At 54.1% G+C, this 57525-nt stretch carries 59 protein-coding genes (1 of these 59 only partly in view); 5 read left to right on the forward strand and 54 right to left on the reverse strand.

Annotation, left to right across the window (positions count from 1 at the left end; translation table 11 throughout):
• Nucleotides 1–124 precede the first annotated feature (124 nt).
• From HNR45_RS06545 to HNR45_RS06770, 46 genes are all read right to left on the reverse strand, one after another.
• On the reverse strand, nt 125–1192 hold the full coding sequence (locus HNR45_RS06545) for an ADP-ribosylglycohydrolase family protein (protein ID WP_159823282.1): 1068 nt from the start codon (nt 1190–1192) through the stop codon (nt 125–127).
• A complete protein-coding gene (locus tag HNR45_RS06550; protein WP_024048573.1) occupies nt 1189–2151 on the reverse strand; it encodes a cation diffusion facilitator family transporter in 963 nt (320 codons plus the stop codon). The genes HNR45_RS06545 and HNR45_RS06550 overlap by 4 nt, the downstream gene beginning before the upstream one ends.
• Before the next feature lie 127 nt (nt 2152–2278).
• On the reverse strand, nt 2279–2737 hold the full coding sequence (locus HNR45_RS06555) for a hypothetical protein (RefSeq protein WP_159823283.1): 459 nt from the start codon (nt 2735–2737) through the stop codon (nt 2279–2281).
• Nucleotides 2721–4040: a hypothetical protein gene (locus tag HNR45_RS06560; RefSeq protein ID WP_159823284.1), complete on the reverse strand. Its 1320-nt coding sequence runs from the start codon at nt 4038–4040 to the stop codon at nt 2721–2723. Before HNR45_RS06560 ends, HNR45_RS06555 begins: the two co-directional genes overlap by 17 nt.
• Complete coding sequence (locus tag HNR45_RS06565; RefSeq protein WP_159823285.1) at nt 4007–4414, reverse strand: hypothetical protein; 408 nt, start codon at nt 4412–4414, stop codon at nt 4007–4009. Before HNR45_RS06565 ends, HNR45_RS06560 begins: the two co-directional genes overlap by 34 nt.
• Nucleotides 4401–4922, reverse strand: coding sequence for a hypothetical protein (locus tag HNR45_RS06570; protein WP_159823286.1), 522 nt, complete (start codon nt 4920–4922; stop codon nt 4401–4403). The genes HNR45_RS06565 and HNR45_RS06570 overlap by 14 nt, the downstream gene beginning before the upstream one ends.
• Nucleotides 4915–5286 (reverse strand): type II secretion system protein, encoded by a 372-nt coding sequence (locus HNR45_RS06575; RefSeq protein ID WP_159823287.1) that lies wholly within the window; start codon nt 5284–5286, stop codon nt 4915–4917. Before HNR45_RS06575 ends, HNR45_RS06570 begins: the two co-directional genes overlap by 8 nt.
• On the reverse strand, nt 5283–5747 hold the full coding sequence (locus HNR45_RS06580; protein WP_024048122.1) for a pilus assembly FimT family protein: 465 nt from the start codon (nt 5745–5747) through the stop codon (nt 5283–5285). Before HNR45_RS06580 ends, HNR45_RS06575 begins: the two co-directional genes overlap by 4 nt.
• On the reverse strand, nt 5740–6372 hold the full coding sequence (locus HNR45_RS06585) for a prepilin peptidase (protein ID WP_159823288.1): 633 nt from the start codon (nt 6370–6372) through the stop codon (nt 5740–5742). The genes HNR45_RS06580 and HNR45_RS06585 overlap by 8 nt, the downstream gene beginning before the upstream one ends.
• Complete coding sequence (locus tag HNR45_RS06590) at nt 6369–6752, reverse strand: type II secretion system protein (RefSeq protein WP_024048120.1); 384 nt, start codon at nt 6750–6752, stop codon at nt 6369–6371. The genes HNR45_RS06585 and HNR45_RS06590 overlap by 4 nt, the downstream gene beginning before the upstream one ends.
• Before the next feature lie 14 nt (nt 6753–6766).
• Nucleotides 6767–7954 carry a type II secretion system F family protein gene (locus HNR45_RS06595; protein ID WP_159823289.1) on the reverse strand — a complete coding sequence of 396 codons (1188 nt, stop codon included), beginning with the start codon at nt 7952–7954 and terminating at the stop codon, nt 6767–6769.
• Nucleotides 7924–8958, reverse strand: coding sequence for a type IV pilus twitching motility protein PilT (locus HNR45_RS06600; protein WP_159823290.1), 1035 nt, complete (start codon nt 8956–8958; stop codon nt 7924–7926). The genes HNR45_RS06595 and HNR45_RS06600 overlap by 31 nt, the downstream gene beginning before the upstream one ends.
• A complete protein-coding gene (locus HNR45_RS06605; protein WP_159823291.1) occupies nt 8948–10099 on the reverse strand; it encodes a GspE/PulE family protein in 1152 nt (383 codons plus the stop codon). The genes HNR45_RS06600 and HNR45_RS06605 overlap by 11 nt, the downstream gene beginning before the upstream one ends.
• Nucleotides 10100–10381: 282 nt before the next feature.
• Nucleotides 10382–11293, reverse strand: coding sequence for a protein translocase subunit SecF (gene secF, locus HNR45_RS06610; RefSeq protein WP_034440836.1), 912 nt, complete (start codon nt 11291–11293; stop codon nt 10382–10384).
• The gene (gene secD / locus HNR45_RS06615; RefSeq protein ID WP_034440837.1) at nt 11290–12516 is read right to left on the reverse strand and encodes a protein translocase subunit SecD; all 1227 of its coding nucleotides are present in this window, start codon (nt 12514–12516) and stop codon (nt 11290–11292) included. The genes secF and secD overlap by 4 nt, the downstream gene beginning before the upstream one ends.
• A gap of 23 nt (nt 12517–12539) precedes the next feature.
• Nucleotides 12540–13112 carry a 5-formyltetrahydrofolate cyclo-ligase gene (locus tag HNR45_RS06620; RefSeq protein ID WP_159823292.1) on the reverse strand — a complete coding sequence of 191 codons (573 nt, stop codon included), beginning with the start codon at nt 13110–13112 and terminating at the stop codon, nt 12540–12542.
• Nucleotides 13105–13440: a preprotein translocase subunit YajC gene (gene yajC, locus HNR45_RS06625; RefSeq protein ID WP_024048222.1), complete on the reverse strand. Its 336-nt coding sequence runs from the start codon at nt 13438–13440 to the stop codon at nt 13105–13107. Before yajC ends, HNR45_RS06620 begins: the two co-directional genes overlap by 8 nt.
• Nucleotides 13441–13527: 87 nt before the next feature.
• Nucleotides 13528–14640, reverse strand: coding sequence for a tRNA guanosine(34) transglycosylase Tgt (tgt, locus tag HNR45_RS06630; RefSeq protein ID WP_159823293.1), 1113 nt, complete (start codon nt 14638–14640; stop codon nt 13528–13530).
• 7 nt (nt 14641–14647) lie between these two features.
• Nucleotides 14648–15664 carry a tRNA preQ1(34) S-adenosylmethionine ribosyltransferase-isomerase QueA gene (gene queA, locus HNR45_RS06635; RefSeq protein WP_159823294.1) on the reverse strand — a complete coding sequence of 339 codons (1017 nt, stop codon included), beginning with the start codon at nt 15662–15664 and terminating at the stop codon, nt 14648–14650.
• Between the two features lie 14 nt (nt 15665–15678).
• On the reverse strand, nt 15679–17031 hold the full coding sequence (locus tag HNR45_RS06640; protein WP_159823295.1) for a SpoIID/LytB domain-containing protein: 1353 nt from the start codon (nt 17029–17031) through the stop codon (nt 15679–15681).
• Nucleotides 17032–17034: 3 nt separating this feature from the next.
• Nucleotides 17035–17241: a DUF2905 domain-containing protein gene (locus tag HNR45_RS06645; protein ID WP_159823296.1), complete on the reverse strand. Its 207-nt coding sequence runs from the start codon at nt 17239–17241 to the stop codon at nt 17035–17037.
• A complete protein-coding gene (gene ruvB / locus HNR45_RS06650) occupies nt 17234–18271 on the reverse strand; it encodes a Holliday junction branch migration DNA helicase RuvB (RefSeq protein ID WP_371712923.1) in 1038 nt (345 codons plus the stop codon). Before ruvB ends, HNR45_RS06645 begins: the two co-directional genes overlap by 8 nt.
• 2 nt (nt 18272–18273) lie before the next feature.
• On the reverse strand, nt 18274–18882 hold the full coding sequence (gene ruvA / locus HNR45_RS06655) for a Holliday junction branch migration protein RuvA (RefSeq protein WP_034440841.1): 609 nt from the start codon (nt 18880–18882) through the stop codon (nt 18274–18276).
• Nucleotides 18879–19376, reverse strand: a complete 498-nt coding sequence (gene ruvC / locus HNR45_RS06660; RefSeq protein WP_159823298.1) for a crossover junction endodeoxyribonuclease RuvC — start codon at nt 19374–19376, stop codon at nt 18879–18881. The genes ruvA and ruvC overlap by 4 nt, the downstream gene beginning before the upstream one ends.
• A 148-nt stretch (nt 19377–19524) precedes the next feature.
• On the reverse strand, nt 19525–20658 hold the full coding sequence (locus HNR45_RS06665) for a peptidoglycan-binding protein (RefSeq protein WP_159823299.1): 1134 nt from the start codon (nt 20656–20658) through the stop codon (nt 19525–19527).
• Nucleotides 20659–20923: 265 nt separating this feature from the next.
• Nucleotides 20924–22441 (reverse strand): putative porin, encoded by a 1518-nt coding sequence (locus HNR45_RS06670; protein WP_184327590.1) that lies wholly within the window; start codon nt 22439–22441, stop codon nt 20924–20926.
• A gap of 280 nt (nt 22442–22721) precedes the next feature.
• Entirely contained in the window at nt 22722–24152 is a 1431-nt protein-coding gene (locus HNR45_RS06675) for a putative porin (RefSeq protein ID WP_371712925.1), read from the reverse strand.
• 326 nt (nt 24153–24478) lie between these two features.
• Nucleotides 24479–26008 (reverse strand): DUF3825 domain-containing protein, encoded by a 1530-nt coding sequence (locus HNR45_RS07380; protein ID WP_159823301.1) that lies wholly within the window; start codon nt 26006–26008, stop codon nt 24479–24481.
• 132 nt (nt 26009–26140) lie between these two features.
• Entirely contained in the window at nt 26141–26929 is a 789-nt protein-coding gene (locus HNR45_RS06685) for an ABC transporter ATP-binding protein (RefSeq protein WP_159823302.1), read from the reverse strand.
• Nucleotides 26929–27807 carry an ABC transporter permease gene (locus HNR45_RS06690; RefSeq protein WP_159823303.1) on the reverse strand — a complete coding sequence of 293 codons (879 nt, stop codon included), beginning with the start codon at nt 27805–27807 and terminating at the stop codon, nt 26929–26931. The genes HNR45_RS06685 and HNR45_RS06690 overlap by 1 nt, the downstream gene beginning before the upstream one ends.
• A gap of 22 nt (nt 27808–27829) precedes the next feature.
• Entirely contained in the window at nt 27830–28825 is a 996-nt protein-coding gene (locus tag HNR45_RS06695; RefSeq protein ID WP_159823304.1) for an ABC transporter substrate-binding protein, read from the reverse strand.
• A 217-nt stretch (nt 28826–29042) separates the two neighbouring features.
• Nucleotides 29043–29813, reverse strand: a complete 771-nt coding sequence (locus HNR45_RS06700; protein ID WP_159823305.1) for a TatD family hydrolase — start codon at nt 29811–29813, stop codon at nt 29043–29045.
• A 1-nt stretch (nt 29814) separates the two neighbouring features.
• The gene (gene metG, locus HNR45_RS06705) at nt 29815–31806 is read right to left on the reverse strand and encodes a methionine--tRNA ligase (RefSeq protein ID WP_159823306.1); all 1992 of its coding nucleotides are present in this window, start codon (nt 31804–31806) and stop codon (nt 29815–29817) included.
• Nucleotides 31806–32648 carry a 16S rRNA (cytidine(1402)-2'-O)-methyltransferase gene (gene rsmI, locus HNR45_RS06710; RefSeq protein ID WP_260399148.1) on the reverse strand — a complete coding sequence of 281 codons (843 nt, stop codon included), beginning with the start codon at nt 32646–32648 and terminating at the stop codon, nt 31806–31808. Before rsmI ends, metG begins: the two co-directional genes overlap by 1 nt.
• Nucleotides 32645–33400, reverse strand: a complete 756-nt coding sequence (locus HNR45_RS06715) for a tRNA1(Val) (adenine(37)-N6)-methyltransferase (protein ID WP_235020655.1) — start codon at nt 33398–33400, stop codon at nt 32645–32647. Before HNR45_RS06715 ends, rsmI begins: the two co-directional genes overlap by 4 nt.
• Nucleotides 33393–34241, reverse strand: a complete 849-nt coding sequence (locus HNR45_RS06720) for a PSP1 domain-containing protein (RefSeq protein WP_159823307.1) — start codon at nt 34239–34241, stop codon at nt 33393–33395. The genes HNR45_RS06715 and HNR45_RS06720 overlap by 8 nt, the downstream gene beginning before the upstream one ends.
• Nucleotides 34213–35217, reverse strand: a complete 1005-nt coding sequence (locus HNR45_RS06725) for a hypothetical protein (RefSeq protein WP_159823308.1) — start codon at nt 35215–35217, stop codon at nt 34213–34215. Before HNR45_RS06725 ends, HNR45_RS06720 begins: the two co-directional genes overlap by 29 nt.
• Nucleotides 35218–35530: 313 nt before the next feature.
• Nucleotides 35531–36832 carry a lipase family protein gene (locus tag HNR45_RS06730; RefSeq protein ID WP_159823309.1) on the reverse strand — a complete coding sequence of 434 codons (1302 nt, stop codon included), beginning with the start codon at nt 36830–36832 and terminating at the stop codon, nt 35531–35533.
• On the reverse strand, nt 36805–38106 hold the full coding sequence (locus tag HNR45_RS06735; RefSeq protein WP_159823310.1) for a hypothetical protein: 1302 nt from the start codon (nt 38104–38106) through the stop codon (nt 36805–36807). The genes HNR45_RS06730 and HNR45_RS06735 overlap by 28 nt, the downstream gene beginning before the upstream one ends.
• Before the next feature lie 107 nt (nt 38107–38213).
• Nucleotides 38214–38609, reverse strand: coding sequence for a hypothetical protein (locus HNR45_RS06740; RefSeq protein ID WP_159823311.1), 396 nt, complete (start codon nt 38607–38609; stop codon nt 38214–38216).
• A gap of 23 nt (nt 38610–38632) precedes the next feature.
• Nucleotides 38633–39286, reverse strand: a complete 654-nt coding sequence (nth, locus tag HNR45_RS06745) for an endonuclease III (RefSeq protein ID WP_159823312.1) — start codon at nt 39284–39286, stop codon at nt 38633–38635.
• Between the two features lies 1 nt (nt 39287).
• The gene (locus HNR45_RS06750) at nt 39288–40202 is read right to left on the reverse strand and encodes an NAD(P)/FAD-dependent oxidoreductase (RefSeq protein ID WP_159823313.1); all 915 of its coding nucleotides are present in this window, start codon (nt 40200–40202) and stop codon (nt 39288–39290) included.
• Between the two features lie 128 nt (nt 40203–40330).
• Nucleotides 40331–40945, reverse strand: a complete 615-nt coding sequence (locus tag HNR45_RS06755) for a superoxide dismutase (protein ID WP_438362041.1) — start codon at nt 40943–40945, stop codon at nt 40331–40333.
• A 121-nt stretch (nt 40946–41066) separates the two neighbouring features.
• Entirely contained in the window at nt 41067–42437 is a 1371-nt protein-coding gene (locus HNR45_RS06760) for an MmgE/PrpD family protein (RefSeq protein WP_159823314.1), read from the reverse strand.
• A gap of 12 nt (nt 42438–42449) precedes the next feature.
• On the reverse strand, nt 42450–44105 hold the full coding sequence (locus tag HNR45_RS06765) for an acyl-CoA mutase large subunit family protein (protein WP_159823315.1): 1656 nt from the start codon (nt 44103–44105) through the stop codon (nt 42450–42452).
• Nucleotides 44106–44107: 2 nt separating this feature from the next.
• Nucleotides 44108–45643 carry a succinate CoA transferase gene (locus tag HNR45_RS06770; protein WP_159823316.1) on the reverse strand — a complete coding sequence of 512 codons (1536 nt, stop codon included), beginning with the start codon at nt 45641–45643 and terminating at the stop codon, nt 44108–44110.
• A 153-nt stretch (nt 45644–45796) separates the two neighbouring features.
• Between HNR45_RS06770 and HNR45_RS06775 the strand changes: the two genes are divergently transcribed.
• A complete protein-coding gene (locus tag HNR45_RS06775) occupies nt 45797–46687 on the forward strand; it encodes a LysR family transcriptional regulator (protein WP_159823317.1) in 891 nt (296 codons plus the stop codon).
• Between the two features lie 41 nt (nt 46688–46728).
• Here HNR45_RS06775 and eno read toward each other — a convergent pair whose 3' ends face one another.
• From eno to HNR45_RS06805, 6 genes are read right to left on the reverse strand one after another with little or no spacing between them, the layout of a single operon-like run.
• On the reverse strand, nt 46729–48012 hold the full coding sequence (gene eno / locus HNR45_RS06780; protein ID WP_159823318.1) for a phosphopyruvate hydratase: 1284 nt from the start codon (nt 48010–48012) through the stop codon (nt 46729–46731).
• 8 nt (nt 48013–48020) lie between these two features.
• Nucleotides 48021–49565, reverse strand: coding sequence for a 2,3-bisphosphoglycerate-independent phosphoglycerate mutase (gpmI, locus tag HNR45_RS06785; RefSeq protein WP_159823319.1), 1545 nt, complete (start codon nt 49563–49565; stop codon nt 48021–48023).
• Nucleotides 49555–50307, reverse strand: coding sequence for a triose-phosphate isomerase (tpiA, locus tag HNR45_RS06790; RefSeq protein WP_159823320.1), 753 nt, complete (start codon nt 50305–50307; stop codon nt 49555–49557). Before tpiA ends, gpmI begins: the two co-directional genes overlap by 11 nt.
• The gene (locus HNR45_RS06795; protein ID WP_159823321.1) at nt 50300–51502 is read right to left on the reverse strand and encodes a phosphoglycerate kinase; all 1203 of its coding nucleotides are present in this window, start codon (nt 51500–51502) and stop codon (nt 50300–50302) included. Before HNR45_RS06795 ends, tpiA begins: the two co-directional genes overlap by 8 nt.
• 45 nt (nt 51503–51547) lie before the next feature.
• A complete protein-coding gene (gap, locus tag HNR45_RS06800; RefSeq protein WP_024049122.1) occupies nt 51548–52555 on the reverse strand; it encodes a type I glyceraldehyde-3-phosphate dehydrogenase in 1008 nt (335 codons plus the stop codon).
• Nucleotides 52533–53717, reverse strand: a complete 1185-nt coding sequence (locus HNR45_RS06805; protein ID WP_159823322.1) for a sugar-binding transcriptional regulator — start codon at nt 53715–53717, stop codon at nt 52533–52535. The genes gap and HNR45_RS06805 overlap by 23 nt, the downstream gene beginning before the upstream one ends.
• 77 nt (nt 53718–53794) lie before the next feature.
• Here HNR45_RS06805 and HNR45_RS06810 point away from each other — a divergent pair, with 77 nt between their 5' ends.
• The 3 genes from HNR45_RS06810 (at nt 53795) to HNR45_RS06820 (ending at nt 55864) form a co-directional block, all read left to right on the forward strand.
• A complete protein-coding gene (locus HNR45_RS06810) occupies nt 53795–54211 on the forward strand; it encodes a GNAT family N-acetyltransferase (RefSeq protein WP_159823323.1) in 417 nt (138 codons plus the stop codon).
• A gap of 124 nt (nt 54212–54335) precedes the next feature.
• Nucleotides 54336–55277, forward strand: coding sequence for an NAD(P)H-dependent flavin oxidoreductase (locus HNR45_RS06815; protein WP_159823324.1), 942 nt, complete (start codon nt 54336–54338; stop codon nt 55275–55277).
• A gap of 29 nt (nt 55278–55306) precedes the next feature.
• Nucleotides 55307–55864 (forward strand): gamma carbonic anhydrase family protein, encoded by a 558-nt coding sequence (locus HNR45_RS06820; RefSeq protein WP_159823325.1) that lies wholly within the window; start codon nt 55307–55309, stop codon nt 55862–55864.
• A gap of 164 nt (nt 55865–56028) precedes the next feature.
• Here the strand turns inward: HNR45_RS06820 and rpsI are convergent, their stop codons facing one another.
• The gene (gene rpsI, locus HNR45_RS06825) at nt 56029–56421 is read right to left on the reverse strand and encodes a 30S ribosomal protein S9 (RefSeq protein WP_159823326.1); all 393 of its coding nucleotides are present in this window, start codon (nt 56419–56421) and stop codon (nt 56029–56031) included.
• A gap of 19 nt (nt 56422–56440) precedes the next feature.
• The gene (gene rplM, locus HNR45_RS06830) at nt 56441–56881 is read right to left on the reverse strand and encodes a 50S ribosomal protein L13 (protein ID WP_024049116.1); all 441 of its coding nucleotides are present in this window, start codon (nt 56879–56881) and stop codon (nt 56441–56443) included.
• A gap of 305 nt (nt 56882–57186) precedes the next feature.
• On the opposite strand from rplM, the gene HNR45_RS07260 reads away from it, so the two are divergent.
• Nucleotides 57187–57525: the start of an ornithine decarboxylase gene (locus HNR45_RS07260; protein WP_200841517.1), read on the forward strand. The gene runs 966 nt beyond the window's last position; the window shows 339 of its 1305 coding nt (coding positions 1–339); its start codon is at nt 57187–57189; its stop codon lies off the right edge, out of view.

The raw sequence follows: 57525 nt of genomic DNA on the forward strand, positions 1-57525 counted from the left end.
GTAATTGACTCGGGTCTGAATATTCAGACCCGCACATTGGCGTTAATTCATTGCATTGTTCAGTTTTCAAAGAACCGTGTCGCTTCGTGCGACTTGATTATGATAGCATCTCTTTTTCTTGGTGTCAAGCCTTTTCTTCAAAACTTATTTTTTCCAGTCGATCGGCCATGTCGATGATAATATCACGACATTCCAAATGCTCCAACCATTCTTCCGGAATCCGATTGCGTCCGGCTTCCGCCGTGACCAATTGCGCGCAAATGCCGGCTGTTGAATCCGAATCACCGCCGTGATTCAGCGCTGCCAACACGGCATATCGCGAACCGGAGTAAGCCAATGCGCAATACAATGCAATCGCCAAAGTTTCTTCGGCCACGAAACCTTCACCGAGCGCTTCCAGTCCCGGCAAATAGTACCACCAATCATCGGCTCCGGCTTTTTTACGCAATGCAGGTACTTTAGCCGCTGCTTTTTCCGCAGCCACGATAGCATCATATACTTCGTCTGCGTTTTCTTTTACGCGCAACATTTCCTTGACGACTTTTCCCGCCTGCCGCAACGTATGTCCGTCGCAAAGCAAGGCCAGGTACGACGCCATCGCACCGGCGGCGATATATCCCGACGGGTGCGAGTGGGTAATCGCGGCGCAAGCGCAGCCGTTCTCATAAGCGGCTTCCGGATCGCCGTGAAAATATAAACCGATCGGCGCCACACGCATGATACCGCCGCAACCCTTGCTGTCGTTAAGGGGCTGCGTCACGCCGCGGTCCGCCGGATCACGCAATGCCGTAAGGCAGGTCATACCGGGATGACGCCGCTCTTGCAAACGATGATCTTTCGCTAAATTATACGTCGTTTCGTAAGGTTGTTTTTTGAGCCAGCTTTTTTGCCCGCGCCGAGGTTCTTCTCCCGTTTGCATGTAGTACCAGCGCATGTACGAACGGTAGAGACCTTTCGTCAAAGCATCCCCGCGCTGTCGTGACCAGAAGATGCCGTCAATGGTAAAAAGCGTCATCTGCGTGTCGTCGGAAATCAACCATTCACCCGAGCCGTCTAAGCTCAAAGGGCCGCGCAAACCGTGCGGACCGTAGCTTTCTTTGATTGTTTCCACGTCGTCAAATTCAACAACGTAGCCAATCGCATCTCCGGCGGCGCCGGCGAGCAGGATATCGCGAAACGGTACAGTACTCATTCGTCTTCCTCCTCCAACAGCTCATAATCTTGCGCCATCCAACGACGGCTGGTAGTAAAGGTAATGGTCAACCACTTGCGTACTGATTTACCGCCCAGGGCCTTATCAATCTCATCACGAATACGGTCGAGATCTCCCACCTCCTGGATCGGGTAACTTTTCGGAATTAAAATATCGATATCGATAAAGGCGATTTTGCCGTACCGTTGCACGGAACTCACGTAGTCCTTAAAACGGTAGCGGACCATGAAATCGTCCATCACTTCATGAACTTTTTCATGTAAACCTTCCGGCGCCATGCCGAGTACCTGACTTACCGCAGGTCCCAAAATATTGAGCGCGACAGGCATCATGGTCAATGACAAAATAATTAGGATCACCGGGTCGACGAATACCCCGTAATGCGCATATTGCGTTCGTTCAAGCAAGTAGGCCAAGCCGAAACTGATAAACAAACTGGCGGCGAAACAGGCATCGACGAGCCAACTCATATTATCAAAATGAATCAGGCTGGATTTCAGTTTCCGATTTACCCGATGCACATAGAGATAATACCCCATATTGGCGAACGTAAACGTTAAGGCGTAAATAATCGCCAAGCCGAAGTTCATTGCATTGCCGCCGCTGAAAAGACTGATCATGCCGTTCAAAAACGCGTAGACAACAATGATCAGCGTGAAGCCGCCTTCTGCCGCAAGCACGAGCGGTTCAAACTGCCAATATCCGAATTGAAATTTTTTGCTCGATTCCCGCGTTGTCAGACGCGAAGTCATGATCATTAAAATCTTAATAATGACTGCCACAAACGAGAAAATCCCGTCAATCAAGATCGCATGCGAGTTCGTAAGCAGGCCGAACCAGGTCGCCGCGACGGCAATCAGTCCCATCAGACCCGCCGACTGCCAAAGTAAGCGTTGCTCTGTCGCGTAACGTTGTTCCGCCGTTAAACTCGTTTCCATAAATAGTGTAAATCCTTCCTGTAAAATCTGTTCACAAGTGTTTAATATAAATAAATAGTATTTTTCACCGTTTCCTTATATTATACTACATCTATTTAATTTCTTGCGTTTAATTTTCCTAAAGAATTCAATGTGAGTTTTTTACGGGTGCGGTTTGACGAACGAGAATTTCCGCGCGACAAACCGATGGACTGAGCGGCGTCATTTTCATCAGCGTGATTTCCGTCGCATGCGGGTGGCCTTCCCATGCGGCAAATAATTCCAGCAGATGAAAATAATCGCCGACCAATGTCATCTTCCATTGTTTGGTCTCGTCCGCAGAAGGAATCTCTTCGCTGCTTTCCATTTGCACGTGCGCCCGGTTCGCGTCCGCTTCCCAGTCGATTATTCGGGCGGCTTCGTTTTGATATTGTTCCTGTTGTGCCAGTTGGGCTGTCAGTCGTTTGATTTCATGCGCCTGCGCCGCTTCTGCTCGGATAGCGTCCGCGGTCCGAGCTTGCCAGTGGTATCCGCCGCCGAACGCGACAACAGTCAATAACCAGAGTGCCGCCAACAGCAGCAAAGGATATTTAGTGACGGATGGCATTAGCTTCCTCCTCCGCATGACCGAGCCACAGCGTAAAGGTATGCGCTGCCGCTACATGACGATCGATTTTACTTCGTACCGGTCGTTCCAGACGAGCGCTTAAATATTCGCTCCAATCATGTAAGGGCGCGCCCGACTGGAAATTTCCGGTGACAATAATGTCTTCATTTTCCGTGCGAATTTCCGTCAGCGTCACATCGGCGGGGCAGGAATCGCAAATCACGAGCAACAGTTTGCTTGCCGTTAGGCGCGTTCGCTCATGTTCTTGCCGATCGTGTACTGCCGTCTGATACGCGGCTGCCTGTGTGCGCAATGCCGACAGTTGAGCGACCGTCGTTTCGTTTTGTAACGCGCTCATTTCTTTTTGATACATGGCGTAATGAAACGCCGCATACCCGAACGCGAACGCCAGAATGCAAAGGCTTCCCGCCAACACGGGTCGAAACCAAGACGGCGCGGGTTGCGGCGCGTGATTTTCTAAACGAATCGTTTGGCAAAGCGCGGCATTCTCCGGTCGTTGCGCCGCCCGCGCGGCAGCTGCCGGCAGGTACGCGGCATCACGCCATGGCGAAGGCGTATCCCCGAGCAGTTCCGCGGGAATGGTCGCGGGCCAAGGTCGGGTCGCGCCGACATCACTCGGCGCGGCCGAGCCATGCACGTAGATGGCTTCATCTTCCGACCCCGCGTCCGAATGCGTTACGTCAATCGTATGTAGCCGCCAATCCGTCCACACGCGCTCCCGATACTCCGCCAACATTTGGGACGCGGCGCAGTAAACTGCTCCCGTGGACTCCGCCAATGCGTCCCCCAGCGCGACGACTTCCGGAACCGTGATCACGCATTCTACGCCCAATGCCGCCAAGCGCTCGTCGGGCGCCGCGTCAGACGTCAGCGCCGCCATCAGGACACGAACGCGCTCCTCTGTCAACGGAACCGAACGCGTACCGATCCATGGAGCCACTACATCCGGAAAGAAACGTTCGCCTTCCCAGCGCAGCATTTCTCGCAACTCGCGTTCATTGAGCGCTCCCATTGCCACCGTTTTATACCGTACCGCCGCGGGGGATGCCGTCATCACTACCGTATGCAACGGCACATGCCATATTTCCGTCAGCACCCGGCGCGTTTTTGCCAAATCATCGGCGGCATGCGGCAACCAAATCCACTGCGCCGGTCCGCTTGCTTTTTCCCGCACGCACAATAAACCGTCACCTTCCCAAGCCAAAAACGGCAACGGCGAGGAGGCAAATATTTGTTTGCCCGCGTCGGTCAGCTTTTGCATTCGCTGACGCCAATTTCCCATTTGCCTTCTCCTTTCGGTACGCAGTTGATTTTAATGACAAGCGTGATTCGTTCCGCATCGTGCACGGCGACGCTGGTGATTGTCGCCCGCGTGCCTTGCGGATCCATCGTCACGCGATTTTGATAGCCGTCGCGAACCGCCAGCTCTTTCGTCATTACATTGTCAGGCAGTCCTTGAGCGGCGCAACGTCCGAGCGCCCAGTTCAGCCCGCTTTCCGCGACGTAGCGAGTTTGCAGGCCCGTCACGGTATACGCGCTCGCCGTACGCACCGCCGCCGACTGCTGCAACACAAGTCCGGCAAGCGTCAGCAGTCCGCACAACGCGACACACCACCAAAGGAGCACGCTGCCGCGGTGCGATTCAGCGCACGACATAGGTCTCTCCTACGCGGTACCATTGCGCATATGGCAAAACCGCCGTACTGTACGTCTGTTGACGCGCTCCGTATACCCAGGTAAATTGCGCCGTCACAAGACCTTGGTCGTCTACCGTAAACATTTTGTCACCGTCTTCTTTGCCCGGAAGAAATCGCGGTCGATTGGCCGTGCCGTCGCCCGCTTCCGTCATCGGTTGACGCTGCCCGTTTTTTAATTCCAGATAAAGCGCGCCGCTCGCGTAAAAAGCGTGTCGTAAATGATTCGGCGTCACAAAAACGTATTGATTCTTCCGCCCAGGTCTTGTTTGCGACGTGCCGGACCACAAATAGCTGTCCAGCGTTCCCAAAATAAACCGGCTGTCCTCACTGATTTTGAGTTCCGTCCCGAGTCGCTGAAAGGTTTGCAGCACAGCGCGCACCCGCGGCGCCAATGCCGCGCTCAACAGGCCGCAGAGCAACAGGGCCAGCAAAAGCTCCCAAAGAATATAGCCAGCGTGTTTACGCATGTGTGTTTCCTCGCGGCAGCCAAATCGTCACCGCATCCGCGCCTCGTGAGCCGCTGACCGTGATTTCATAGCCGTAAACGCCCGGTTCCGCCGCCTCTGTGCCGGCTACATCAATCGTAAAGTGATGCGCATTGTATTCTTTGGTAATACTGTAGCCGGCGGGCACGCCATCGACCAGGTAGGCGTATTTCAATTTTTCCGCCGTCTCCTGCAACAGCGCCGCCCGCTCCGTTTGCTCCCGCCCGCCGGCCGCGTTATGCACCGCGCCCAAAACGGTGGCGGCGAGCGTTCCGCCGACCACCGTCATAATCAGAATCAAGAAAAGAACTTCCGGAAAAATAAAGCCTCGCGATTTCATGTTCATTGCACGCGTACCCGTCCTGTCTGTGCGCTGATAATAATCCTTTTGCGTTCATGATGACGATTTTCCAACACGATTTGGTAATTCCCGCGGTAACTTTGCATCGGTCGACCGTTACTTTGAAACTGCACCAGCTTGGACTGCCCCGCGCTAAATGTAATGCCCTCCGGCAAGGCGGCACGTTGACCGATCAACGTATTTCGCGCCGTTACGTAGTACATCGCCGGGCGATGATCGACATTGAGATGCAGGGTCGGCATGTTGCTTTGTGCGCCGCGATTTTGTTGCGCGAGCGCTTGCGTCTGATGGATGGCGGCGCAAAGCGCCGAGGTCGCTCGCAATAAAGCCTGTCGATCCTGAAACGCCGCATACTGCACGGCGGACCAGGCGGTAAATATTCCCACTAAAGCGATCGCCACCAGCATTTCCCAAAGCAAATAACCGCGGTTTGATTGTTTATCCATAACCCAGCCAACTTCCTACCGGTGTCGTTAAACCGACCGCCAACGTCAAAAAAGGTCCGAACGGAATCGCCTGACAGCGGGGAAAAAACCCGCGGGAAAGGATGCCGAAGCACGCTCCCAAAAGCGCCGCCAGCCACAAGAGCAACAACGTTTGCAACGGCGACAGCCAAGTCGCGAGCGCCGCGTAATACCAAATGTCGCCCTGCCCCATGCCGCCGCGCGCGAGTCCGTATAAAACACCGGCCACTACAACTGCCAAAAGGCTTGCCATTAATGCGCTCAGAAAATGTCCCGCCGCGATGCTTTCCGCGCTTCCTGCCAGAAAAAGCAAAAGCGAAAGGCGCCTCGGCAACACGCCATAGCGCGCGTCACAAAGCGCGGCAAGCAGACTCAATCCGCACAATACCAATGTACCGATGAGCGAACGCCCGTCATTCAGACCGGGCAGTAGGCTCAGTGCCGCGAAAAAGCCGAAGCACCATTCCGCGCGCGTTAACCCGCGACGCGGCGTAAAAGGCTCGGCCCACTCCGCGGCATAGCGCCGCCGATACGCTTCCGCCCAACGCCATATGCAGGGTCCCGCGATGCAGGGCCACAACAAAACGCCGACCGCGGTCAGCGTCATTTGCCGCTCGGTCCGCCGTGCGAGGAGTATGTCGTGCCTTTATAGCTGTAAGTGACTTCTCCCTTCGTCGCCAATTTGCTCGTGTCGTAGCTTTCATTATCCGGCGCTTTTGGAACCGCTTCCAAGTATCCTTTCGAGGCGTCCGTCGTATTTACCAATTCGTCCAGGGAGCTCGGGTATTTGCCCGTGTCCACCTGGTACATCGCCACCGCCGTTCCGACACTGTGCAAATCCGCTTGAATCTTCGCCACTTTGGCGCGATCCGCCGCGCCGCCGAATTTCGGTATAACAACCGTCGCCAAAATCCCGATGATAGCAATTACAATTAACAGTTCGATCAAAGTAAAACCGGCATGTTTGCGTTGTTTCGTTCTTTGCATGAAAATCATCCTTTCTACATCGGAGCCGTTACCACATCGATAATCGGCAGCAAGATACTGTACATCAAAAATCCTACCCACAATCCCGTCGCCAACAAAAGCAACGGTCCTAACCATGTTTTCAGTTGCTCCCAGCTGCGCGCGCTTTCCTCTTCGTAATACGCGGCCGTCTCCGCCAAGAGTTCCTCCAAACGTCCGCTTTCCGTACCCACGCGCACCATGTGAAGATACACCGGCCCGGTGATGTCCGCCGCTTGCAGCGCCGTCTCCAACGCGCGACCGTTGCGCACAGCGGCGCGAGCGGTAAGCAAGCGTTCCCGATATAGCGGATTGGTGACCGCCGCCGTCAGCCGCAATGTCTCCGCGAGATCCAAACCGCTCTTTAACAAAAGCGCCTGTACCTGCGCCATGCGCGCGTACATCGGCGCGCGAAACAAAGTAAAACGATCCGCTTGACGGGCGACAACCATTCGTCCGGTCGGCGTCATGGACAGCGCGACGATCGCGCCCAAAGCCAAAAACAGCGCGAGCGCGATCAAAAGCACATGCGAATGAAACCATTGCGCCGTCGTTAGTACCGTTTGCGTCACCGCCGAAGGTTGCGCGCCGAGATCGGCGAACAGGTTCGCGAAAGTTGGCAAAATCCAAATCACGGAAATCCCGCCGACCAGCAGACCCGCCAGCATCACCAACAGCGGATAGCTGTACGCCTCCCGACGCAAGCGCTGCAGTTTTAATTGATTGCGGTAGTAAAGCGAAGCGTATGTTAAATTTTCCGCCAGCACGCCGGCCGCTTCGCCCGCTTCTACCAGCGCGATCAGTAACGGCGGGAAAGCACGCGCCGTTTGCAAGGCCTCCCGCAACGTCTCTCCCGTCTCCACCGCCGCGCTGACATCGGTCAGCGCTTGTTGCAGGCGGGGCGGACCCGTTTCACTCAGCAAGCGCAGCGCCGTCAACACGTCAATCCCGGCGCGCAACAATGTCGCCCACTGTTGGGTAAAAAGCGCCAAGGTGCGAGCTCCGAGTTTTCGTTGCGAAATTTGTTCCCATGCATTGCCGCGGCGCAAACGAACCACATACCAGGAACGCGCCCGCAGCAACGCCGCCGCGTCAGATTCAGAAGTGCTTTCAATCCAGCCAGTGCGCCGCAAATGTTGCGCCTCATCCAATGCTATATAGTGGTATCGCTGCATTGCCGCCATTGCTCCTCAAGATCGTCTTTTTCGTCGTCGGAAAGCATTTGCCGCGCGCGTTGCAGCGCTTGCGTAAATGTTTGCGCCTGCACACCGCCCGTTTGTAAATAACCGTTCAGTTGCGCCTCTTTGCCGTCACGCACCAGACGTGACAAAGCCGGTGTCCACCACGCGTACGAACGCAATAATACGCGGCGCGCGCCGACCGGCAACAGACGCTGCGCGACAGCCAGCCGCAATGTCGCGGCGATTTGGTAACGCACTTGCGTTTGCGCCGCCGCGGGAAACGCGTGCACCATCCGCCCGATCATGGCGGGCAATGTTGCGCTGTGTACGGTGGCCAACACGAGATGGCCGGTTTCCGCCGCCGTCAATGCCGCGTGAATCGTCTCCGGATGACGCAATTCACCGATGACCAACACATCCGGGTCAGCTCGTAACGCTTCCCACACGCCGCTCGTGAAATCCGCCACGTCAGTACCGACTGCGCGTTGACGAATCAGGCAACGGCCGGCGGGTAAATATAATTCCGGCGGATCTTCCAGCGTAATCACGTGCCGCGAAAACCGTTCATTCATCTGCGCCAAAACATGCAATAACGCCGTCGTTTTGCCGCTTCCGGTCGCGCCGCCGATCAGCACCAAGCCCTCATTTAACGCGGCGGCATCCGCCAAAAGCGCCGGATCGGGATCCTTCGGTAAATCGTCCAAACCGTACAAAATGCGCACACCGGCGCAAAGTTTGCCGCCGGCGAAAAAGAAAGAAAAACGCAACGGTCGATTTTCACGGCAAACAATATCAAGATGACGTTCGGAGCGCAGGATGGTTTGCTCGTCAGCTGTTAAAAAATGAACGCACCAGGCATCCCACGCCGCCTCGCTGAGGATCTCTCCGCTGTTTTCCAGTCGTCCTTCCCGCCGATAATAAATCGGCTCTCCCGGCGTCAAATGAATATCACTCGCCTGGCGTTGCAATGCCTGAACCAACCAATCGGCCTGCCAATCAGCTCGCAAAAAAAGCCGCCTCCTCTACGCCTACTTCACCTTTCGCGATCCGTTCGCGAACCTGCTCCACGAGTGGAAAGCGCGTCAGACTGCCGCACAACGAACGTAACCTCGGAACACCTTCCGGCAAGGCCAGTTGATTTTTAATGCGCTCATCCACCGGCAACATTTCAAAAATACCCGTCCGTCCGGCATATCCGGTCGCGTGACATTGCTCGCAACCGCCGCGCGTAAACAAAGCGTTATCGGTGCTGCCGTCAGCCCATGGCGTAACGCCGCGGTAAGGTTGTTTGCACGCGGGACATAAAAGGCGCAGCAAACGTTGCGAAATCACCAATGTCAGCGACGCCGCCACAAGATACGGCGCGATTCCCATTTCTACAAAACGCAACGGTATTTCCGCCGCCGTATTGGCGTGCATCGAGGACAACACCAAGTGCCCCGTCAGCGCCGCGCGAATCGCGATTTCCGCCGTTTCGCGGTCGCGGATTTCGCCGACGGCGATCACATCGGGATCTTGGCGTAAAATACTGCGCAGTCCTTTGGCGAATGTGAGTCCGCTTTGTTCATTCACCTGCACCTGATTCACGCCGGACAAATGATATTCAATCGGATCTTCAATCGAGACCAAATTGCGCGCGCTGTCATTCAAAAAAGCGAGCGCCGCCGCCAGCGTGGTGCTTTTGCCCGTTCCGGTTGCGCCGGCAACCACAATCAATCCCGCGCTGCGTCGCAATTCGCGAACCAACAGCGATTGCGCCGCCGGCAACAGACCGAGCCTTTCCAGTTGCGGAACAAACAGCGGATTGCCTAAAATTCTGACCACTATTTTTTCACCATAAAAAACCGGTAACGAGGAAATACGTAAATCATATTTCCTGTTACCGGTTTCAAAAGTGCAACTGCCGTCTAAGGGCAATCGCTTTTCCGCCATATTCATATGTGCCAGCGCTTTGATATAATTCGCCACCGAGGGCGCAAAAGTCCCGGGGAGTTGCGTTGTTTCCCAAAGCTTGCCGTGAATGCGAAAACGCACGCGCAGCTCGTTCTCTTGCGGCTCAAAGTGCACATCGCTCGCGCCGGCAACCACGGCTTGCGTCAATAATGCGTGCACCGCTGTCTTGGGTGTTGCCATCTCCTGCGCCGTCATGTCGTCGCTGCTCCTTTATTCGCAACATAAATTTTTATGTATTACGTTTTTTATACTATGCTTGCAAATATCAAAAGTCAAGTAAATTTTGCGGCGGCGGCTGCGCTTTGCGCCACTGTCCTACGAACTAAAAAAGACGCCCGAGGGCGTCTTTTTCAATTTTATACGGCCGCGCTCAACAGCATGAGAAAAAGCACGGCGAAAAGTTTTTTTCATTTCCCTGTTTTATTTATCAAGTTTTACGCAATAAAAAAATCCCGGAAACCCGGGATTTTTTTCACGTTACGCGTTTTTCGTGCGTACGCTGTGATGTTTTTTGCCGTCATAATTGCGCCATACCACCCACAGCGAGGTAGCGATGCACAGTGACGAATACGCGCCGCTGATGAAGCCCACCAGCATGACCAGCGCGAAGTTTTTCGTGGTTTCGCCGCCGAAGAAGTACAGCGAGCCGACCGCGAACAAAACGGTCGTCAATGTGTAGAAACTGCGCGTAATACTTTGCTTAATACTGTCGTTCGCGAGCGTTTCATACGAATCCGTTTTGCGATGCGTGCGCAAGTTTTCGCGGACACGGTCGAAAATAACGACCGATTCGTTCATCGAGTAACCGATGACCGTCAAAATCGCCGCCAGGAACGACGCGTCAATTTCCAAATGGAACAATGCGAACGTGCCGAGCACTACTAAGATATCGTGCGTAATCGCGATGATACAGGAAATGCCGATCCGGTATTCAAAACGATAGGAGATGTACGCGATCAACGCGGCGAAAGCGACCAGCAAATTGATCAGCGCGTGTTCGGTCACTTCCGAACCGATGACCGCGCCGACCGATTCGATACGTTTCACATCGACATCGCCCAATTTTTGTTGCACATGAGCTACGACCGTATTCGTTTCTTCCGCCGACAGGTTATGCGTGCGAATCATTACCTCGTGACCCGATTCGCCGTCGACATTGCCGGAAAGCTGGATCGTGCTGGCGCCGAGACCGTCATCGGTAACCGCCTCACGCACTTGCGCGACGGTCACGTTCTGCGCGAAATTCAAGTCGATAATCGTGCCGCCGGTGAAATCGATGCCCCAGTTGAAGCCGAAGACCGCGATCGCAATGATGCACGGAATGACAAGCAGCGTCGAGAACGTAAACCAAATTTTACGATAGCTGACTAAGTTCCACTTCCAATTCATTTGGCATAGCCCCCTTTCCGCGCTCCGAAAAGCCAGGGATTATGCACAATATTGGCGTTGATGAGCATCATCAGCAACGTTCGACTGACGGTAATCGCCGTGAACATACTGACGAGTACGCCCAAGCCGAGCGTAATCGCGAAACCTTTAATCGTGCCGCTGCCTAAAACAAACAGAATCAATGCGGTAATCATAACCGTCATGTTCGCGTCGAAAATCGTCGCGAACGCGCGTTTGAAACCGGCCTGAATCGCCAAGCGCAATACTTTGCCGGCTGCGATTTCTTCCTTAAAGCGTTCGAAAATCAAGATATTCGCATCGACCGCCATACCAATGGAAAGAATGATACCCGCGATGCCCGGCAAGGTCAGTGTCGCATGCAGTAATTTTAAAATCAAAAGCAACAGCAAAACATAGACGAGCAACGCCACATTGGCGATAAACCCGTTCACGCGATAAATCAAAAGCATGAAGAGCGTAATCAACGAAAGGCCGATCGCGAAGGCCATGACGCTCTTATCTTTGGAGTCCTGACCGAGCGACGGTCCGACGGTGCGAACTTCCATAACGTCGACTTTAACCGGCAACGCGCCGCTGCGCAAAAGAATCGCCAAGTCTTTGGCTTCTTCCAGCGAACGGTTACCGGTGATGACCGCTTTACCGCCTAAAATCGGTTCGTTCACGACCGGATTCGTCAGAACTTCGCCGTCCAATACGATCGCGATATGACGACCGACATTCTGCGTCGTCAGGTCACCGAATTTTTTCGCGCCCTGATCATTGAATTCGATGGCGACTAAAGGTTTGTTTCCCTGTCCCAATTCTTCTTTCGCGGTTGCCAGGTCTTCCCCCGAAAGGCGGACATTGCCGTCCTCGTCTTTGAACTGCAGAATCGCCGTCTTGCCGATCGTTTTGATCGCCTGTTCCGGATCGCGTTCGCCCGGCAGTTCGATGATGATACGGCGCGAACCTTCACGCTGAATGATCGGTTCGGTCAAACCCATTTCATTGATACGACGTTCCATGATCTTGACGACCTGTTCCACGTCCTGATCGGTAACGACGTGTTCGGGCATGTCTTTCGCTTCCAGCACGATATGCGTGCCGCCTTGCAGATCCAAGCCCTGTTTGATCGATCCCGCCAAATCGCCTACTTTGAAAACAAAGAGGCCGATGATGACAGCGATCGCCAATAAAAATTTTAACAACTCATTGATACGCAAAACTTATTCTCCCTCCCCGCCGGTCACCTCGCGGTGTACCAGGCGGTCTCCGTGACTACCGCATCTACCGTTACGTCATTCGGCGTAAGCGGAATCTGCGTGACGAGAAAGGCCTCGGCGCAAATACCGAGTGTCTTTGCATTTGTATGTACCAGCCAGCGGTCATAGTAACCGCCGCCCATGCCCAGGCGCGCTCCGTTGCGTGTGAATGCCAAGCCGGGAGCTAACACCAAGTCGAATTCACTCGGATCGATCACCGCGGTGTCGCGCGGTTCGCGAATCTCCCAGCGGTTCAGCGCCAAATTATCCCATGAAGTCAGCTCGACCGCGTCCATGATGCCGAGCGTGGCCGTGAGTTTCGGCACGGCGACGGTTTTCCCTTCGGCGAGCGCGGCGCGGAGCACCGGATCAATATTGATTTCCTGCGGCATCGCCAAATACCCGAAAATAACGTTCGCGTCGCGAAACATCGCGGACGCCGTGATGCGCTCACAAATAGCGCGGCTGACTAAAGCGGGCTCAAAGTGATGCCGTTGTTCCAAAAGAGGACGGCGCAACGCTTTTTTCTGCGCTTGCGCCGCTGTCATTTCAGGCATCACGGTTGGCCGCTTCCTGCTCTGCTTCGATTTCTTTAGCGACCGGTTCTTCTTCTTCTTCCGATTGGAATTTATGAATCGCCGCTTTGGCGACTTTAATTTCCACTTTCGGAGCGATCTGTAAAAGGACCCATTCGTTTTTAATCGCCTTTACAGTACCATACAGGCCGCCGACGGTAATCACCTTACTGTTGCGACCGAGACGTTCTAAAAACATCTTACGCTCGGACTTTTCCCGTCGCTGCGGCCGATACAGTAAGAAATAAAAAATGGCGATCATCAATAAAAACGGCCATGCGGCATTAATTAACGGCATAAATTGTTGCACATTTGCACCTCCTTAATCGTATTGTATCTTATCTTATTTATTTTATCATATTCAAAGGCTCTGCGAAAATCTTACGCGCATCTTTTTCTAGCGTTGCCACTGCGCCCAAAAATCACGCTGAAAATCGCCGAACCGATCTTCCAAAATCGCTTCCCGCAAACCGCGCATGAAACGCTGCAGGAAATGGATATTGTGCACGGAAAGCAGACGGAACGCGAAAATTTCTTCCGCTTTATACAAGTGGCGAATGTACGCCCGCGTATAGTGGCGGCACGCGTAGCAGTCGCATTCTGCGTCCAACGGTGAAAAATCGCGCTCGAACTGTTTATTTTTAATATTCAGCCGACCCGTTTTCAACATCGCCATGCCGTTACGCGCAACGCGCGTCGGATAGACGCAGTCGAACATGTCGACGCCGCGCGCCACTCCTTCCACGAGGCAATCCGGCGTGCCCACGCCCATCAAGTAGCGCGCCTTATCGCGCGGCATCAGATGCGTCGTGTAGTCCAGCATTTCATACATCAGATCGTGCGGCTCGCCCACGCTTAAACCGCCGATCGCGAAACCGTCAAACGGAAGCGCCGTGATCTCCCGTGCGCTTTGCGCCCGCAGATCTCGATACATGCCGCCCTGAATAATCCCGAACATGCCTTGCGCCGGATGCTCATGCACTTCCAGACAACGTTTCGCCCAACGCGTCGTGCGTTCCGTCGACTGTTTGGCGTACTCGTAGTCTGCCGGATACGGGATGCATTCATCAAAGGCCATCGCGATATCCGCGCCGAGATCCATCTGCGCGCGCGTCGCCACTTCCGGCGACAAAAATTGCTTGGATCCGTCGATATGGGAACGGAAATACACGCCTTCCTCTTTGATCTTGCGCATCGCGCCCAAGCTGAACACCTGGAACCCGCCGCTGTCGGTGAGCATTGCGCGCGGCCACTTCATAAACTGATGCAGGCCCCCGGCCGCTTTAATCAATTCCGTACCGGGACGCAAAAATAAATGATACGTGTTGCTTAAAATAATACCCGCGCCGGTTTCCGCCACTTCCTCCGGCGACAATGTTTTGACCGTCGCCTGCGTGCCCACCGGCATGAACATCGGCGTGTCAAAACTTCCGTGCGGCGTATGGATGCGGCCGGCGCGCGCGCCGGTTTGCGCGTCTTCATGCACTAATTCATAGGTAATAACTGCCATATTCCACCTACCGTATCCACATCGCGTCGCCGAAGCTGAAGAACCGATACTTCGCCGCGACCGCTTCCCGATAAGCGGCGAGCACATGGTCTTTACCGGCGAACGCGGAAATCATCATCAAAAGCGTCGACTGCGGCAAATGGAAATTAGTCACCATCGCGTCCACAATTTTGAACTCGTATCCCGGATAAATAAAAAGTTCCGTCGCGTCGCGGCCCGCTTTCACAACGCCGCTTTGCCCCGCTGACTCCAGCGTGCGCACCGACGTCGTGCCGACCGCGACGATCCGCCGTCCGGCGCATTTCGCCTCATTGATCAGCCGCGCCGTTTCCTCACTCACGTTATATGTTTCCGAATGCATGTGATGCGCTTCGATCTCTGCCACCGAAACCGGACGAAACGTGCCCAGTCCGACATCCAGCGTGACGTAGCAGACGGTCGCGCCGCGCGCGGCGATTTCTTGCATTACTTCCGGCGTGAAATGCAATCCCGCCGTCGGCGCCGCCGCCGAACCCGGCGTTTTGCTGTACACGGTCTGGTACCGTTCCCGATCTTGCAAGCGCTCGTGAATGTACGGCGGCAACGGCATTTCGCCGATTTTGTCCAAGCGTTCATAAAAATCGCCGTCATAGGTGAACTTCAAAACGCGTCCGCCAAACTCCGTGCGATCTTCCACCGTCGCCGTCACGCCGGCATCAAAGGTAAGCGCCGTGCCCGGCAACGCTTTTTTGCCCGGCCGCACCAACACTTCCCAACGGTCTTCGCCCAGCGGATGCAACAGCAGAACTTCCACCCTGCCGCCCGTCGGCCGTTTACCGTAAAGTCGCGCCGGAATGACGCGCGTATTATTAAAGACCCACACGTCATCGGGGCGCACGTCTGCTAAAATATCCCGAAATGTTCCCTGTTTCGTAGCACCCGTTTGACGATCCAACGTGAGCAGTCGCGACGTGTCACGCGGCTCGACCGGAGTCTGGGCGATCAGTTCCTCCGGCAAATCATAATTAAATTCACTGACGTTCATATCTGACCTTCGTTTCAATACATTTTTTCAATGGTGACACCCGTATAGAAGTGTCGTAAAATATTCCGATAATGATGCGGATCACGCGGCTTTTGCTGCGCCATGATCTGCGCGCCCCATTGGGACATGCCGACGCCGTGGCCATACCCGTAACCGATGATTTTCAAGCGATCCTTCGTACTGCCTTTGACAATATCGAACATCGTGCTGCGCAAGTCGAACATCTGCTGAAAGCGGTTGCCGCTGATCGCCACCGCCTGTTTTTTACCGGCAATCTGCAAGGTGCGAACGCGTCCCGAAACGGTTCGGTCAAACGCTTTCACCGGCGCTTTTTTCAGCTTGGACAATTTAATATTCTTAATCTTGCCGACATCATGACCGTACGCCGCCAGCGCGCGCTCCAAATCAGCGAGCGAAATTTCTTTTTCCCAGCGTTGTTTGGTGAAATCGTTCAGCGGTTCACTCACCGCGCGCAAGTAGGGCACGAAATTGTCCCAGACATTTTCACTGTCTTCCGTGTAGCCGCCCGAATGCGCGCAAAATACCGCGTCAATCGGTTCGCCTTTGTACAAAATCACTTCGCCCGCCGTATCATTGACGGCCTGCGTGGATTCCGGAGCTTCCGCCGCGACGCCACCGTACACTTGCGAAACGATGGTGTCGTAAACATCAAACCCTTGCGACGCGTAATTATTTTTATGATTGAGCGCGTACGTGCGCGCCGCCACCGCTTGCGCCCGCAACGCGTTCGGCTCCCACGACGCCGACATTTCACGCGGCACGACGCCGTAGAGATATTCTTCCATGCCGACTTCGTTGATCACCGTCACGCCGTCATGTCCCGGCGTCCGAATCAATTTCAGCGCGCCGCGGTATTCGTTACCGTCCACCGCGACCAACGCGAAGCCTTCCGGTCGGATATACACCGTTTCGCCGACTTTTTTGCCGTCGAGCGTAATGGATTTCGCGCTTACGCCGATACGCAAGGTGTCGCCCTTGCTGAATGTTTTCCATTTTTGCGTGCCGTTATACACCGTGTACGCGCCGTTGATGCTCACTTTCGGCGAGTGGGCGTTGCGCATCAGACCGACCAACACGACCGGTTCATTTTCCGTGATCGGTAAGACTTGTCGGAGATCGCCCCGTTTGTCTTTCGTTTCTGCCCGAGGAGACGTTGGCGCCTCGTAACGTCCCATCTTCACTTTCGCCGACTTTTTCACCGGCACGCCTTTCACCACGCGCGTGCTTTGCGTACGCGAACGCGCGCCCGGCGAACCTTTTACGCCCGCCGCGTCCACGGTCGCCGCCGTGCCCAAAAGAAGCGCCCCCGTCAAAATAACGGCGCAGCATTGCTGCCATCGAACCATAATTCACCGCCTTGTAAATAACTGCAAGACAAGCGTCAGAACGATCGAAAGCAAAATCGATGTTCCGAGCGGAAAAAAAAATGTAGTATTGCCTTTCGTAAAGGAAATATCTCCGGGCAATTTGCCCAGCGGTAAAAAGTGACCGCCGAAATGCATATATGCGCCGACCAGAAGCAACACGGCGCCGAGGATCATCAGCATTTTACCCATGACGCGCCTCAAACAAATCGCCGTCCGACGTCTGCCGCGGCATCGCGATCCCCAGATGCGCGTACGCCGCCGCCGTCGCCACGCGACCGCGCGGTGTGCGATGCAAAAATCCGTTTTGCATCAGGTACGGTTCGTACACATCTTCGATCGTCGCCGTTTCCTCACTCACCGCGGCCGCGATGGTGTCAAGCCCGACCGGCCCGCCGCCGAACTGACGAATAATCGTCGCGAGAACCTTGCGGTCAATCGCGTCCAAACCGGCATGATCGACTTCCATCGCCGCCAGCGCCAAATCGGCAATCTCTGACGTGATGACGCCGTCCGCCTTTACCTGCGCGAAATCGCGCACGCGTTTCAGCAGGCGATTCGCGATACGCGGCGTGCCGCGCGAACGGCGGGCGATCTCCGACGCTCCTTCCGGCGCCATTTCAATCCCCAATAATTGCGCCGAGCGCGTAATGATTTTTTCAATTTCCGCGGGTTGGTAGTATTCCAAGCGATGAATGACGCCGAAACGATCGCGCAACGGCGCCGCCAACGCTCCCGCGCGCGTCGTCGCGCCCACCAGCGTGAACGGCGGCAAATCAATGCGAACCGATTTCGCGCCCGGACCTTTACCGATCAAAATATCCAACGCGAAATCTTCCAGCGCCGGATATAAAATCTCTTCCACGCTGCGGGAAAGGCGATGAATTTCATCAATAAATAGTACGTCGCCGGTTTCCAAATTCGTCAGCAACGCCGCTAAATCGCCGGGACGTTCAATCGCCGGACCGCTCGTGATCCTGAGCGGCACATCCATTTCGTTGGCGATCACGCCCGCCAGCGTCGTTTTGCCGAGCCCCGGCGGACCGTATAAAAGCACGTGATCCAAAGGTTCGCCGCGCTGCTTCGCCGCGGCGATATATACTTCCAAATTGCGCTTGAGCGTTTCCTGTCCGATATAATCGGCCAAGTGCCGCGGTCGCAACGACTGTTGCCAACCGTCGCCCGACGTTTCCTCACGCGCGATAATTCGTTCGTCTGCCATCATTATCCTCTTTCTTTACCGAGTTGCGCCAACACCGCGCGCAGCAAGCGGTCCGTTTGCGGGTACTGCGCCGCCAGCTTTTCCGCCGCGCCGCGCACTTCCTGCTCCGTATAACCGAGACCCACCAGCGCCTGCACCGTTTCCGCCACCGGTCCCGTCGCGCTTTGCGCCGTCGCGACGTCTTCCGGCCAATCCACTGACGCGCCCGACGCCGCGGGTACTTTGTCTTTCAATTCCAACACCAGACGTTCCGCCGATTTTTTACCGATGCCCGGCAACTTCATCAGCACCGCTTTATTGCGAATCCGAATCGCTTCAAAAAAAGCCTCCGGCGCGATCGCGGAAACAATGCCGATGGCGACTTTCGGTCCGACGCCCGACACCGTAATCAGCAAGGTAAATAAATCATATTCCGCTTCGCTCGCGAATCCGTACAGCGACAACGCGTCTTCACGCACCTGCAAATAGGTATACAGCGTCACCGTCTCACCGAGCCCTACCGCCTCGCGCGTGGAGGCGGGAAGGCGCAAGCGATACCCGATGCCGCCGACATCCAATAAACACCAGTCCAGCTCCAGACGCGTAATTTTTCCATGTAAATAACCGATCATTTGGGCATCCCCCAGCGTTCCGCCTGTCGTTCCTGTAATAATGTGCAAATCGCGATCGCGAGCGCGTCCGCCGCGTCATCCGGTGAAATTTTTTCACGAATGCCGAGCAAACGCATCGTCATCACAATCATTTGATGCTTGGTCGCGCGCCCGTAACCCACGATCCCCTGCTTCACCTGCAAGGGCGTGTATTCCGAAACCGGCAACCCCGCCAGTCGCGCCGCCAGCAAAATCACGCCGCGCGCTTGCGCCACCGTAATCGCCGTCGTCACATTTTTATTAAAAAACAACTCTTCCACGCCCACGCGTTCCGGCTGATATTTTTCAATCAAGTCGACAAGGCCGTGGTAGAGAGTCGTCAGACGATCGGGCATCGGCGTATGCGCCGGCGTTGTCAGCACACCGTAGTCGATGACCTGCAACCGACTGCCGTTGCGCTCCACGACGCCGAAACCGCAGATCGCCGTTCCCGGATCAATCCCTAAAACACGCATGATTTCACACCTTTATCCATATTTCTTTTATTATAGCATACCCGTTCTTTTCAAACGGTCGCGAATCGGCGCGCGCCGCCGCGTTTCACTTAAAAATAACGCGGAAAATGAAAAATGAAAAAGAGCCGTCCGCAGACGACTCTCTTTTTTATTTTCCGTGCCCTTTTTTAATTAAATACACCATGACGTCGCGCCGTCCCCACTGTATCGCCTCATCATACGACTCCATCGCGACATCAATGGTCTTGCCTCGAATCGCGCCGCCGATATCATCCGCCAACGCGTAGCCGTAGCCTTCCACATACACCAACGAGCCCAGCGGAATCAAGCTCGGATCCACCGCGACATGCCCGCGCGAAAGCAAACTGCCGCGCGCCGTGTGCGATCCCGTGCCGCCGTCTTGCGAAGAATACGCCGACGCGTGCATCGTCCATTTATGTAAATATTTTGACGGCGCGGGCGCCGGTTTCGCCGATTCGTTCCAGAAAAATTCGTCCGCGACGCCGTTCGCCGTTACGCCGTGATGCTTTTGCCAATCCTGCAACGCGCTTCGCGTCGCGCCGCCGAACGCCGCGTCGATGATCCCGACATCGTAACCGTTTTGCACTAAACGACTTTGCAAAAGTCGCACATGTTTACCCGAGTCGCCCTGCTGTAAACCGATTTTACCGGCGGAGCGAGACGATTTTTTCACCGTTTGCGCCTTGTCGCGACTGCGTTTCGCCGCGGGTTTCGCGTTTGTCGCGCGCGCCCGCATGCCTTTCACCGCGCCGCGCGAGATGGCGATATCTCGTCCGCGCGTGAGTAATGACCAGGTTTTTTCATCGATCGCGCCGATCACTTCCAAGCCGTGCTCCCGCTGAAACGTTTGCACCGCTTTGGTAAGTTGCTCTCCGTACACGCCGTCGGGCGCGCCGACCTCATACCCTTCCGCGGCGAACAATTGCTGCAAAGTGACAATATCTCCGCCCAAATTGCCGGGAGCGTACAAAATGCCGCCACCGTCGCGCGGGGCGTCCGTCTCCGCCAAGCGCGTCAATATCGTTTCATCGGCTTGACCGGTAACGGGAAGTCCCTGATCGCGTTGGTATAAGCGCAACGCTTTTTCCGTCGTCGAGCCGAACACGCCGTCGGCTTCCCGCGCGAGGTAACCTTCTTCGATCAAGGCCTCTTGCAAACTCTGCACCGCGTCTCCCGCGTCGCCTTTTTGCATCGCCCACGCCGCGGTGCTCGCGCCGCAAAGGCAAAGACAGAAAACAAGTCCTGCTATGATTCGTCTCAATTCGTCACCACCTAACTTTTACTATTTTACTATGCGCGTCAATTTTCTGTCAAAACTATGCCGGCATGATCTCTTTTTGTCCTATAGTTTCGTCTGTTGAAAATAGTAAAAAAAGGCATGACGTCAACATGCCAACGCGAACGGAGATTGACAGACGGCGCGCCATCGTGAAACGGCATGCTGTGATGTGCCGCGCCATCTTCCACGGCAATTTCGGCAACAAAAAAAGATGGCGGAAAACCGCCATCTTTTTATAATCACCAAATTAGAATTTGTAGGACAATTGTACTTTGGTGAGGTCGTCGAGGTCAGCGCCGTCTTTGGTTTCCGCGCTGAATGTGCGGAGACCTTCGAGTTTGACGTTTTCAGCAACGACTACGCCGAAACCTGCGCCCCAGGATTCGGTGTTGTTCAGGTAGCTCGAAGTACGGAGAGCACCCGTGCCGCCGAGGTAGGAACCCGGTTCCGCGTCAACATAGTCAACGAAGATGTTGAAGCTGCCCGGTTTCTTCAGGTTCAGATGACCGAAGTCAACGCGAGCGGTCCAGAATTCAGCGTCGTCACGATCTTTGTAACCGACGTTGAAGTAGTCGCCGGAGAGCGAGAAGTCTTCGTTCAGACCGAAGATCGCGCCCGCGCCCCAGATGTCATCCAAGCCGGCCGCGTCAACTTTGTCGCCGTTCGGAGCGATGTAGGTGCCGAGTACGCGGAAGTTGCTGCCGTTGTAACCCAAAGTGGCATAGGTCATTTCCGGGCTCTTCAAGTCTTTAACTTCACCCAAATTCATAGCTTTCAATGCTTGATATCTGGTCAGATCATTGACTTTTTCTTGTGCAAGAGCTACATCGTGCGTACGAACACCCAACATCATGTTGGTTTCATAAATGGCGTATTGATCACCGGATTTGACAGCTGCGTCATATTCTTTTTGCGCTGCGTCTTTTACTTCTTGAGCTGCTTTCAAGTCAGCTTTGAATCCTTTCAGCGTTTCTTCCGGATTTTTGAGGTCTTTATACTCTGCAGTTAACCGTTGGTATTCTTCAAATTGTTTAAACGTGTTCAGGTTCATTTCTTTCGCGTAGCCGTAGCCGACGGAAGCGGTTACTTCATCGGTCGCTTTGTATTGGAGACGAACGCCGTCGAAAGCGTCATCGTACCAGTAGCCGGTCGCGCCGAATGTTTCACCGTAACGGCCAGCGGTCAGGTGCAGACCATCGGTCAATTCATGGTCAATATACAAGCGGTCGAGATCCAAATCCGGATCTTCTTTGTCGCTGTCAAAACCGAAGTTGCCCGAGGTAATGCGAGCGGTTACTTTGGTCTTGTCCGCTACTTTCGCGTTAAATTGGAGGCGAGCACGCATATCGAAGTGATCCTCATCTTTTATGCCGTCGTCCGTCCAACGAACACGAGCGTCACCGGTCACTTTTACGTTGCCGACGCGGTTTTCCAAGTTGGAAACGCGTACGCCAAGGCTGTTCAGTTCGTTCGCGAATTCGTCAGCCAAACGGTTCAGTTGCGCCTGTTGTTCCGCGTTCAACTGATCCTGTTTTACCATCGCGCGAGCGACCATCTGCGCCATTTCATAGCGGGTGATGTTCTGCTGGCCTTTGAATTCTCCGTCCGGGTATCCTTCGACTACGCCTTCAGCGGCGAGTTGGGATACTGCCTGGTACGCCCAGTCGTTCGGAGTTACATCCGAGAACGGATTCGGGGCCGCGAATGCTGTCGTTGCGCCGAGGACGCAAGCAGCTGCCAATACTGTTGCCAATTTTTTGTTCATAATTGACACTCTCCTTTGCAAAATGTCGGCAAAATAATCGGAGCGTCATGGTACGAGTGACCTTGTTTCCTCTACCTTTCGCTCTTCGGTACACAGTTGCCGTGACTATATACTGAAGTCATTGTAACACCATTAAATTTAAAATGCAAATACGTAATGAAGAAATTTTATTTCATTTGTATTTTGATGAGACAGATTTTCTCATTGTCCAATGCGTTTCATTTTTCGCGCAAAAAAAGATGGCGGAAAACCGCCATCTTTTTGGATTGCTTTGTTCCGATCAGAACTTGTAGGACAATTGTACTTTCGTGAGGTCGTCGAGGTCAGCGCCGTCTTTGGTTTCCGCGCTGAACGTGCGGAGACCTTCGAGTTTGACGTTTTCAGCTACGACTACGCCGAAGCCCGCGCCCCAGGATTCGGTGTTGTTCAGGTATTTGCCCGTGCGGAGCGAACCCGTGCCGCCGAAGTACGATCCCTGTTCCGCGTCAACATAGTCAACGAAGATGTTGAAGCTGCCCGGTTTCTTCAGGTCCGCGTGACCGAAATCAACGCGAGCGTTCCAGAAGTCAGCATCGTCATGATCTTTGTAACCGACGTTGAAGTAGTCGCCGGAGAGCGAGAAGTCTTCGTTCAGACCGACAATCGCGCCCGCGCCCCAGATGTCATCCAAGCCGGCCGCGTCCACTTTGCTGCCGTTCGGAGCGATGTAGGTGCCGAGCACGCGGAAGTTGCTGCCGTTGTAGCCCAAAGTACCGTAGGTCATTTCCGGACTTTCCAGATCGTTTTCGCCATTAAACGCCTTGTCTAATGCTTCCTGAGCAAGTTCTACATCATGCGTACGAACACCCAACATCATGTTGGTTTCATAAATGGCGTATTGATCACCGGATGCGACAGCCGCGTCATATTCTTTTTGCGCCTGCGCCAACGCATTTTGCGCCGCTTTCAAATCAGCTTTCATCTCTACAACTTGCGGAGCTACGTTCAGGTTCATTTCTTTCGCGTAGCCGTAGCCGACGGAAGCGGTTACTTCATCGGTCGCTTTGTATTGGAGACGTACGCCATCGAAAGCGTCATCGTACCAGTAGCCGGTTGCGCCGAATGTTTCGCCGTAACGACCCGCGGTCAGGTGCAGACCGTCGGTCAGTTCATGGTCAAGATACAAGCGGTCGAGATCCAAGTCCGGATCTTCGTTGTCGCTGTCAAAACCGAAGTTACCCGAGGTAATGCGAGCGGTTACTTTGGTCTTGTCCGCTACTTTCGCGTTAAATTGGAGGCGAGCACGCATATCGAAGTGATCCTCATCTTTTATGCCGTCGTCCGTCCAACGAACACGAGCGTCACCGGTCACTTTTACGTTGCCGACGCGGTTTTCCAAGTTGGAAACGCGTACGCCAAGGCTGTTCAGTTCGTTCGCGAATTCGTCAGCCAAACGGTTCAGTTGCGCCTGTTGTTCCGCGTTCAACTGGTCCTGTTTGACCATCGCGCGAGCGACCATCTGCGCCATTTCATAACGGGTGATGTTCTGCTGACCTTTGAATTCTCCATCCGGGTATCCTTCGACTACGCCTTCAGCGGCGAGTTGGGATACTGCCTGGTACGCCCAGTCGTTCGGAGTTACATCCGAGAACGGATTCGGGGCCGCGAATGCTGTCGTTGCGCCGAGGACGCAAGCAGCTGCCAATACTGTTGCCAATTTTTTGTTCATCATAATTGACACTCTCCTTTGAGTTCAAAATTTCGACAGAAAGTTTTCAGAGTGTCGCGGTGCGAGTGACCTGGTTTCCTCTACCCTCAACTCTGCCAGCAGCGTCTGTCGTCTCGCTTACTGTGTTTACATCGTACCATTTGGAAAACGCGAAATCAAGCGATTTACAATGGTTTTTAGCCGTTTTGAAAACTTTTAATTCTATTCTAGTACCAATGTCAATTTCTATTTTTACGCTCATTTTTTAATATTTAGCCCGATCCGCCGCGCGGCGCAAAGAAAAAGCCTCTCGTCTCGTGACAAGATGAGAGGCTAAATTAAAATGTGTTTTAGTTTTCTTCATTCGCGGCGAGATAGGCTTTCATCAGCCAAAGGCTATCGATCGGTCGCACGATACGCGCGTCAACGTACGCCATTTTCGGCGTCAACAGCGTGTGCGCCTGATAATTTCCCGCCGGCGTAATACCTACGACCAGCGCGCCGTAAGCGATGTCATCATCGCGGAAACGATACAAGGGAAGGATGACGCTCATCGTGTTTTTGCCGGGATAATAGACGGGAATGGCGATGGCGGGATTTTGATCCACGCGGTCGCGCGCGACTTTCACATGCTCTTCCAAGCGGTCGAGCAGGCGATTTTGCCATTCTTCATGCTCGGCTACCAACGTGCCGAGTTTATAGTTTTGCTGCGCGACGCCTTCGCGGTCGCCCTGCTCTTGCAAGCGACGACGCTGCACGAGGATATTTTTCAGCGGCGATTTGGTCTCGCGGTCGCTTTCGTCAATCAATGTTTCTTCGGGCAAACGGCCCGCGTTGGCGATCACGATATGTTGAAAATCGACATCCAGCTCCGTATCGCGGCCGATCTGCTGCAAGCGCGGATCGAGCGCGTAGTCCGCTTTCTCCGGAAACTCGATGAATTTCTCGCTGAGGATTTTACCGTCGCCCGTGCCGCGAATGCAGAACGCGCGATAGACCCATTCCTGACGGTAACCGGGTTCACGCGCGAATAAGGCGTAGATCTCGTTATCCCGATTGTCGACAAGACCGGTGTTAAAAGCGGCGTATTGGTTATCCAGGGAGTAAACGATTTTTTGCTCGGTTTGCAAACGATAGAAAGTATAGTTTATATAGCTCGCCAAGCTGGCATTGTGAGTGTCGTTCGAAAAATACCATGGCTCGCTCTTCATCATCTTATATAAGTCGTTATAAAACTCAACTTCCGCGCCGAGCCAGGCGAATTGCCGCAACGCGACGTTCGGACCGACCTCTTCACCGCCGGCGGTATGGCCCGCGATTTCCGGCGGCAACGCGTCGACAATGCGATGCGCCGTTTTCACCGAGTTGTTTTTCGCTATTTTCTTCGCCGCTCCGTTACCTTCCGCCGCTTGCACGGTGTTATTTTGCCGCACCGATGGTGTTTCTGTCGGGCGGTTGACCTTCGCCGGTTTGTCCGGCGGGACTTGAATGACACGTTGCGTGGTGGGCGTCAACGTTTTGGCGAGTTTGCCGTTTTTCGAGCGTACGAGTTTGCGCCGTTCCTTTTTGACTTCGCCTGTCGCCGCCGGTTCCATTTCCTTAATTTCGCTTAAATACCAAATCCACTGCGGATTTTTCGCGCGATAGGAGTCGGCGTTGGGAACGTAACGAACCGCGACCGTCTTGCCGGTGACGCTGGGACGATTCAGCAGGTACGCGACTTCCTCATCCTTCCGTTCCGTGAGGGTGCCGTTTTTGCGAGCGCTGAGGTAACTTTCTTCGAGTAAATTATAATAGTCTATTTTTTCGTTACCGTAGAGCTTGCGCAAACGATTCCAACTGGTGGAGGGAACACAGGCTTTGTTTTTAATTCCTGCCACAGGACACCTCCTTATCTGTGTATACCCGTTTATTATAGCATACGGGCCGCGGTTTTTACTAAGCATGCGATATCGCGCGACCGTCGCCGAAAAATAATGACGTGACAAAAAAAGCGTCGATCGACGCTCTTTTTATGCCAAGACCATGCTGTCACTGAACGAGGCCGCGGTTTCTTCAAATTGTTCCAATACGTCGGTGACGGTAAGGCTCTCTTTCTCCGCGCCTTTCACGTCCCAAATAATGCGTCCCTGATGCATCATGATCAGGCGATTGCCCAGCCGCAAGGCGTCGCGCATATTGTGGGTGATCATCAGCGTGGTGAGTTGATGCTCCCGCACGATGCGGTCGGTGAGCGCCAATACTTTCGCCGCCGTTTTCGGATCCAACGCGGCGGTCGGTTCATCCAAAAGCAAGAGTTTCGGTCGTTGCAAGGTCGCCATCAATAAGGTAATAGCCTGGCGTTGTCCGCCCGATAAAAGTTCCATGCGCGTGAACAGACGATCTTCCAAGCCTAAGCCCAGCGTCGCCAAAAGTTCGCGATAATGCTCCCGCTTGTCATTGCTGAACGCCCAGCGCAGAGACAGCGGCAAGCCTCGTTTCGCCGCGAGTATCAAATTTTCTTCCACCATCATGCCGCCCGCCGTGCCCTGCAACGGGTCTTGAAACACGCGGCCGATGTAGCGCGCGCGCCGGTGTTCCGAACAGGCGGTCACATCGCGACCGTCAATGATGATTTGTCCGGCATCGACAGGAAACACGCCGGCGATCGCGTTCAAAAGCGTCGATTTGCCCGCGCCGTTGCCGCCGATCATCGTGCAGAAGTCGCCGGGTTCTAAATGCAAATCGCAGCCGTCTAACGCGACTTTCGCATTGACCGAGCCGGGGAAAAATGTTTTTTTGAGGTTCGTCACATGAAGCATCAGACACCTCGCTTCCCGGCCGACCATTGTTTTTGTACCAACGGCAAGGCCAACGCCAACGCCACCAAAACAGCGGTAAACAGTTTCAAATCGTTCGGCGGCATGCCCATGTACAAGACGACCGCGATCACGATGCGATACATAATCGAACCCAAAACAACGGAGCAAAGACTGTTTTTAAAACTGGACCGACCGAAGAGCACTTCACCGATGATGACGGCCGCCAGACCGATCACGATGGTGCCGATGCCCATGCCGACGTCGGCGAAGCCCTGACTCTGCGCGACGAAAGCGCCGCAGAGCGCGACCAACGCGTTGCTCAATAACATACCCAACACAATCATGCCATCCGTATTGACGCCGAGCGCGCGAATCATGCGCGGATTATTGCCCGTCGCGCGAATCGCCGTGCCGAGTTCGGTGCCGAAAAACCAATACAACAGCAAGCCGAAACCGCCCGCCAACGCGAGTCCGGTCAGAAAGGGCGTCCACATCGGCGGTGCGAAGCTGCCGTTCAAGTCAGTAAACACCGTGCGCGCGCGCAATAAAGAAATATTCGCTTTCCCCATGACATGCAAATTCACGGAGTAAAGCGCGATCATCGTTAAAATACCGGCCAAGAGCGCGGGGATTTTCAGTTTCGTATGCAAGAGCGCGGTGACCGTGCCCGCCGCGGCGCCCGCCGCGAGTGACAAGAGCAGCGCCGTCCAGGGAGAGCCGCCGCCCGCGATCCACATCGCCGCGACCGCCGCGCCGAGAGGAAACGTTCCCTCCACGGAAAGGTCGGCGATGTCCAATACCCGAAATGTCAAAAATACGCCGAGCGCCAGGAGCGACCAAATCAACCCCTGCGCCAAAGTGGCTATGAGTAAACTCAACTTCGTTCTCCTTCCCGCGTTCCTATACTTCCGTGAAACCGATATCCGTCGGCACGGTAATGCCCAATAATTCCGCCTGCGCGCGGTTCAGCACGGGAACGAGTTCCGTTTGCGTTTCAATCGCCATGCTTTCCGGTTTCGCTTCGCCCTTGAGAATCTGCGCGCCCATCATGCCCGCCCGTAAGCCGAGCTTGTAGTAATCTACGGAAACCGACGCCAGCGCGCCGTTTTTCACGTGCGCGATCTCGGCGCCGTAAACGGGAATGTTTTTTTCATTCGTCACCGCGATCAACGCCGGTAACGCGGACGCGACCACATTATCCGTCGGCACGTATACCGCGTCGACTTCGCCCGTCATTTGGTACGCGGTCTGCGGGATGTCGTTCACCGACGCCACCGTAAATTTTTTCACGGTCATGCCCAGCGCTTGCGCCGCCGGCTCTAATGCCTGCACCTGCAATTCGGAGTTGACCTCGCCCGCGTTATAGATGACGCCCAATGTTTTAACCTGCGGCGTCAATTTCCGCATCAGATCTAATTGCGCTTTCAAGTCAGTGCGGTCGCTGGTGCCGGTCACATTCGTTTGCGGTCGCGACTCGTCTTTGACAAGTCCCGCCGCCGCGAAATCTGTCACCGCCGTCGCCACCACCGGTATTTCATTTGTGGCGTTCGCTACCGCTTGCGCCGCCGGCGTGGCCACCGCGTAAATTAATTGTTTTTTGCTAAATAAAAAATGCCGCACAATCGTATCCAAGTTAGACTGATCGCCTTGAGCGTTTTGGCTCTCCAGCGTATAGTCAGTGCCCTCTTTCAGCCCCGCCTGCGTCATGCCGTCAGCAATGCCGCGAGCCGCTTCATCGAGCGCCGGATGCTGCACAATCTGCACCAATCCGACCGAATACGGTGTACCGCTTTGTTTATGTTCGACGGTCGCTCCACATCCTGCGAGCGCGCCGCACAATACTATGCCTGCCAATCCTACCCATGCTGCCTTTTTGAGACGGTTTTTTCCCATCATTCTCATCCTTCCCTGCTACTCTGCTACGAATACTGCCATTTTCCCATTCTACCATGCTACCATCCTGCTTATGCTGCCATGCGCTATCTGTCAAAAGATAGTTGAACAAATTGTACAAGAAATAATGAAAAAAGTCCAGCATTTAATAGCGTGTTTTCCGCAAAAATTCGTTCACGAAAGTTTGTCCAAATAAAAAAAGAACCCGCGAAGGGGTTCTTTAATCGTTGATGCGGTAAATCGTTTTCGCGTTGCGAGAAGTGATTTCGATCATTTCTTCGACCGGCATATCATGCAAACGGGCGAGTTCTTCCGCGACGTAGTACACGCGCGTCGGATCGTTGCGCCGACCGCGGAAGGGCGGCGGCGTGAGATAGGGACTGTCCGTTTCGATCAACAGACGATCGAGCGGCAGACGTCGCGCCACATCTTTTAATTTCGTGCTTTTCGGGAACACCACGGTACCTGAAAAGGAAATGTAAAAGCCCAGTTTCAATAATTCGGCGGCCATTTCATAACTGCCGCTGTAACAGTGCAAAATGCCGCGCAGACGAGGATGCGCCTCTTCCTGCAAAATCCGCAGGGTGTCGCCGTGCGCGTCGCGATCGTGAATGATGATCGGCAAGTCCAGCTCGATTCCCAATTTCACAAAGCGGCGAAAAACCTCCTGCTGAATGTCCCGCGGACTGTTGTCGTAGTAGTAATCGAGACCGATCTCACCGATGGCGACTACTTTTTTCTCCGTTTGCGCCCATGTTTTGATTTGCGCGAAATCTTCTTCCGTCATCGCCGCGGCCAAGTGCGGATGCACGCCCACCGCGCAGTAAAACGCGGGGTATTGTTCCGCCAGCGCCAACGCTTGCGCGCCGGTTTTCCTGTCTTCGGCAGGAATGACCACATGCTCGACCGTTTTCAATACGTCGGCGATCATTTCCTCGCGATCGTACTGAAATTTGTCATCGTAAAGATGGGCATGCGTATCGAACAGCATTTTATTTCACCCGACTCCCGGCCGGCAGATCCGGCAGGAACGGAACATGCAACGCGCCGTCTTTCGAACCGGCCAAAATCATGCCCTGCGACAATACGCCGCGCAATTTGACCGGTTTCAAATTGGTCACCACAATCACATGTTTGCCGACCAGTTCTTCCGGTTGATAATGCTGCGCGATACCGCTCACGATGCTGCGTTCTTCATCGCCCAAGGTCACCGTCAAATGCAATAATTTATCCGCTTTTTCTACCTTTTCACAAGCGAGCACTTCCGCGACGCGCAAATCCAATTTCGCGAAATCGTCAATCGTGATCTGCGGTTTTTCGTCCGCAGCTTCCTGCTTGCCGTCTTTGGCGGCAGTTTCCGGCTGCGTTTTCGCCGCCGCTTCCGTCGGTTTCGTTTCTTCCGTCAATTTCTTCTCCTCCGTAACAGTGTCTAATTCATGGCGCGGGAATAAGGGTTGCGTTTTATGCACGGTTGTGCCGCTCGGATAGGTTTCCGGCGCCGCTCCGTCAAGACGCGCCGCGGCGAAATCCGCCAAGCCCAATTGCGCCCACATGTTTTCCGCCGCCTGCGGAATCAGCGGCGCTACCAAGATGGCGACCGTGCGCAGACCGTCGACAAGGTGGTAAAGAACGCTGTCCAAGTCGGCCGGCGCCGTTCCTTTACTTAATTTCCAAGGTTCTGTCGTATCGATATATTTATTTAACGCGCGGACATATACCCAAACCGCCTTGAAGGCGTCATTCATCGCGAGCTTATCCATGTCCCGCGTATAGCTTGCGACCGTTTCTTGCGCCAGTTTCGTCAACGCCGCGTTGGCGTCAGCGACTACGGCGCCGAGCGGCGCGTCCGTCGCCGTGACAACGCCGTCACGATATTTTTCGACCATTGTCAGCGTACGGTGCAAGAGGTTGCCGAGGTCATTCGCCAAATCCGAATTCGTTTTTTTGATCAAACGTCCGCGGCTGAAATTACCGTCCTGACCGAGCGAAATATCGGTGGCGAGGAAGTAGCGAATCGCGTCCGCTCCGAATTCGTCCAGCAACGGCATCGGATCGACAACGTTGCCGATGCTTTTGCTCATCTTCACGCCGTCGACGATCAGCCAGCCGTGGCCGTACACTTTTTTCGGCAAGGGCAGGCCGAGGCTCATCAGCATGATCGGCCAGATAATGGCGTGGAAACGCACGATTTCTTTACCAACCAGGTGCAGATCCGCCGGCCAGTAATGCTCGAATTTTTCCGGCGCGTCGAGGTAGCCGATACCGGTCAAATAGTTGACGAGCGCGTCAAACCATACGTAAACCACATGTTTATCGTCAAAGGGTACGGGAATGCCCCAATCGAAACTCGAACGCGACACGCTCAAATCTTCCAGGCCGCTTTTCACGAATTCAATCATTTCATTGCGGCGCGACGCCGGCTGAATGAAATCCGGATTTTCTTCGATGAATTGCAACCAGCGATCGGCGTAATTACTCATCCGGAAGAAATAGCTTTCCTCCTTGACGAGTTCGACAGGTCGGCCGCAATCGGGACAGGTATGGTCCGGGCCCAATTTATTTTCCGGCCAAAACGTTTCGTCGGGCGTGCAATACCAGCCTTCGTACTGCGATTTATAAATATCGCCTTTGTCGTAGGCTTTTTGGAACAGTGCCTGCACCACTTCCGCATGGCGTTTTTCTGTCGTGCGGACAAAATCATCATTGGTAATATTCAGTTTTTTCCACAGCTTTTGAAAACCGGCCACGATATGATCGACGTAGGCTTGCGGCGTGACGCCCGCTTCTTCGGCTTTGCGTTGAATTTTTTGACCGTGTTCATCCGAACCCGTCAGGAAAAACACGTCTTCGCCTTTCAAGCGGTGGTACCGCGCCAAGACATCGGCGAGCGTTGTGCAGTAGGTGTGACCGATATGCAATTGCGCGCTCGGATAGTAAATCGGCGTCGTTATATAAAAAGTCGGTTTCTTATGGGCTTGTTCCATTAATGAGCCTCTTTCTGTAAAGATAAACAATGAGAATATACTTCACGGCGGGAAACGCCCGCCTGCTCCGCGACGGCTTTACACGCCGCACTGTATTTTATACCTTGCGCCACCAATTCGGCAACGGCTCGGGGCCATGATTCTTTCGCCAACACTTCGGTTTCCACAGGCTTCGCGCCGGCGATCATGATGACGAATTCGCCGCGCGGCGCTTTCATATCCGCGTGCTCTCTGAGTTGCGCCAGCGACCCGCGATAAAAGGTTTCGAATTTTTTCGTAAGTTCGCGCGCGATGACCGCCGAACGATCGCCCAACATCCCTTGCAAGACGGCGAGCGTTTCTCCCAACCGATGCGGCGCTTCATAAAAGAGCAAAGTGGCGGGTTCGTCCGTAAGCGTCGCCAACAGCGCCTCGCGTTTCGCTTTCGTGCGCGGCAAAAAGCCGATGAAGCGAAATGTTTTCGTATCTAAGCCGGAGGCGATCAAGGCCGTCAACGCGGCATTCGCGCCGGGCAACGGCACGATCGTAATACCAGCCGCCACCGCCCGCTCCACCAAATCGCTACCCGGATCGGCGATCGCCGGCATGCCGGCGTCACTTACCTGCGCGATATCTTCGCCCGCCAACAGACGCTCGATCAATTTCGGACCGGCGGTGTCTTTATTGTGCTCATGGTAGGAAAAAAGCGGCGTCGCAATTTCATAATGACGGCATAAAAGTCGGGTATGACGAGTGTCTTCGCACGCGATCAGCGCCACGTCCCGCAAGGTCGCGACAGCGCGATACGTCATATCCTGCAAGTTGCCGATGGGTGTCGGCACTAAATATAATGTACCTTTCAATCGGCAACTTCCTTTCCGTATAAACGCAAAATATCCGGCGTATAGTCGCCGTGATCATCATGCACAAAAAGCGGCGGCAAAACGCTACAGTCGGATCGGCCGTTCATGCGCGCCTCCAGCAGCACCAACTTCGCCGGCAAGCCCTGCCGACTGTGCACAAATTGCAAGCGCTTGACGGCAAGTTTCGCCGCTTCCAAGGCCGCGCACCATTCCGCCGCTCGATCGGCGCGCTGCACGAGCGCGAACCGTCCGCCGTAACGCAGTAAGTACGCGGCCGCCGCGATGACATCCTGTTTCGTAGCCGTCGTTTCATGTCGCGCCGCGGCCACGCCCGTCAATTGCGAGCGATCGCCGCCCCCGAGCGCGCGATACGGCGGATTGCAAATGACAAGATCGGCACTGTTGGCGGGAAATAATTCCCGATGACGGCGATAATCCGCTTCGCGCACTTTAATTTGCGCCGCGCGGTCGTTCCCCGCCACATTGCGGCGGGCGATATCCGCCAGCACCGGATTTAACTCCACCGCAGTAATGTCCCTTGCGCCGCGGCTCGTGAGCAAGAGCGCGAGCACCCCCGTGCCCGTGCCCAGATCCCAAACGCGATCCGCCTTTTTGAGGCTCGCGAATTGCGCCAAAAGCACGGAGTCCAGCGAAAAACAAAATTCATCCGGACGCTGGATAATCTTCATGTCGTCACGAATTAAATCGTCCAGCCGTTCGCCCGAACGCAGTATAAAATCGGTGCTAGCCACGAACCTCTCGCACCTCGTCCCAACGCCACTCAGCCCGACGCTGATTCTCCATCTGCACGCTGACCGTTCGTTTGTTCGCGTTGACCCGTTGCACTTTCCCGCGGCCTTCCGGCGTGTCGACATTCTTACCGACGCGCGGCGCCGCCGACTGTTTTTGTTTCTTATGCGGACAACTGCAGGTCTTGCACAGTTCGCCGCCTTTTTTATACATGTCGTTTTCGTAGCGCAAACAGCACATCAGGCGGCCGCACGCGCCGGACACTTTCGTCGGATTGAGCGAGAGTCCTTGATTTTTCGCCATGCGAATGGACACCGAAGAAAATTCTCCGAGCCATGACGCGCAGCAATATTCCCGACCGCAAGGTCCGATACCGTTCAACTCTTTCGCCTCATCGCGCACGCCGACTTGTCGCAGCTCGATGCGCGTATGGAAAACAGACGCCAAATCGCGTACCAATTCGCGGAAATCGACGCGCCCGTCAGCGGTGAAAAAGAAAACGATTTTATTCATATCGAACGCGTATTCGACATTGATCAGCTTCATCGGCAAGCCGTGACGCTTGATTTTCTCTTTGCAGATGACAAACGCGCGCGCCTGCCGTTCTTTATTTTGTTGTACCTGCTTCAAATCCTGCGGGGTCGCTAAACGCAGTACCGGTTTCAACGGCGCGGCGATCTCTTCCTCCCGCACGTCGCGCGGACCGATGACAATGCGTCCGTATTCTTTTCCCCAGGCCGTTTCGACAATAATTTCGTCATCGGGAACTACACTCAGTTTCCGCGGATCAAAATAATAGATTTTGCCGGCCTGCTTAAAACGTACTCCTACTACGGTTGGCATGGCGGCTCCTTTCTGCCAATGTATTCAGTTCCAAGATCACCATATCGCCGATCAGCTTGGTCGCCATATATAATTCGTTGGCGCGCAACGCCTCGCGCAAGATCGGCGTGACCTCTAAAATCGTTGTCGCATCCCAATCGGCGGTTATTTTTCGCAGCCGATTTTCGGCAAAAGGTAAACGTAAAAGCGTTGCATCATTCGTCGTAATGAGGATCGCCAAATCATGCGCGACCCATTCCAACCAATGAATGTATATGCTCAATTCCGCGCGCTCGTGCGCCTGCCATAACGCGCTCAAATCGAGGTACGGCGTAGCGCTTGCGCCGAGTGTTTCAAAAAACGTGAGCGCCGCATCGGCGCTTGCTTTCAAATCGCCCTGCAACAGCGCGACGGCCAGACCCGGATTCCCTTCCGAGACGGCGAAAAGCATGCGCGCCTCTTTGGCGGAACGTTGCTTCGTCGCGAGCCACGCCGCGAATGTCCGCGCATCGTACGCGGTAAAAGCGTAGCGAACGACGCGCGAACGAATGGTCGGTAAAAGTCCGGCATCACTTTGGGCAAGCAAAATAAAATACGTGTTTTCCGGCGGCTCTTCCAAAGTTTTCAAAAGCGCATTCGCCGCCGTGACGTTCAAACGGTCCACGGCTTGTAAAATCACTACTCGCGCGCCCGTATGCGTGCGGCTGAGCGCCTTTTCCACCGCGCGAATCTGGCTGATTTTAATTTCGCTTCCCTGCGGGGAAACGCGAAAGAAATCGGCTTCATCCGCGAGATAAAAGGTGTCTTTCGGTAATTCATCCGCCGGCGTCACGCGCAGTTCGCGTCCCAATATCCGCTCCGCCAATTGCCACGCGGTCGCCGCTTTGCCCAGTCCCGCCGCACCGACGAACAGCAACGCGTGCGGCAGTCTGCCGCTTTGCCGCTCCGTTTGCAATCGGGACCAAATCGCAGGATGCGCCGGTATTTCAGTGCTCATAATCTCTCCCCGCGACACGCTTACGCATCAATCATAATTAATAAATTATATTATAACATATCTTTTTTGACTTCTTCAGGGCCCCGACGCCGCCGCACGTTGCGGCAAGCGGAAAACCGTGACCGTTATCGCTCTACGCTTTTTTCATAATAAACGAGATCTCACTCATCATAAAAGAGGGAAGATGTTTCCGATCTTCCCTCTTTTGCTTTACCTTATTGCGTTGCCGTCAATCCGTTTACTTTCATTCGTCATTTCCGTTTTCGCGAGTATTTTGACGAAGGGTGTCAATGCGGCGCTGTCATAAGACCGTTCAGTTTTGCAACAGGAAATCGCTCTCGACCGGAATTTGCTCTTTGCCGACGAGGTAATCCGCTAATTTGGTAAAGATGGTGTATCCGCCCGAACGAAAAGCCACGCTTTCCCACGTGAGCAGTTCTTCTTTATCAACGTCCCACCACTGCTCGGTGAGCGCCATGCCGTAATTGCGATTGGTGCTTTCCCGTTCGGGATAAATCGCAAGCGGCAACCACAGTAAATATTTGGCGCCTCGCGCGCGAGCCGTCGCCAATGCGTCGGACAGTTCCATTTCGCGGTAATCGCGCGTGATGCGTTGCGTTTCCGGTAAGGCCGCCGCATAAATGGCGGTGTTGCGATACGCTTGGATGATGCGCGGCGCAAGTCCCATGTCCGTTGCCAACGCGGGCGCGGCGACATAGATGTCGACCGGTCCCGATGTCGGCAGGTTCGCGGAAAAGGTCCACGCCGCCTGGTAAAATGCCTCGTCCAAGAAACCGATCATCGTGTGCGGTATACCTTGTGACGGCGTGTGCAAACTCCAAGTGATCGAGTTGGGATTACTATGATAGCGATAATTCACCAAACGAAACAGACGCGGAATCAAATCCGCTTCCATGCGAAAATTGACCGCGGGATATTGCCCGATCGCGCGACTGCCGAAAGAGTTGACAAAATCCGGCGCGGCAAACGTAATAACCCGCATTTGCGCTAGATTTCCCGCTTCTTCGCTTACTTTCTGCAAACCTATCAAAGTGGCCACTCCGCCGCCGAGACTGTGTCCGGTGAAAATAACGCGACCGCCATCATTCGTACTAGCCACGGCTTCTCTGATTTGCGGTGCGGCCGACAAGCGTTGCGCGGCTTCCCAATATCCCTGATGCACGAAAATTTCAGGATATTGCGGAATCGGGATCATGTCGTCACGCAGATTGGCTTTCAGATCGACTTTTTGCTCCGTTCCGGAAATGGCCACTACGTAGTAGGGATGACCTTTAATCTCTTGCGACGCAATAATGAAGCGTTCATGACCGGTGTCACCGGGGGTGACTTGCCAGCCGGTTTTTTGCAATGTGGAAACGGGCAGACCGCTCCACTCCGATTGGTACGCCGCCAATGACGCGTAGGCCGCCAGCAACACCTCATTGCTGTTGACCCCCGCTTTGCTCATCATTTCCGCGCTACGCGAATTCGGCGCCACGATGGAAACTTCATCCGCGGGAAAAGGCGAAAGCATCACCGCGTCATGGGCCCATGCCTGCGGCCCGATCCCGAGTAACAAAACAACTGCTAAAACGTATGCATGCATTCTTCCCATCGCGTCTGCACCTCTTCCCATTCACTTTGCCGCGCCAACCATGCTTGCGCCGTATGAATCGCGTCCGCGGTCGCGTTCCCCAACGGCAGTTGTCCCAAGAGCGCCGGCGTTAAATAACGGAAATCTCCGGCCAAAAGGGAAGCGAGTTGCGCTCTTACCCGATCGGTTTGAAGCGTCATCCACAACCACGCGGCGTGTTCCATGCGACGCGGGCGCATGACAAAAGCGCGGCCCGCCAGATATTTACCGGCATGTTTCGCGGTGATGATCCCGACGCGGTACCCGTCTTGCGTAGCGGCGATGACGACATCACCGGACGCGAGCGGTCCCGCGACTTCACGCGGCGCCGATTCTTTCTGCGCCGCCAGCGGCCACGGTCCGTCGTTGAGCGCCGCCGTCAACGCCACGCCCTCTGTCGGTGCCGATTGCATCGGCAAGGGATCGGCATAGTGTTGCAATGTGGTTTCCTCTTGCGTCGTTTGCCAAGCCCGCCACGTTTCCGGCAAATAAATTTCCTTTTCCCATTGCCCGTCACTGAAACGCGCCATGCCGTAACGTTTTTTCTGCGCAGGATCCGGATGACCCGTCCAATACAGTTTTTCATCATCGGCTCCGCAAAGGTACCACGCGCCCGTCGGCAGTTGCTCTCGATCACGAACGCCGTCAAATAAAAGCCACGCGTCGATGCGCGCTGCGGGACAGATTTGCGTCAACGGTTGCAATTCTTCCGCCGTGGCCGCATCCGAACCTAAAAAGATATAGTCGAAATCGTCCTTCGGAAGTGTTTCGAGCGTCGTCCATGCGTAGTAGGGGTACAACAACTGCAACTCCGCAGCAGCTTTCTCGTCGGCGGCGGTGGCGACAATTTTCGGCGCGCGCTGAAAAATCGTTTTCGCCGCGACCGCGTCACCCAAGTATCCGTCCGCATGCACCAAGAGGACATGCTCGGACTGATTCGCCTCTTCCCATACCGTCGTCAATGCCGGCCCGTAGCTTTTTTCCCGATAGGGACTGAAAAGCAGCGGCGGCGTTGCCATCGCCATGCCATAGACTTCCGGGTACTGTTCGGGGTCCGCCGGATACGATCCGAATTTCTCGATCGTAAAAGAATGCAGCGCCGCGATGATCGTTTCCCCCGTCACGCCGTACTCACGATGATCGGCGCGTTGAAATAACACCTGATCAATTTCCCGCGCCCGCAATATTTCCGTATATATTTGCGATTCCGCGATGCCCAGCGCGCGAAAACGCTCTACCCATTCGTGTCGTTGCATAACACCCTCGCTTTCTCGGCTTCCGTTTGTGATTATTATTGTACGGAAGCGCCGGTAAGCTGTCAAAGCACAAAAAAAGGCCCGAAGGCCTTTTTACGCTACGTAAATTACATAATCTGAATGCCGCGGAATTGGAATTCCGGCGACAGCATGATGACGACCGAGTTGCCGGCAAACATGTCGCCGACATCATAGTAAATCAAAATGCCCTCGTTCTTTTGCGCATACACGGCCGCGACGTTTTGGAGTTGCGGCAGTATTTCTTCCACGGTCGCCGGCTCTTCATTGACCTCCAGCCAATGCGCATTTTTAAGGCTCACGATAGCGGGAGCAATGTCATCGATATGCGAACGATTGGCCACCAGCCAATTCCAAATCTCGTCCGCATACGCCTGCGCAGCGTCCGCCTCCGCTTCGGTAAACGGTTCCACTGTCAGGAGAACAGGTCGCCCCGCCAACACTTTTTCCGTGATAAAGCCCGGCTCTACATACGACCAATTCATGCATCATCCCCCCTTATCCGTTATTATACCGAATCGGCGGGTTCTTGTCGAACACCAATCGGGCAAACATGGCGCAGCGGACAGCTTGCGCATAACGGACGACGCGCTTTACAGATAAGCCGTCCGTGCCAAATGAGCCAATGGTGCGCTTGCGACCATTTTTCGCGGGGTATATTGCGCTCCAGTTTGCGTTCGACGATGGTCACGTCTTTGCCCCGCGCGAGCCCTAACCGATTGGCGACGCGAAAAACATGCGTATCGACGGCAATCGCCGGCTCGTCATAAAGAACGCTCACCAGCACATTCGCCGTTTTTTGACCGACGCCCGGAAGCGTCATGAGTTCTTTCTTTGTCCGCGGAACTTCCCCGTGATACTCTTCCAACAGTCGCGTGCAGGTGGCTAACAGATGCTGCGCCTTGCTGCGAAAAAGACCGCAATCGCGAATTTCTTCTTCCAGTTCCGCCTGTGTGAGTCGGCCCATCTTCGCCGGCGTGTTGAGCCGCGGAAAAATCCGCGCGGTAATTTTATTCACACGCTCGTCGGTGCACTGCGCGGATAAAACGACAGCGACCAACAGTTCAAAGGGCGAGTTGTAGTGAAGCGCCGTCTTACGATCTTTATACGTCGCTTCCAAAATCGCCAACTGCTCTTCGCGAATCGCTTTGGTAACTCGCATCTTACGCCTTATGCAGCAGGTAATCGTGCGCTGCCAGCGCGGCTTTCGCTCCGTCAGCGGCCGCGATCACGATTTGGCGATGCGGATAATCCGTGTTGTCGCCGGCGGCAAAAAGCCCCGGCAAATTGGTCGATGTGTCACGTTCCACTTTCACTTCGCGATTGTCGCTCAATTCCAGCTCCTGCGGCACGAAACCGTTATTCGGTTCGCCGCCGATTTCGACAAAAACGCCGTCCAACGGCAATTCCACAACTTCGTCGGTATCCGTATTTTTCAACTTCAAAGCGGATACTTTTTTATCGCCGATGAATTCCAAGGGAATATAGTGATGCCATTCTTTGACTTTACCCGTGGCCTGCATTTTGGAAATCAAAAGTTCCGTCGCGCGCAAACGGCTGCGAATCAAAATATGCACTTCGGAGGCGATCCGCGCCATTTCGATCGCCGCCTCCACGGCGCTGTCCCCGCCGCCGACAATCGCGATGCGTTTGTTGCGATAAAAAGGACCGTCACAGGTCGCGCAGTAGCTTACGCCGCGCGCGGTCAAGGCCTCTTCGCCCGGAATGCCGAGCGTGCGACTGCGTTGACCCGTGGCGATAATGGCGGATTGGCCGCGATAGGTTTCACCATCGGAAGTAACGGCGCTGTAATTACCGTCTTCATCGCGCGTCAATTGATCCACGCGCCCCGTGATCCAGTCAATCGGATATTTTTTCGCGTGATCCGTCATTTTTTGAATCAGCTCATAGGCCTCGACATCCGGAAAGCCGAGGTAGTTGTCGATGTCTTTGGTTTGCGTCATCTGACCGCCGATCAGTTCCGCGATCACGCCGACTTTCAATTCTTTACGCGCCGCGTACATCGCCGCGTTCAAACCGGCCGGACCGCCGCCGACAATTAATACGTCGTACATCATAAAACCTCCCTGATAAGTTTTATTTATATCGAATATTTTCGTTTCTTCTTTATTATACTCATTCTCGTTTATTCGAGCAAGTCCCCGCACCAAAAAAGCATGCCTTGCGGCATGCTTTTCAGCGTGACTTATTTTTTCGCGGCGGCGAATAATTCGTTGACAAATTTCCAGTTGATTACTTTGAAGAAATTATCGACATAATCCGCGCGTTTATTTTGGTATTTCAGATAGTACGCGTGTTCCCAAACGTCGATGCCGAGCAAAGGTTTCTGGCCGTCCGCCAGCGGGTTATCCTGGTTCGGTGTGGACACTACCGCGAGTTTCTCGCCGTTCCAAACCAACCATGCCCAGCCGCTGCCGAAACGTCCGGTCGCCGCGGCGCCGAATTCTTTTTTGAACGCGTCGAACGAACCGAAATCTTTTTCGATTTGTTCTTGAATCGCGCCTTCCAGCTTGCTGTCTTTGACCGGCGCCATCATCTGCCAGAAAAGGCTGTGATTGTAGTGACCGCCGCCGTTGTTGCGGATAGCCTGACGAACTGCTTCGGGCGCTTTTTCCCAATCGGCGACAATCTCTTCGATGTCTTTAGCCGCCCATTCGGGTGCTTTTTCCAACGCTTTGTTCAAGTTGTTCACATACGTATCATGATGTTTGTCATGATGGAATTGCATGGTTTCCTTGTCAATCACCGGTTCGAGCGCATCATATGCGTAAGGTAATTCAGGTAATGTAAATGCCATTATGGTTAGCTCCTTTCACAACTACTGCGAATAGTAAGTGTTACACCTACATTATAACCTGAAAACGGCAAATTGACTACTAATTTTTTCGATATAGTTTTTTTCTCACCTGCCAACTTTTCTTTTACTTCATGCGTAACGCAATTTTTTGCAACACCTCACCGGGAGCATTTTCCGTATCAAGATGCAAAATAAGTTCCGCGATTTCAGCCGCCGCTTTCGCGCCGATCACCGGAGCGGCAAGGTTGTCATATTTCGCGCGAATTTCTTCAATCGTCATGGTGTTGGCGGGGTCCCCTTTCGGATATTCAACGAGCTTTGCAAGAGTCTCCTCGTTCGTTTTGACAATGCGTACGCGGGATGCCAGCTTAGTCGGATCGTCCGCTTTGATTTGTTCGATTTCCGCCGAACGCTCCACTTTGATTTTTTTCATCACGTCGCGAATAGCGGTATCTTCGATCCCTTGCGGCGTGAAATGTTCGATGCCCACTTCACCGTAGACTAATGCGCAAGCCAGGCAGTATTGAATGCTGAATTTGCAACCGTACGGTGTTTGCGGCGACGCATTATTGATCAGGCTGTCCGTAATATCATTGACTTCCACGGTAATTTCCTGCATCTCTCCCAAATCGCATTCCTCGCGTAAGGCAGTGCCCGCGAAAATGGCGGCGTGCGCGTGCTTACAGCAGGCATACGGTTTGAACGAGTTCTCGTCAATTTTGAATGTGCCGTTGCCGAGGCCATCGGTCAATTTACTCCAATGCGGATCGGGGGAAAGCGCTCTGCAAAATCCCTTTTCGCCTTCCAAAATATGCGTGGCGCCGGTAAAACCGCGGGCGGAAATATAGGCGGATAAAACGCCCGCGTAAGAGGCCTTGCCCGCGTGAATCGGTTTGCTCATCGCGCCTTCCGCCACAAATTCCCAAAGCCCCGCCGCCTGCGTGCCGGCAGTGCCGAGGTTGTGCAGCATTTGTCGGTCATTTAAACCAAGCGCGCGGCCTGCCGAGGCCGCCGCTCCGAAAATCCCCGCGGTGCCCGTCGTGTGCCAGAAATAGTACGATTCCGGAATGATCGTTTCCCCGACGCGGGCGCCGACTTCGTAACCCGCCACTACCGCGGTGATGAGATCCCGACCGCTTTTGTGCTCGGCTTCCGTCACCGCCAACGCCGGCGGCACGACGACCGTCGCCAAGTGAATAATAGAGGCGTTATGCAAATCGTCAAAGTCAAGCGAGTGCGAGGCCGCTCCGTTTAAGAACGCCGCATCCCAGGCGGCGGTACGCAGCAACGGCGAAGTCAGCACCGTCGCCTGATCTGCGCCGATATTTTGCCCCAAGACCGCGCGTAAAATTTGAATCAGCGTTTCCTGCGAGCCGCGAATGCAGACGCCCGCCCAATCCAAGATGCATTTTTTCGCATTCTGCACGGTCTCTTCCGCTAAGTCTTTGTATTGCAACCCGGCCGCGTAACCTGCAAGCTGTTTGGTCAAGTCCATGCTGAAACCTCCTTAAAACGCCGGGTGATCCTGATGATATTCACCGAATTCTTCGCGTAAAACGCCGCAGATTTCACCGAGTGTCGCATAGGTTTTAACCGCTTCGATCAGACACGGCATAATATTTTCTTCGCTACGCGCGACTTTGCGAACTTTGGCGAGCGCTTTTTCGACAGCGGCATTGTCGCGGGTTTCTTTCAATTTTTTCAGTTTCGCCATTTGCCGATCGCCGACGGCCGGATCGACTTGCAACAGTTGCGTGTGATGCTCTTCATCTTCGATGACGTATTTATTAACGCCGATGACAGTGCGTTTGCCGCTTTCAATTTCCTGCTCATATTCAAATGCGTGGGTCGCCATTTCCTGCTGCATGTAACCCTGTTCAATCGCCGCGACCGCGCCGCCCATTTCATCGATCTTATGAATGTATTCGCGAGCTTCGCGTTCAATTTGGTCCGTCAAGGTTTCCACATAGTACGAGCCGCCCAGCGGATCGATGGTATCGGCAATGCCGCTTTCAAAGGCGAGCAGTTGCTGCGTACGCAGCGCAAGCGTTGTCGACTCGCGCGTCGGAATCGATTCCGCTTCGTCTTTAGCGCACAAAGCGAGCGATTGCGTGCCGCCCAAAATGGCGGACATGGCCTGCCAGGCGATGCGGATGATATTGTCGTCATCCTGCTGCGCGGTCAATACGGAGCCGGCGGTATGGACATGGAAACGCAACATTTGCGCTTTCGCTTTGGTCGCGCCGAAACGTTCTTTCATAATGCTCGCCCAAAGACGACGAGCCGCGCGGAATTTGGCGATTTCCGGGAAGAAATCCAAGCCCGCGGTAAAGATCCACGAAATGCCCGGCGCAAACGCATCCACATCCTGACCCGCTTTCAATGCCGCTTCTATGTAGGCGATCGCATTGGCGAACGCAAAGGCGATTTCCTGTACCATCGACGCACCCGCTTCGCGGATATGGTACGCGCCGACGGAAATCATGTTCCAATGTGGAATTTCCTGCGAGCAATACGAGAATGTATCGGTTACCAAGCGCATTGACGGACGCGGCGGGAAGATATACGTACCGCGCGCGATGTACTCTTTCAAAATATCGTTTTGAATCGTGCCGCGCAAATCTTTGGCGGCGATGCCTTTTTTCTCCGCGGTCGCGACATACATGGCGAGAAGTACGGCGGCCGGCGCGTTGATCGTCATGGAAGTGGACACTTTATCGAGCGGAATACCGTCAAAAATATCTTCCATATCCTGCAACGAATCGATCGCGACACCGACTTTGCCGATTTCGCCCTGCGCCTGCGGCGAGTCGGAATCCAAACCGATCTGCGTGGGCAAGTCCATGGCTACCGATAAACCGGTCTGGCCGGCTTGCAATAAGTATTTATATAACGCGTTGGTTTCTTCGGCCGTCGCGAAACCGGAATACTGCCGCATCGTCCACAGGCGACCTCGATACATCGTCGGCTGAATGCCGCGCGTAAAGGGATAGGCGCCCGGAAAGCCGAGTTTTTCATTGTAATCCAGATCCGCAATATCTTGCGGTGTATATAAACGATTGGCGGCAAATTCCTGCCGCTCCGGAAACCGCGAAGTCGCTTTTTCCACGCGTTCTTCATAGGATTGTTGCGCTTCGGCAAAACGCTTTTCATCATATTTCATGATTAATTTCCTCCTTTATCGTCTTCATACAGTGAGCGGCAATGCATGTCCTTATGGTTTTGGAAATGCAACGCCAGCGTAAACGCGTGCGCGAGATCTACCGGTTCGTGACCGCCGTCGGCCAGTGCATGTTTGACATATTCTTCCAGCAACGGTCGATAGTCCGGATGCGCGCAGTGCGTGATAATTTCGCGCGCCCGTTCAATCGGTCCCATGCCTCGGGTATCGGCTACGCCCTGCTCGGTGATGAAGATTTGGCTGTCATGCTCCGTGTGATCGACGTGGCTGACCATCGGCACCACTTTGGAAATCGCGCCGTGCGCGCCCGTCGACGGCGAGGTGAAGATCGAGAGATAACCGTTGCGCATGTAATCGCCCGAACCGCCGATCCCGTTGATCATCTTACGACCGGAGGCGTGCGTCGAATTCGCTTGCCCGTAAATATCAAATTCAATCGGGGTATTGATCGCGATGACGCCCAAGCGACGAATAACTTCCGGATGATTGGAAATATCTAGCGGCCGCAAAACCAACGCTTTTTTATACAGCGCCGGGTCTTCTTTAAACATTTTCCACACCGTCGGCGACGGCGTAAACGCGCAACCGGAAGCGCCGACGATATGGCCGTCGCGGATCAGATGGAATACCGCGTCCTGCAAAATTTCCGAATACATCGTCAAATTGTGAAAGCGTGATTTCTTCAGTCCCATCAACACGGCATTGGCGATCGTGCCTACACCGGACTGAATCGGCAGCATTTCTTCCGGTAAGCGTCCGTGCTGCACTTCATTTTCCAAGAAATCAACCAGGTATTCGGCGATCTTGATCGTGTCTTCATTCGGCGCTGCGAGATCGCGCACATGGTCCAAAATGTCCGATTCGACAATCGCGTCGATACGATCCAAGCCGCATTTCACATAGGGTGAACCGATGCGATCCGACGCTTTATAAATCGGAATTTCGCGCCGACGCGGCGGTTTATCCAAAATGACAATGTCGTGCATCCCTTCCATTTCCAACGGAATGGAAGTGTTGACTTCGACAATAATTTTTTTGGCATGTTTCACAAACATCGGTAAATTGCCCACGCCCGAGCCGAGCACGAAATCACCGTCTTTGGTAATCGCCGCGGCTTCTACAATCGCGACATCGACATCACCGAAGAAACCGTAATCCACCTGCTGCGCGAATTCACTCAAATGCAGGTCAATGTAGCGAATCTCCCGCTCATTGATGCCTTTTTGCATCGTGCGATTGCTCGCCGCATAGTAGGGAATGCGTTCGTACACGCCGTTCACTTGCGCGAGCGCTTCTTCAATCTCCGGTCCGACCGACGCGCCGCTCCAAATCGCGATCCGGCATTTTTTGCCGTTTTTAATTTGTTCGGCCAGCGCCAGCGTCGTCTTCTTCGGATACCCCGACGGCGTAAATCCCGCCACACCGACATGCATGCCGTCGGTAATCAGAGACGCCGCCTCCTCCGGCGTGACCACTTTTTCAAACAGACTCGGATGACGTAATCTGCTTGCATCCAACATATCCTCGTCTCCCTTCTTCTTGTTGATTTCATCGTAGCAGTGAATCATTTATTTATAAAATATTCGTTTTGTCCATAAGATATATATTTTTTATTTATTTTGATGTATAGTGAAAGTATCCAACTTGATGATTTGCAGCGAGAAGGAGTTTCTATGGATCTGGATTACTATCGCGATTTTATGACGATCGCGCGCGCCGGTACGATTGCGGAGGCGGCGCGTCAATTACGAATTGCCCAACCGGCGCTTTCCCATCGCTTGAAACAATTGGAAGAACACTTGAACGCGCCGCTCATTAAAACCGACCGAGGCGTGCGCAAAATTGAACTGACGGAGGCGGGCGAATATCTCTATGAGCGCGCCCAATACCTGATTTCGACCGAAGATAATTTGAAACGCGAAGTCACGCATCGCGTACAGGGCACGGCGGGAATTTTGAAAGTATCGCTCTCCCCGTCGACGGCGATGATGTTTATCCGCGACTACCTAGTACCGTTCAGTCGTACGTATCCGCAAGTACAGCACCGCTTAAATGAAGTGACGATCAACGAACAGACAAATCAACTGTTGGCGGGCGAATCCGAAATCGGTGTCGCCAACGCGCCGCTGGTGCACCCCGACCTGTTTCAGATCTTGCATACGGAGCGGGAACGTCTGCTGATCGCGTCTTCCCGTCAAAGCCGTTGGAACGCGTCGCGTCAGCCGATCGTCTCTTTGGAAGCGTTGCGCCACACGCCGCTTGCGCTTTCCCGCGGTTGCGCGCCGATTTTTCTTGACGCGTGCCACAAGTACGAAATGACCCCGTCTGTTTTGAGCATCTGCACAACGCGTACGGCGGCGCTCATTTGGGCGCGAGAAAATCGCGCCTGCGCGATCGTACCCGAACAGGAAGCGGAAAATTTTTCGAACGAAGTATACTATACGGCGCTGAATGTGCCCGATCTCTATGTACAAAAAAGTTTCGTCATCGTGCGGGATCGGCCGCTCACCAAAGTGGCGCAAAACTTTTTAGAGTTTTACAATCTGACGCTTGCCGAGACATAAAAAAAGAACCGCCATTAATGGCAGTTCTTTTTTATAACGATTTATTTTTCCAAGTGCGCGAAGATATCTTGGCCGCCATAGAGCGACAAGCCTTCCAGTTCTTCTTCAATGCGCAACAGTTGGTTGTACTTCGCGACGCGATCAATCCGCGCGGGCGCGCCGGTTTTAATTTGGCCGGCATTCACCGCGACGGCGAGATCGGCGATCAGCGAGTCGTCCGTTTCGCCCGAACGGTGCGAAATCACCGTCGTGTACGCGGCGCGTTTAGCCATTTGGATGCATTCCATGGTTTCCGTAAGCGTACCGATCTGATTGACTTTGATCAAGATCGAGTTGGCGATGCCTTCCTGAATGCCTTTTTCCAAACGGGCGCTGTTGGTGACGAAAAGATCATCGCCGACGAGCTGAATTTTTTTGCCCAGTTTTTGCGTGAGATGTTTCCAGCCGACGTAATCTTCCTGGTCCATGCCGTCTTCGATCGATACGATCGGGTATTGGCGAACGAGATCCGCATAGTATTCAACAAGTTCTTCGGCGGAACGTTTCACGCCTTCGCCGACGAAATCGTAAACGCCGTCTTTGTAAAATTCCGAAGCGGCCGCGTCAAGCGCGAGCACGATGTCTTCGCCCGGACGGAAACCGGCGCGTTCAACAGCGGTCAAAATCAGCTGGATCGCCGCTTCGTTCGACGCCAGATTCGGCGCGAAGCCGCCCTCATCGCCGACCGCGGTAACGAGTCCCTGTTCTTTCAAAACGACTTTCAACGTATGGTAAATATCGGCGCCCATGCGCAAGCCTTCGGCGAAGGATTCCGCGCCGACCGGCATGATCATGAATTCCTGAATATCGACGTTGTTATCCGCGTGCATACCGCCGTTTAAAATATTCATCATCGGTACGGGCATTTCGCAGGCGTTGATGCCGCCGAGATAACGATAGAGCGGCAAATGGCAAGCCGCCGCGCCGGCGCGAGCCACCGCCATGGAAACGCCCAGGGTCGCGTTCGCGCCGAGTTCGCTTTTATTATCCGTACCGTCTAAACCGCACATGATCGAATCAATCAAAACCTGTTCGGTCACCGGTAAGCCGATTAATTCCGGCGCGATGCGTTCATTAACATGTTCGACCGCTTTTTGCACGCCTTTGCCTTGGTAACGGCTCTTGTCGCCATCGCGCAATTCCAGCGCTTCAAACACGCCGGTGGACGCGCCGGACGGAACGGACGCGCGTCCGCGGGTACCGTCATCGAGCAATACATCCACTTCCACTGTCGGATTGCCGCGCGAATCCAAGATTTCTCTGCCGTGAATATCTACAATCATCATAGGTCCTCCTAGTCCAATAGTGACCGGCCTGTCATTTCGGCGGGCACGGACATTCCCATTAACGTTAAAAGCGTCGGCGCCAAGTCGGCTAAGATGCCGTCATGGAGCGTTTTATTTTTATTTTTTTCGCTCAGCAATACGAGCGGTACGGGGTTCGTCGTATGCGCGGTGTTCGGGCCTTGCGTAGCCTCGTCCCACATGCGTTCCGCGTTCCCGTGGTCGGCGGTAATCAACATTTCACCGCCTTGGGATTTCACTTCTTCCCAGAGCGTCGCCACGCATTTGTCCACTGTGCGTACGGCTTCCTGCGCCGCCGCCAGCACGCCGGTATGACCGACCATATCCGCATTGGCGAAATTCAAAATGATCGCATCGTACGTACGCGTGCGCAATGCCTCCAGTAATTTCTCCGTCACGATATACGCGCTCATTTCCGGCTGCAGATCATACGTCGCCACTTTCGGCGACGGCACTAAAATGCGATCTTCGCCCGGGAACGGTTCTTCGCGGCCGCCGTTGAAGAAATACGTGACATGCGCGTATTTTTCCGTTTCGGCAATGCGCAACTGACGCAAGCCCACTTTGCTTACGAATTCGCCGAAGGTGTTTTGCGGCTGTTCCTTGCGATAAATCACGGGCGTATGGAAGGACGCTTCATACGGTGTCATCGTAATGAGTTCCAAGGCCGGCACCCGCGGCCGCTCAAAACCCGCGAATTCGGTTTCGGCGAGCGCCGCCGTCAATTGCCGCGCCCGATCGGGACGGAAATTGATAAAAATGCCGCCGTCTTTCGGTTGCATGGTAACCGCTTCACCGATCCGTGTCGGCAACACGAATTCATCTGTTTCGCCGCGTTCGTACGCGCGCTGCAAACCTTCCGCCGCCGTCGGCGCGATCGTTCCCACGCCCGCGGTCACCAAATCATACGCGAGACGCGTGCGTTCATACCGTTTGTCGCGATCCATAGCGTAGTAACGACCGCACAATGTGGCAATGCGTCCGCAACCGATTTTTTGCATTTCCTCTTCCACATGCGCAAGCGACGGTCCCGCACATTTTGGCGGCACATCACGTCCGTCTAAAAACGCATGCACGTACACCTCTTTAATACCATGCTCGTGCGCCGCTTTGACGCACGCCAACAAATGCTCTTCGTGGCTGTGTACGCCGCCCGGCGAAACGAGACCGAGGAGGTGGAGCGCTCCGCCCCTTGCCGCGACTTTTTCGAGCAGTTCGACAAGCACCGGCTGGCGGAAAAATTCGCCTGAGGCAATATCGCGATGAATCCGCGTCAAATCCTGAAAGATGATCCGACCGGCGCCGATATTTAAATGACCGACTTCGGAATTACCGATTTGTCCCGCCGGCAATCCCACTTTTTCACCCGAAGTGGTGAGCGTCGCGTGCGGATATTCTTTCCACCACTGCGGAAAATGAGTAATACCCGACGTTTGAATCGCATCATACGGATCGCCGGGTTTACCGATGCCCCAGCCGTCCATAATAACCAACATCACCGGTCCGCGACCGGAAGATACTCCTTCATTTTTCATAATTAACCACCGCGGCGAAATCATCGGCCTTGAGGGATGCGCCGCCAACCAAGGCCCCATCAATGTTCGGCGCCGCCATCAGCGCGCTGATGTTGTCCGGCTTGACGCTGCCGCCGTAAAGGATGCGCACCGCTTCCGCCGCATCGTGACCGGCGATGGTCTCAATCGTGACGCGAATAAGACGGCAGACGTCATTCGCCTGCTCAACGGTTGCCGTTTTGCCCGTGCCGATCGCCCAGATCGGTTCGTACGCCATGACAAGCGTCGCCACTTCCTCCGCGGACAGATTAATCAACGCCGCTTTGACCTGGCTTTCAATATGGCCGCGCCACTCGTCCTCTTCCCGCTGCCGAAGCGTTTCGCCGACGCAAATAATCGGCGTTAAGCCGTGATCGAGCGCCGCTTTCGCCTTTTTATTGACGCGAGGATCCGTTTCGCTGAACAGTTGCCGACGTTCCGAATGTCCCAAAATGACATATTCACAGCCGACCGATGTCAGCATGGTCGGAGATATTTCACCGGTAAACGCCCCGGATTCTTCCCAGTGCATGTTTTGCGCGCCGAGTTTAAGCGGGGTGTCCGCAATCCGTTCGCCGACCGCGGCCAGCGAAATAAACGGCGGGCATAAAATAACTTCCGCCCGTGTCGCAAGTTCTTTGCCGACGAGTTCTTCCGTAAGTTCGCAAGCCCGGGACAGATCCGTATTCATTTTCCAGTTTCCGGCAATGATAGGTTTACGCATCGATTCCCTCCTTTTTCTGCGCGAGGCAGGCAATACCCGGCAGAGGTTTGCCTTCCAAGTATTCCAAGGAAGCGCCGCCGCCGGTCGAAATATGAGAAATTTGATCCGCCACGCCGCTTTGGGTGACGGCCGCTACACTGTCGCCGCCGCCGACGATCGAATACGCATCGCTTTGCGCGACTGCATGGGCAAGCGCCTGTGTTCCTTTGGCAAAGGCCGGGAACTCAAACACGCCCAGCGGACCGTTCCAAACAATAGTCGCCGCATCGCGAATCGCCGCTTCGTACGCCGCCACCGTGTCCGGACCCGAATCCAAAATCATCTGATCGACGGGTACATCCGCGACCGGCACGATCGTCGGAGTCGCATCGGCGGAAAATTCCGGAGCGACTACCACGTCTGTCGGCAACAGCAGTTTAGTTTGATGTTGCGCCGCCGCTTTGATCACCGCCTGCGCCACATCGAGTTTATCTTTTTCAACGAGTGACGTGCCGATTTCGTATCCTTGCGCCAACAGGAATGTATTGGCCATGCCGCCGCCGATGATAACGGTATCCGCCAATTCCACAAAACGTTGAATAACGCCGATTTTATCCGACACTTTCGCGCCGCCGATAATCGCCACGAACGGACGTTTCGGGTCATTGGCCGCTTTGTCGAGGTGTTCGATTTCTTCGTGAAGCAGTAAGCCCGCCGCCATCGGCAAATATTCGCTCACGCCGACCACGGACGCGTGCGCCCGATGCGAAACGCCGAAAGCGTCATTGACCGCGAGATCCGCAAGATCCGCCAATTGTTTGGCAAACTCCGGATCATTTTTCGTTTCTTCCGCATGGAAGCGCACATTTTCGAGCAGCAACACTTCGCCCGCGGCAAGTTTCGCCGCTTTTTGCTTCGCTTCTTCGCCCACGCAGTCCGTGGCAAATTGCACCGGGGTTCCCAAAAGCTCAGACAAATGCGCCACTACCGCTTGCAGCGAAAGCGCCGCTACCGCTTTCCCTTTCGGGCGTCCCAAATGCGCCGCCAAAATGACGGCCGCACCATGCTCGCGCAGCCATTGAACGGTCGGCACCGCAGCGCGCAAGCGCGTATCATCCGTAATCGTGCCGTCATCAGCGAGCGGTACGTTAAAGTCCACGCGCACGTAAACTTTTTTGCCCGCTACATCAAGATCCGTCACTTGTAATACCGGCATATTGCCTCCTTAGTAAAAAAAGGCCGCAAAATGCGGCCTTTACCATTATAAACCTTGCTTACCGATGTAGGATACGAGATCCACCAAGCGGTTGGAATAGCCCCATTCGTTGTCATACCAGGAAACCACTTTCACCATGTTTCCGTCGATGACCGAGGTCAAGAGACTGTCGACTGTCGAGCTGTTCGGGCAACCGTTGTAGTCGCTGGAGACAAGCGGTTTTTCCGAGTAACCGAGGATGCCTTTGAGTTCGCCTTCCGCCGCTTTTTTCAGCGCCGCGTTGACTTCTTCGACGGTCGTATCTTTTTCGACTTCGCAAGTCAAATCGGTGATCGATACATTCGGTACCGGCACACGCATCGCGAAGCCGTTCAATTTGCCTTTGAGTTCCGGAATCACGAGAGCGATCGCTTTCGCCGCGCCGGTGCTCGTCGGGATGATGTTCTGCGCGGCCGCGCGGGCGCGACGCATATCTTTATGCGGCAAGTCCAGCAAACGCTGGTCGTTCGTGTATGCATGCACTGTGGTCATGAGACCTTTTTTGATCCCGAAGGTATCATGCAATACTTTCGTAAACGGAGCGAGGCAGTTCGTCGTGCAGGACGCGTTGGAAATGACATGATGCTTAGCGGCATCATATTTATCCTGGTTAACGCCCATGACAATCGTAATATCTTCGTTTTTTGCCGGCGCGGAAATCACGACTTTTTTCACCGTTTCATGCAAATGTTTTTTCGCATCTTCCGCGTTGGTAAAGCGACCGGTGGATTCAATGACTACTTCGGCGCCGTTTTTACCCCAGGGAATCTTCGCCGGATCCAGTTCCTGCGTGACTTCGATTTCTTTCCCGTCAATGACAAGCGCGGAGCCTTTGATTTCAATTTTCGCATCGAGTTCGCCATGCACCGAATCGTACTGCAGTAAATGCGCCAATGCTTCGATGTTGCCCGGATCGTTGATCGCGACGATTTCCACTTCCGGGTTGTTCATCGCTACGCGAAATACGTTTCTGCCGATTCGTCCAAATCCGTTAATCCCGACTTTTGTTGACATGAGTTTGCCTCCTCTGGCTGTTCACTATTTGATAAATTGCCTGTGCGGCGCCTTCATCCGTGACCAAACGGCCATGTACTCCGGCCCGCGCCATCGCCAAAATCGCGGCCGCTTTTTGCGACCCGCCGGCGACCAAAACTACATCCGGCACGCTTCCGAGCTCCTCTAACGTCAGCCCGACATTGTGCCGGCAATACACAATTTCACCATCGGCTCGCGCATAATACCCGAGCGTTTCACCGACCGCGCCGCCGGTCATCAGCGTCGCGCGTTCCGCCGGCGGAATTTGACGCAAATCCGCCATGCGTGCCGCATCACCGATGCCCATGATCAAAAGATCCGCACGATGAATCAGCGCTTCCACTTCCCGCAAGCTTTTATCCTCGCGCCGCAGGATGTCAATCAATTCCGGAGAAAATCCGTCCGGCACGTGCAGCATGCGATAGGTCCCGCGCGTTTTCCGCGCCACCATCGCCGCAATCGTGTTGGCCTGCGTTTCGAGCGTTTCGCCGAAACCGCCGCGCGCCGGCACCACAGTTACTTTCGCCGTGCTCTCCGGTAACGCTTTGGCCACCAAGGATAATGTCGTACCGCCGGAAACGGCGACCACCAAATCATCCGCTAAATAGCGGGCCACCAACAGCGCGCCTTCCTGCGCCAGATTGCGTTGCACGGTACGATCCCTTGACGAATCGCCGCGCACAATCCGTACTTCTTTCATCGCCAAAATTTCCACCAGTTCACGCTCCAGTCGCTTGACTGATTGGCGCGTACGGAAATAGGCGGCTAAATCGACCAGCAGCTGTTCACCGCGTCGAGTCATGGAAATACCGGCAGGAGTGACGGTCACTAAGCCGTTCGCCTCGAGCTCGGCGGCAAGATTGCGCACCACCCGCTCGGTAAAGCCTGTCGCATCCGCAATGGCGCGGCGTCCGATCGGTGCTTGCAACGAGACTTCTTTGAGAACGGCGTACCGGCGTTCCGCTTCGGCAAAAAGTTCCGGAACCAAGCTCACCAATACGTCTTCTTTCGTCGCAATCACCTCGCTTGCCCGCGGGACATTTTTTGTCCAACTGCGGTAAAAAAATATTCCCGCATTCATTGTAGCAAAAGAAATCTCAAGACGCAACGGCGAACCGAAATGCGGTTCTTTGCGCCGCATTATATGGCCACGAAACCGGTTACGGAAACGCCGCTTTGTTTGCTATACTGAATCTAGAAACGTAAAGGAGCGATCGGATGATTACTGTCAATGCCACATTGCCCGCCGAAGCGCGTAAGCTGCGGGAAGATGTCTTTATTCATGAACAGGGTTTTGAAAACGAATTTGATGAAATCGACCAGTCCGCCCACCATGTGATCTATTGGGAAAGTGATCGCGCGGTAGGCACCTGCCGCTTTTTCCCGGCGGAAGAAGACGGCGCCTACTACATCGGTCGAATGGCCGTCGCTAAAGACCACCGCCATCAACAGTTGGGCACCGTGATTTTGGAGGCGGCGGAAACCGCCATCAAAAAACTGGGCGGCAAAAAAATTATGCTTTCTGCGCAAGTGCGCGCCCAAAACTTTTATTTGCGCAACGGTTATACCGGTGATCCCGAAGAAGTTCATATGGATGAAGGGGAACCGCATCGTTGGCTGTATAAAGAAATGTAACGTGCAAGAATTTATTTCTATGCGAAATTCGCAAACTTATTGTTGTATTTTCATTGAACGCATGATTTTTTTAGTTTATAATTAAGTTATAAATAGAAAATATTCATTATAAGGGGGAAATGGTATGAAAACGAAACTGACCGAACTGCTCGGTATTCGATACCCGATAATTCAGGGTGCCATGGCCTGGATCTCCGAATCGACTCTGGTAAGCGCTGTTGCGAATGCCGGCGCCACCGGCGTGATTGCGACCGGCGGCCAGTCGTCAGCATGGATTCACGAACAGATTCGTAAAACGAAGGAATTAACCGATCATCCGTTTGGCGTGAATTTGATGTTGCAGGCGCCGAATAAAGATGAAGTGCTCGAAATTATTTGCGAAGAAAAAGTTGCTTTCGCGACCATCGGCGCGGGCAATCCGGTGCCTTACTTCGAACCGTTGCATCGTGCCGGCGTTAAAGCGATTCCGGTCGTGCCGAGCGTCAAACTCGCTAAACGCGTGCAGGAAAAAGGCGCTGACGCGCTGGTCATCGAAGGCTTTGAAGCAGGCGGTCACGACGGCATGCAAACGACGATGGCGCTCATGACAAATGTCATTCCGGAAATCGATATTCCGATCATCGTTGCCGGCTCCATTGTTGACGGTCGCGGTATGGCGGCGGCTCTCCTGATGGGCGCCGACGGCGTGCAGATGGGCTCGCGCTTCCTCTTAGCCGAAGAGTGCCAAGTCCATCAAAATTCGAAGGACGCCATCATCGCCGCCACCGACACGGATTCCGTCATCACCGGTTTTACGCGCAACAACAACGTCCGCGGTTTGCGTAGCGCATTCACGGACGAATACTTGCGTCTCGAGCGTGAAGGCGCCGCCGATGACGTTCTCACCGCTCTTTCACGCGGCACGAATCGCCTCGCCGCGGTCGACGGCGACACGGTAAACGGCGTTGTGCAAGTCGGCCAGGGCTTGAACCGTTTGACCAAGATCCAACCGGCGAAAGAAATCGTGGATGAAATTATTCACGAAATGACGGAACGTTTGCAGAACGCCCCGCAATTACTGAAATAACTTTTGTAAATAACGGAAAGGAAGTTTCTATGTACACCTATGATGGAGATTCGTTCCATGGCGTTTCACCCGCCTTGCATGAAAACGTCTATGTCGCGGAAGGCGCTAAAATTATCGGTGATGTTCGTGCCGATGAATGGAGCAGTTTCTGGTACAATGCGGTAGCTCGCGGCGATGTCGATTACATTTCCGTCGGCAAATTTTCCAATGTGCAGGATCTCGTCTGCCTGCATGTGGCGAAAGGCTATCCCTGCATCATCGGCGATTATGTCACTATCGGCCACAGCGCGGTCGTTCACGGCGCCACGGTCGAAGATCATGTGTTGATCGGTATGGGCGCTAAAGTTTTAACCGGCGCGCATGTCGGCCGCGGTTCAATTATCGCCGCCGGCGCGCTGGTCCTGGAAAACCAACAGATTCCGCCGAATTCACTCGTCGTCGGTGTGCCGGGACGCGTGGTGCGCACGCATGACCAATGGGATAATATTCACAGTCAGGCGATTAAGTACAAAGATGAGTGGACGGTCCAATACAATTTGTATCCGGATGCGCCGGGTGAAACATATCACGGCGAAACGATCATTTGACCATAAAAAAGAATCTCCGCGGAGATTCTTTTTTATATCTGACCATCGGTACCTCGCCGGCCGTACGGCATTTGTTGTTGCCATCAAGCCGGCGCTGCCTTTGCCCGAAATATTTTTCAATAATAAAAAAAACCCTGCCTCGGCAGGGTTTTTGTTTGGTACAATTAACGTTTCGAGAACTGGCTTGCCTTACGCGCTTTCTTAAGACCGTATTTTTTACGTTCTTTCATGCGCGGGTCACGAGTCAGGAAACCTTCTTTTTTGAGCGCTTTACGGAAATCAGCATCGACTTCCAAGAGCGCGCGGCTGATACCGTGACGAATCGCACCGGCTTGACCGGTCGCGCCGCCGCCATTGACATTTACCAAAACATCATACTGGTCGGTGGTGTTGGTCAGTTCGAGCGGTTGTTTAACGATCAGCTCGAGTGTTTTCAAACCAAAGTAATCAGACATCTCACGATTGTTGATTATGATTCGGCCTTGGCCCGGAACAAGACGAACGCGGGCAACGGATTTCTTTCTACGACCTGTGCCGTAGTATTGTGCTACTGCCATTTACGATTCCTCCTTCCGGTTAACGAATATTCAACTCAAGTACTTCCGGTTGCTGTGCAGCATGCGGATGTTCCGCACCGGCGTATACTTTCAATTTACGATACATATTTTCGCCCAGCGAGTTCTTCGGCAACATGCCGCGAACCGCCATTTCAATAACCTGTTCCGGCCGACGTTCCAAGAGCCAGTTCAGATGAATGAAACGGCCGCCGCCCGGATAACCGGAATGACGGAAATATTTTTTCTGTTCTAATTTTTTACCCGTAACAACGACTTTCGCCGCGTTAATGACGATCACAAAATCGCCCGTATCTTGATGCGGTGTGTAAGTCGGCTTATGTTTGCCCCGCAGGACTTTCGCGACTTCGGCAGCTAAACGGCCGAGCGTTTTGCCTTCCGCGTCAACGATGTACCATTTCCGCTCAATGTTGCTCGGATTGGCCATAAACGTAGTTTTCATGCGTAGAATTCCTCCTTATCAAAATCGAAACGTAAACGGTTATCCTTTCCGGGGCTAATGGGTAGGACAAAAGTTCACTCGTATTATTTTAGACGTTTAGGTCTTGTTTGTCAAGAAATTTTCATTACAAACTCGAATTCCTGTCGTTAAAACAATGTAAATATAATAACGAATTTTTATGCCCGCGTAAAGACTTTTTTCAGCGGCCCGTTTACGCTCATCGTATGGGCGCGGTTTTGCGCCGGCGGTAAACTTTCCAGTATAATGAAAGTAAATTTTTATACCATTATAAAAAAGAGGCTCCTATGATTATTTCCCAACTTGCGGTTAGTCCCGCGTTGCGGGAGTTATTCGCCCCCGGAACCGTGACTTTTGTCAGCCCGGCGCAGGCGGATCCCGACGCTTGCGCGGCCGTTGTCTTAAGCGCGGAGGATCGGTCGCTCGCCCGCCGCTTTCAAGCTGCCGACGACCTGCCTCGTTTCATCGTAGACAGTGATGCGCCGCATTTTACACGTCTGCGTAAAGACCAAGTGAACGAAGTGGTGCTCGCAGCCGCGAAACGATTTGAGCAAGGTTTATTGCCGCCTTTTGTCGCCGCGATGATTGATTATACCGACGGCGATCAGACATCCTTTGCGACCCCC

This window comes from Negativicoccus succinicivorans, from assembly GCF_014207605.1.
Taxonomy (GTDB): Bacteria; Bacillota; Negativicutes; order Veillonellales; family Negativicoccaceae; genus Negativicoccus; species Negativicoccus succinicivorans.

Coding starts and splice junctions, on each gene's coding strand:
- nth (WP_159823312.1), bottom strand. CDS start 39,286: ATGCGAGTTACCAAAGCGATTCGCGAAGAGCAGTTGGCGATTTTGGAA.
- HNR45_RS06560 (WP_159823284.1), bottom strand. CDS start 4,040: ATGGGAAATTGGCGTCAGCGAATGCAAAAGCTGACCGACGCGGGCAAA.
- HNR45_RS06670 (WP_184327590.1), bottom strand. CDS start 22,441: ATGAACAAAAAATTGGCAACAGTATTGGCAGCTGCTTGCGTCCTCGGC.
- ruvC (WP_159823298.1), bottom strand. CDS start 19,376: ATGCGTGTTTTAGGGATTGATCCGGGAACGGCGATCTGCGGTTTCGGC.
- HNR45_RS06795 (WP_159823321.1), bottom strand. CDS start 51,502: ATGCCGGTATTACAAGTGACGGATCTTGATGTAGCGGGCAAAAAAGTT.
- HNR45_RS06720 (WP_159823307.1), bottom strand. CDS start 34,241: ATGCCAACCGTAGTAGGAGTACGTTTTAAGCAGGCCGGCAAAATCTAT.
- HNR45_RS06685 (WP_159823302.1), bottom strand. CDS start 26,929: ATGCTTCATGTGACGAACCTCAAAAAAACATTTTTCCCCGGCTCGGTC.
- HNR45_RS06585 (WP_159823288.1), bottom strand. CDS start 6,372: ATGACGCTGACCGCGGTCGGCGTTTTGTTGTGGCCCTGCATCGCGGGA.
- HNR45_RS06740 (WP_159823311.1), bottom strand. CDS start 38,609: ATGAATTGGTCGTATGTAGAGCCGGGCTTTATCACGGAAAAAGTGTTG.
- tgt (WP_159823293.1), bottom strand. CDS start 14,640: ATGGCAGTTATTACCTATGAATTAGTGCATGAAGACGCGCAAACCGGC.
- HNR45_RS06810 (WP_159823323.1), top strand. CDS start 53,795: ATGATTACTGTCAATGCCACATTGCCCGCCGAAGCGCGTAAGCTGCGG.
- rpsI (WP_159823326.1), bottom strand. CDS start 56,421: ATGGCAGTAGCACAATACTACGGCACAGGTCGTAGAAAGAAATCCGTT.
- queA (WP_159823294.1), bottom strand. CDS start 15,664: ATGAACGTCAGTGAATTTAATTATGATTTGCCGGAGGAACTGATCGCC.
- gap (WP_024049122.1), bottom strand. CDS start 52,555: ATGTCAACAAAAGTCGGGATTAACGGATTTGGACGAATCGGCAGAAAC.
- HNR45_RS06645 (WP_159823296.1), bottom strand. CDS start 17,241: ATGGGTAAAATGCTGATGATCCTCGGCGCCGTGTTGCTTCTGGTCGGC.
- HNR45_RS06700 (WP_159823305.1), bottom strand. CDS start 29,813: ATGCTGTTCGATACGCATGCCCATCTTTACGATGACAAATTTCAGTAC.
- ruvB (WP_371712923.1), bottom strand. CDS start 18,271: ATGGCAGACGAACGAATTATCGCGCGTGAGGAAACGTCGGGCGACGGT.
- HNR45_RS06735 (WP_159823310.1), bottom strand. CDS start 38,106: ATGCAACGACACGAATGGGTAGAGCGTTTTCGCGCGCTGGGCATCGCG.
- HNR45_RS06590 (WP_024048120.1), bottom strand. CDS start 6,752: ATGCAAAGAACGAAACAACGCAAACATGCCGGTTTTACTTTGATCGAA.
- tpiA (WP_159823320.1), bottom strand. CDS start 50,307: ATGCGTAAACCTATCATTGCCGGAAACTGGAAAATGAATACGGATCTG.
- HNR45_RS06550 (WP_024048573.1), bottom strand. CDS start 2,151: ATGGAAACGAGTTTAACGGCGGAACAACGTTACGCGACAGAGCAACGC.
- secF (WP_034440836.1), bottom strand. CDS start 11,293: ATGAATTGGAAGTGGAACTTAGTCAGCTATCGTAAAATTTGGTTTACG.
- HNR45_RS06570 (WP_159823286.1), bottom strand. CDS start 4,922: ATGCGTAAACACGCTGGCTATATTCTTTGGGAGCTTTTGCTGGCCCTG.
- metG (WP_159823306.1), bottom strand. CDS start 31,806: ATGGAACAAGCCCATAAGAAACCGACTTTTTATATAACGACGCCGATT.
- HNR45_RS06565 (WP_159823285.1), bottom strand. CDS start 4,414: ATGTCGTGCGCTGAATCGCACCGCGGCAGCGTGCTCCTTTGGTGGTGT.
- HNR45_RS06725 (WP_159823308.1), bottom strand. CDS start 35,217: ATGAGCACTGAAATACCGGCGCATCCTGCGATTTGGTCCCGATTGCAA.
- eno (WP_159823318.1), bottom strand. CDS start 48,012: ATGATGATTGTAGATATTCACGGCAGAGAAATCTTGGATTCGCGCGGC.
- HNR45_RS06695 (WP_159823304.1), bottom strand. CDS start 28,825: ATGATGGGAAAAAACCGTCTCAAAAAGGCAGCATGGGTAGGATTGGCA.
- HNR45_RS06805 (WP_159823322.1), bottom strand. CDS start 53,717: ATGCGGCGCAAAGAACCGCATTTCGGTTCGCCGTTGCGTCTTGAGATT.
- HNR45_RS06675 (WP_371712925.1), bottom strand. CDS start 24,152: ATGATGAACAAAAAATTGGCAACAGTATTGGCAGCTGCTTGCGTCCTC.
- HNR45_RS06775 (WP_159823317.1), top strand. CDS start 45,797: ATGGATCTGGATTACTATCGCGATTTTATGACGATCGCGCGCGCCGGT.
- gpmI (WP_159823319.1), bottom strand. CDS start 49,565: ATGAAAAATGAAGGAGTATCTTCCGGTCGCGGACCGGTGATGTTGGTT.
- HNR45_RS06640 (WP_159823295.1), bottom strand. CDS start 17,031: ATGGTTCGATGGCAGCAATGCTGCGCCGTTATTTTGACGGGGGCGCTT.
- HNR45_RS06605 (WP_159823291.1), bottom strand. CDS start 10,099: ATGACGGCGCAGGAGATGGCAACACCCAAGACAGCGGTGCACGCATTA.
- HNR45_RS06765 (WP_159823315.1), bottom strand. CDS start 44,105: ATGAAATATGATGAAAAGCGTTTTGCCGAAGCGCAACAATCCTATGAA.
- HNR45_RS06730 (WP_159823309.1), bottom strand. CDS start 36,832: ATGGGAAGAATGCATGCATACGTTTTAGCAGTTGTTTTGTTACTCGGG.
- HNR45_RS06545 (WP_159823282.1), bottom strand. CDS start 1,192: ATGAGTACTGTACCGTTTCGCGATATCCTGCTCGCCGGCGCCGCCGGA.
- HNR45_RS06575 (WP_159823287.1), bottom strand. CDS start 5,286: ATGAACATGAAATCGCGAGGCTTTATTTTTCCGGAAGTTCTTTTCTTG.
- HNR45_RS06750 (WP_159823313.1), bottom strand. CDS start 40,202: ATGATGTACGACGTATTAATTGTCGGCGGCGGTCCGGCCGGTTTGAAC.
- HNR45_RS06820 (WP_159823325.1), top strand. CDS start 55,307: ATGTACACCTATGATGGAGATTCGTTCCATGGCGTTTCACCCGCCTTG.
- rplM (WP_024049116.1), bottom strand. CDS start 56,881: ATGAAAACTACGTTTATGGCCAATCCGAGCAACATTGAGCGGAAATGG.
- ruvA (WP_034440841.1), bottom strand. CDS start 18,882: ATGATCGGTTATTTACATGGAAAAATTACGCGTCTGGAGCTGGACTGG.
- HNR45_RS06620 (WP_159823292.1), bottom strand. CDS start 13,112: ATGCCTGAAATGACAGCGGCGCAAGCGCAGAAAAAAGCGTTGCGCCGT.
- HNR45_RS06595 (WP_159823289.1), bottom strand. CDS start 7,954: ATGGCGGCAATGCAGCGATACCACTATATAGCATTGGATGAGGCGCAA.
- HNR45_RS06770 (WP_159823316.1), bottom strand. CDS start 45,643: ATGTTGGATGCAAGCAGATTACGTCATCCGAGTCTGTTTGAAAAAGTG.
- HNR45_RS06760 (WP_159823314.1), bottom strand. CDS start 42,437: ATGGACTTGACCAAACAGCTTGCAGGTTACGCGGCCGGGTTGCAATAC.
- HNR45_RS06580 (WP_024048122.1), bottom strand. CDS start 5,747: ATGGATAAACAATCAAACCGCGGTTATTTGCTTTGGGAAATGCTGGTG.
- HNR45_RS06555 (WP_159823283.1), bottom strand. CDS start 2,737: ATGCCATCCGTCACTAAATATCCTTTGCTGCTGTTGGCGGCACTCTGG.
- HNR45_RS06815 (WP_159823324.1), top strand. CDS start 54,336: ATGAAAACGAAACTGACCGAACTGCTCGGTATTCGATACCCGATAATT.